This window comes from Klebsiella sp. K-3 (assembly GCF_051207495.1).
GTDB lineage: Bacteria > Pseudomonadota > Gammaproteobacteria > Enterobacterales > Enterobacteriaceae > Klebsiella > Klebsiella aerogenes.
This window is the reverse complement of sequence record NZ_JBPNXF010000007.1, coordinates 170959-228629: the sequence shown is the minus strand read 5'-3', so window position 1 is coordinate 228629 and position 57671 is coordinate 170959. Positions and strand designations below refer to the sequence as shown.

The 57671-nt window shown below is 55.4% G+C and carries 46 protein-coding genes and 2 pseudogenes (2 of these 48 only partly in view); 40 read left to right on the top strand and 8 right to left on the bottom strand.

The window, feature by feature from the left end; genetic code table 11:
• The 3 genes from ACSEMK_RS13380 to ACSEMK_RS13370 form a co-directional block, all read right to left on the bottom strand.
• Nucleotides 1-1671 carry the 5' portion of a TonB-dependent siderophore receptor gene (locus ACSEMK_RS13380; protein WP_316424136.1) on the bottom strand. The gene continues 450 nt to the left of window position 1, outside the view, so only the first 1671 of its 2121 coding nucleotides appear in the window; the start codon lies at nucleotides 1669-1671; its stop codon lies beyond the left edge, outside the window.
• A 222-nt stretch (nucleotides 1672-1893) separates the two neighbouring features.
• On the bottom strand, nucleotides 1894-3627 hold the full coding sequence (locus tag ACSEMK_RS13375) for an alpha,alpha-trehalase (RefSeq protein WP_430914540.1): 1734 nt from the start codon (nucleotides 3625-3627) through the stop codon (nucleotides 1894-1896).
• Between the two features lie 122 nt (nucleotides 3628-3749).
• Nucleotides 3750-4520, bottom strand: a complete 771-nt coding sequence (locus ACSEMK_RS13370) for an AraC family transcriptional regulator (RefSeq protein ID WP_087860636.1) — start codon at nucleotides 4518-4520, stop codon at nucleotides 3750-3752.
• Between the two features lie 91 nt (nucleotides 4521-4611).
• Here ACSEMK_RS13370 and ACSEMK_RS13365 point away from each other — a divergent pair, with 91 nt between their 5' ends.
• The 7 genes from ACSEMK_RS13365 (at nucleotide 4612) to tdcG (ending at nucleotide 14734) form a co-directional block, all read left to right on the top strand.
• Nucleotides 4612-5757, top strand: a complete 1146-nt coding sequence (locus tag ACSEMK_RS13365; protein WP_430914539.1) for an MFS transporter — start codon at nucleotides 4612-4614, stop codon at nucleotides 5755-5757.
• 584 nt (nucleotides 5758-6341) lie between these two features.
• Nucleotides 6342-7280, top strand: a complete 939-nt coding sequence (gene tdcA / locus ACSEMK_RS13360) for a transcriptional regulator TdcA (RefSeq protein WP_087860638.1) — start codon at nucleotides 6342-6344, stop codon at nucleotides 7278-7280.
• Nucleotides 7281-7375: 95 nt separating this feature from the next.
• On the top strand, nucleotides 7376-8365 hold the full coding sequence (tdcB, locus tag ACSEMK_RS13355) for a bifunctional threonine ammonia-lyase/L-serine ammonia-lyase TdcB (protein ID WP_015366079.1): 990 nt from the start codon (nucleotides 7376-7378) through the stop codon (nucleotides 8363-8365).
• Nucleotides 8366-8386: 21 nt separating this feature from the next.
• Entirely contained in the window at nucleotides 8387-9718 is a 1332-nt protein-coding gene (gene tdcC / locus ACSEMK_RS13350) for a threonine/serine transporter TdcC (protein WP_045390456.1), read from the top strand.
• A 28-nt stretch (nucleotides 9719-9746) separates the two neighbouring features.
• The gene (gene tdcD, locus ACSEMK_RS13345; RefSeq protein WP_430914538.1) at nucleotides 9747-10955 is read left to right on the top strand and encodes a propionate kinase; all 1209 of its coding nucleotides are present in this window, start codon (nucleotides 9747-9749) and stop codon (nucleotides 10953-10955) included.
• 32 nt (nucleotides 10956-10987) lie between these two features.
• Nucleotides 10988-13282 (top strand): formate C-acetyltransferase, encoded by a 2295-nt coding sequence (gene pflB / locus ACSEMK_RS13340; protein WP_430914537.1) that lies wholly within the window; start codon nucleotides 10988-10990, stop codon nucleotides 13280-13282.
• An 87-nt stretch (nucleotides 13283-13369) separates the two neighbouring features.
• Nucleotides 13370-14734, top strand: a complete 1365-nt coding sequence (gene tdcG, locus ACSEMK_RS13335; protein ID WP_430914536.1) for an L-serine ammonia-lyase — start codon at nucleotides 13370-13372, stop codon at nucleotides 14732-14734.
• 4 nt (nucleotides 14735-14738) lie between these two features.
• On the opposite strand, the gene ACSEMK_RS13330 is transcribed toward tdcG, so the two are convergent.
• The gene (locus tag ACSEMK_RS13330) at nucleotides 14739-15425 is read right to left on the bottom strand and encodes an RluA family pseudouridine synthase (RefSeq protein WP_430914535.1); all 687 of its coding nucleotides are present in this window, start codon (nucleotides 15423-15425) and stop codon (nucleotides 14739-14741) included.
• Nucleotides 15426-15602: 177 nt separating this feature from the next.
• Here ACSEMK_RS13330 and ACSEMK_RS13325 point away from each other — a divergent pair, with 177 nt between their 5' ends.
• The 22 genes from ACSEMK_RS13325 (at nucleotide 15603) to tssJ (ending at nucleotide 41349) form a co-directional block, all read left to right on the top strand.
• Nucleotides 15603-16172, top strand: a complete 570-nt coding sequence (locus ACSEMK_RS13325; protein ID WP_430914534.1) for a tyrosine-protein phosphatase — start codon at nucleotides 15603-15605, stop codon at nucleotides 16170-16172.
• Between the two features lie 305 nt (nucleotides 16173-16477).
• Nucleotides 16478-17260 carry an ABC transporter ATP-binding protein gene (locus ACSEMK_RS13320; RefSeq protein WP_430914533.1) on the top strand — a complete coding sequence of 261 codons (783 nt, stop codon included), beginning with the start codon at nucleotides 16478-16480 and terminating at the stop codon, nucleotides 17258-17260.
• A gap of 15 nt (nucleotides 17261-17275) precedes the next feature.
• A complete protein-coding gene (locus tag ACSEMK_RS13315) occupies nucleotides 17276-18232 on the top strand; it encodes an ABC transporter substrate-binding protein (RefSeq protein ID WP_430914532.1) in 957 nt (318 codons plus the stop codon).
• Nucleotides 18233-18294: 62 nt separating this feature from the next.
• A complete protein-coding gene (locus tag ACSEMK_RS13310) occupies nucleotides 18295-19236 on the top strand; it encodes a FecCD family ABC transporter permease (RefSeq protein WP_411325170.1) in 942 nt (313 codons plus the stop codon).
• 772 nt (nucleotides 19237-20008) lie between these two features.
• Nucleotides 20009-21352 carry a type VI secretion system baseplate subunit TssK gene (tssK, locus tag ACSEMK_RS13305; protein ID WP_430914531.1) on the top strand — a complete coding sequence of 448 codons (1344 nt, stop codon included), beginning with the start codon at nucleotides 20009-20011 and terminating at the stop codon, nucleotides 21350-21352.
• Nucleotides 21349-22014 (top strand): type VI secretion system protein TssL, short form, encoded by a 666-nt coding sequence (gene tssL / locus ACSEMK_RS13300; RefSeq protein WP_430914530.1) that lies wholly within the window; start codon nucleotides 21349-21351, stop codon nucleotides 22012-22014. The genes tssK and tssL overlap by 4 nt, the downstream gene beginning before the upstream one ends.
• Complete coding sequence (locus ACSEMK_RS13295) at nucleotides 22011-23690, top strand: OmpA family protein (RefSeq protein WP_430914529.1); 1680 nt, start codon at nucleotides 22011-22013, stop codon at nucleotides 23688-23690. The genes tssL and ACSEMK_RS13295 overlap by 4 nt, the downstream gene beginning before the upstream one ends.
• 200 nt (nucleotides 23691-23890) lie before the next feature.
• Nucleotides 23891-26269, top strand: coding sequence for a type VI secretion system Vgr family protein (locus ACSEMK_RS13290; RefSeq protein ID WP_430914528.1), 2379 nt, complete (start codon nucleotides 23891-23893; stop codon nucleotides 26267-26269).
• A 39-nt stretch (nucleotides 26270-26308) separates the two neighbouring features.
• Entirely contained in the window at nucleotides 26309-26566 is a 258-nt protein-coding gene (locus ACSEMK_RS13285; RefSeq protein ID WP_087860650.1) for a PAAR domain-containing protein, read from the top strand.
• Nucleotides 26563-27723, top strand: coding sequence for a hypothetical protein (locus ACSEMK_RS13280; RefSeq protein WP_430914527.1), 1161 nt, complete (start codon nucleotides 26563-26565; stop codon nucleotides 27721-27723). Before ACSEMK_RS13285 ends, ACSEMK_RS13280 begins: the two co-directional genes overlap by 4 nt.
• A 2-nt stretch (nucleotides 27724-27725) precedes the next feature.
• Entirely contained in the window at nucleotides 27726-28484 is a 759-nt protein-coding gene (locus ACSEMK_RS13275; RefSeq protein ID WP_430914526.1) for a DUF4123 domain-containing protein, read from the top strand.
• A gap of 56 nt (nucleotides 28485-28540) precedes the next feature.
• Nucleotides 28541-29110 carry a DUF3304 domain-containing protein gene (locus ACSEMK_RS13270; protein WP_430914525.1) on the top strand — a complete coding sequence of 190 codons (570 nt, stop codon included), beginning with the start codon at nucleotides 28541-28543 and terminating at the stop codon, nucleotides 29108-29110.
• Between the two features lie 238 nt (nucleotides 29111-29348).
• On the top strand, nucleotides 29349-29915 hold the full coding sequence (locus tag ACSEMK_RS13265; protein WP_430914523.1) for a DUF3304 domain-containing protein: 567 nt from the start codon (nucleotides 29349-29351) through the stop codon (nucleotides 29913-29915).
• Nucleotides 29888-30235 carry a hypothetical protein gene (locus ACSEMK_RS13260; RefSeq protein WP_316424115.1) on the top strand — a complete coding sequence of 116 codons (348 nt, stop codon included), beginning with the start codon at nucleotides 29888-29890 and terminating at the stop codon, nucleotides 30233-30235. Before ACSEMK_RS13265 ends, ACSEMK_RS13260 begins: the two co-directional genes overlap by 28 nt.
• 183 nt (nucleotides 30236-30418) lie before the next feature.
• The gene (locus ACSEMK_RS13255; RefSeq protein ID WP_430914522.1) at nucleotides 30419-30988 is read left to right on the top strand and encodes a DUF3304 domain-containing protein; all 570 of its coding nucleotides are present in this window, start codon (nucleotides 30419-30421) and stop codon (nucleotides 30986-30988) included.
• A complete protein-coding gene (locus ACSEMK_RS13250) occupies nucleotides 30961-31323 on the top strand; it encodes a hypothetical protein (RefSeq protein WP_430914521.1) in 363 nt (120 codons plus the stop codon). Before ACSEMK_RS13255 ends, ACSEMK_RS13250 begins: the two co-directional genes overlap by 28 nt.
• A 156-nt stretch (nucleotides 31324-31479) precedes the next feature.
• On the top strand, nucleotides 31480-32052 hold the full coding sequence (locus ACSEMK_RS13245; protein ID WP_316424111.1) for a DUF3304 domain-containing protein: 573 nt from the start codon (nucleotides 31480-31482) through the stop codon (nucleotides 32050-32052).
• Nucleotides 32025-34469 carry a T6SS phospholipase effector Tle1-like catalytic domain-containing protein gene (locus ACSEMK_RS13240; RefSeq protein WP_430914520.1) on the top strand — a complete coding sequence of 815 codons (2445 nt, stop codon included), beginning with the start codon at nucleotides 32025-32027 and terminating at the stop codon, nucleotides 34467-34469. The genes ACSEMK_RS13245 and ACSEMK_RS13240 overlap by 28 nt, the downstream gene beginning before the upstream one ends.
• A gap of 97 nt (nucleotides 34470-34566) precedes the next feature.
• Entirely contained in the window at nucleotides 34567-37950 is a 3384-nt protein-coding gene (locus tag ACSEMK_RS13235; protein ID WP_435336568.1) for an ImcF-related family protein, read from the top strand.
• Nucleotides 37951-38022: 72 nt separating this feature from the next.
• Entirely contained in the window at nucleotides 38023-39783 is a 1761-nt protein-coding gene (gene tssF, locus ACSEMK_RS13230) for a type VI secretion system baseplate subunit TssF (RefSeq protein ID WP_430914518.1), read from the top strand.
• Nucleotides 39747-40832, top strand: coding sequence for a type VI secretion system baseplate subunit TssG (tssG, locus tag ACSEMK_RS13225; RefSeq protein WP_113373616.1), 1086 nt, complete (start codon nucleotides 39747-39749; stop codon nucleotides 40830-40832). Before tssF ends, tssG begins: the two co-directional genes overlap by 37 nt.
• The gene (gene tssJ / locus ACSEMK_RS13220; RefSeq protein ID WP_430914517.1) at nucleotides 40810-41349 is read left to right on the top strand and encodes a type VI secretion system lipoprotein TssJ; all 540 of its coding nucleotides are present in this window, start codon (nucleotides 40810-40812) and stop codon (nucleotides 41347-41349) included. The genes tssG and tssJ overlap by 23 nt, the downstream gene beginning before the upstream one ends.
• Before the next feature lie 94 nt (nucleotides 41350-41443).
• Here tssJ and ACSEMK_RS13215 read toward each other — a convergent pair whose 3' ends face one another.
• Nucleotides 41444-42709: a Y-family DNA polymerase gene (locus ACSEMK_RS13215; RefSeq protein WP_430914585.1), complete on the bottom strand. Its 1266-nt coding sequence runs from the start codon at nucleotides 42707-42709 to the stop codon at nucleotides 41444-41446.
• Nucleotides 42710-42711: 2 nt separating this feature from the next.
• On the bottom strand, nucleotides 42712-43131 hold the full coding sequence (locus ACSEMK_RS13210; RefSeq protein WP_015705808.1) for a translesion error-prone DNA polymerase V autoproteolytic subunit: 420 nt from the start codon (nucleotides 43129-43131) through the stop codon (nucleotides 42712-42714).
• A gap of 653 nt (nucleotides 43132-43784) precedes the next feature.
• Here ACSEMK_RS13210 and ACSEMK_RS13205 point away from each other — a divergent pair.
• From ACSEMK_RS13205 to ACSEMK_RS13165, 9 genes and pseudogenes are all read left to right on the top strand, one after another.
• A complete protein-coding gene (locus tag ACSEMK_RS13205) occupies nucleotides 43785-46001 on the top strand; it encodes a type VI secretion system Vgr family protein (protein WP_308958759.1) in 2217 nt (738 codons plus the stop codon).
• 12 nt (nucleotides 46002-46013) lie between these two features.
• Nucleotides 46014-47567, top strand: a complete 1554-nt coding sequence (locus ACSEMK_RS13200; protein WP_430914516.1) for a hypothetical protein — start codon at nucleotides 46014-46016, stop codon at nucleotides 47565-47567.
• Nucleotides 47564-47692, top strand: coding sequence for a hypothetical protein (locus ACSEMK_RS13195; RefSeq protein ID WP_080961905.1), 129 nt, complete (start codon nucleotides 47564-47566; stop codon nucleotides 47690-47692). Before ACSEMK_RS13200 ends, ACSEMK_RS13195 begins: the two co-directional genes overlap by 4 nt.
• Before the next feature lie 10 nt (nucleotides 47693-47702).
• Complete coding sequence (locus ACSEMK_RS13190; RefSeq protein WP_430914515.1) at nucleotides 47703-51809, top strand: RHS repeat-associated core domain-containing protein; 4107 nt, start codon at nucleotides 47703-47705, stop codon at nucleotides 51807-51809.
• 1 nt (nucleotide 51810) lies between these two features.
• Nucleotides 51811-52278: a hypothetical protein gene (locus tag ACSEMK_RS13185; protein ID WP_047045164.1), complete on the top strand. Its 468-nt coding sequence runs from the start codon at nucleotides 51811-51813 to the stop codon at nucleotides 52276-52278.
• A gap of 127 nt (nucleotides 52279-52405) precedes the next feature.
• Nucleotides 52406-52489: pseudogene (locus ACSEMK_RS13180) on the top strand (RHS repeat-associated core domain-containing protein); the annotation flags it as partial.
• Nucleotides 52475-52873 (top strand): HNH endonuclease, encoded by a 399-nt coding sequence (locus ACSEMK_RS13175; protein ID WP_072048046.1) that lies wholly within the window; start codon nucleotides 52475-52477, stop codon nucleotides 52871-52873. The pseudogene ACSEMK_RS13180 and the gene ACSEMK_RS13175, both read left to right, overlap by 15 nt.
• 16 nt (nucleotides 52874-52889) lie before the next feature.
• On the top strand, nucleotides 52890-53411 hold the full coding sequence (locus ACSEMK_RS13170; protein WP_316424104.1) for an SMI1/KNR4 family protein: 522 nt from the start codon (nucleotides 52890-52892) through the stop codon (nucleotides 53409-53411).
• Between the two features lie 625 nt (nucleotides 53412-54036).
• Nucleotides 54037-54173: pseudogene (locus ACSEMK_RS13165) on the top strand (sugar-binding protein); the annotation flags it as partial.
• 16 nt (nucleotides 54174-54189) lie between these two features.
• On the opposite strand, the gene ACSEMK_RS13160 reads toward ACSEMK_RS13165, so the two are convergent.
• Nucleotides 54190-55218, bottom strand: coding sequence for a diguanylate cyclase domain-containing protein (locus ACSEMK_RS13160; RefSeq protein ID WP_213794996.1), 1029 nt, complete (start codon nucleotides 55216-55218; stop codon nucleotides 54190-54192).
• 215 nt (nucleotides 55219-55433) lie between these two features.
• Here ACSEMK_RS13160 and ACSEMK_RS13155 point away from each other — a divergent pair, with 215 nt between their 5' ends.
• Nucleotides 55434-55844 (top strand): Spy/CpxP family protein refolding chaperone, encoded by a 411-nt coding sequence (locus ACSEMK_RS13155; RefSeq protein WP_213794997.1) that lies wholly within the window; start codon nucleotides 55434-55436, stop codon nucleotides 55842-55844.
• Nucleotides 55845-55920: 76 nt separating this feature from the next.
• Nucleotides 55921-56349, top strand: coding sequence for a glycine zipper 2TM domain-containing protein (locus tag ACSEMK_RS13150; protein WP_015705797.1), 429 nt, complete (start codon nucleotides 55921-55923; stop codon nucleotides 56347-56349).
• Nucleotides 56350-56392: 43 nt separating this feature from the next.
• Here the strand turns inward: ACSEMK_RS13150 and ACSEMK_RS13145 are convergent, their stop codons facing one another.
• Nucleotides 56393-57671: the 3' portion of a diguanylate cyclase gene (locus tag ACSEMK_RS13145; RefSeq protein ID WP_430914514.1), read on the bottom strand. It continues 506 nt past the right edge of the window; only the last 1279 of its 1785 coding nucleotides appear in the window; its start codon lies off the right edge, out of view; the stop codon is at nucleotides 56393-56395.

The window sequence follows — 57671 nt, the reverse complement described above, 5'->3', positions numbered from 1 at the left end:
TTTTCCGGCTGGAATATAGGTGGCGGTGGCGATGTTCGGATCGCGGGTGGCGACATCCTTTTGCATCAAGTCGTAAATCGCGATGCTATACAAATCGCTGCTGCCCGGCGGCTGGAATTTCAGGCCGGCTTCCACCTGTTCGGCGGTGGTGGGTTTTAATAACGTGCCGTCGGCGCCCGGCAGCATCGCCGGGGTAATCGCCTGGCTGTAGCTTAAGTAGGGCGAAAGACCGTTATCGAGCGCGTACAGCAGCGAGGCGCGGCCGCTGATGTGATCGTCGGAGCGGCGGTTTGACGTGCCTGAGGTGTCGCTTACCTGCTGTGAAACGATGCGGTCGTAGCGCCCGGAAACATCAAGATGCCAGCGGTTCCACACCATTTCATCCTGCAGATAAAGCCCGGTCTGGTAATAACGGCGATTATTATTATCGCTGTAGGTGATGGTATGCCCGGTTTGCGGCGTATAGCCGGTAAACGGATTGAGCGGCGCCGCGCCGCCAGCGCCGGTCCACAAATCGTTGCGGAAGCGATGATACTCAGCGCCGAGGATCAGCGTATGCGCCAGTTCACCGGTGGCGAAATCGGCGCGCAGGCGGTTATCGGTTGACCAGGCGTCCAGCGACCCGCGGGAACCGCTGTAGCCGCGGGAAAGCATGTCGCTGTCACCTACCCAGCCAACCTGATAAACCTGATCCAGCGAGACATTCGTATGGGTATAGCTGCCCGCGGAGTAGGCCGACCAGACATCGCTAAACTGGTGATTGAACTCGTAGCTGTAGATCTGTTCGCGGCGCTGGTAGCCATCACCCGGATCGCCTTCATTAGTGCTGGGTGAAAGTTTACGGCCGTTGTGCGCGTAACGGGTGCCATCCAGCGGCAGAGAGCCGTGGTAGCCTCCGGAGGGATCTTTTTGCAGGTAGGCGCGCAACAGCAGCGAAGTATCGCTATCCGGTTGCCACAGCAAGGAAGGCGAAATCGCGTAGCGCTCTTCGCGGGTATGGTCATACTGCGTATCGCTGCTGCGGGTCATGCCGATGAGCCGCCAGGCCCACTGGTCATTGATAGCGTTGGTATAGTCAAAAGCCGCGCCCTTAGTATTTTGCGTACCACCGGTCAGGCGGAAGTGACCCTGCTGGCTGAACTGCGGCCGTTTGGAGGTCAAATTGACCACCCCGCCCGGCACACTCTGGCCGTAAAGGGCGGAAGAGGGGCCGCGGATGACGTCGACGCGCTCAATAAACCATGGGTCAATCTGCAGTACGTTATGGCTGCCGCCGTCGCTCATCAGGCGCATGCCGTCAAGGAACAGGTTATCGACATCGCCGCCGTGGTAGCCGCGCAGCGAGATAGTATCAAAGCGCGTCGCGCCGCCGCCAAAACTGGAATAAACCCCCGGCGTATACTGTAGCGCCTGGCTTACGGTATTGGCGCCCTGATCGGCGATTTGCTGGCGGGTGATCACCGATACCGACTGGGCGGTAGTTATCAACGGCTGATCGGTTTTCGTGGCGCCGGTTGACGTTTTGGCGCTATAGCCTTGAGTCTGCGCGCTGGCGGAGTCGTCAGGCTTTGCGGTAACGATTAGAGTATCTTCCGCCTGCGCGGCGAGAGGGAAGGCGGCCGCGAGGGCGCATACCAGCGCGGAGCGTTTGAAGTCAACAGAGGAGATCATGCCATAATCCTGAATAGCGCGGTCTGGCACTCCTGTGCGCCGCCGCGGAAATAAACGAAATGCTTTTTCGTTAAAAATAATGCGAATTATTATCGTTTGCTTTTGCATGATCAAGCAAAATAGTCCTCCTCAGAGCAAGAAGACATTTTGCTGGCTGTCGAGCGGATGATGGGGTGATGTCGATGGTAATAGCGCGGCGAAGATACCGCCGCGCGCAGGGGATTATTGGGCTTTTTTCTCCGCAGCCGCCACGGCATCGTTCGCGGCTGGCTGCTTACCGGCAGCGCTTTCTGCCGGCGTCGGACGGGTCGCCGGCAGGGCATCACATGGTTTTTCCTGCGGGCAAACCAGGTCGAGCATTTTCAACGTCACGCCATTGGTCCAGCCAAAGCCGTCCTGCAGGGGATACTCTCCGCCGCCGCCGCCGGTACCCGTTGAACTCACGTCATATTTCTCTACCAGCTTCTGCTTGCTGTCATAGGTGTGCTGTACGTTGCTGAGGAAGCGCCAGGTGACCTCCATAGCCACTTTTTTCTGACCGTAGTTCTGCAGACCTTCCACCGCTACCCACTGCAGCGGGGCCCAGCCGTTTGGCGCGTCCCATTGCTGGCCGCTATTGACCGTGGTGGTGGTGAGTCCGCCGGGCTTCAGCAGGCGGCTTTCCGCCGCCGCGGCGACTTTCGCGGCGCGTTCGCTGGAGGCCGCTTTGACGTACAGCGGGAACAGCGCCGCGGCGGTCAGCTGATTCCGGACTTTATGGCTCTTCAGATCGTAATCGGCATACCAGCCTTCTTTATCGTTCCACAGATATTTTTCCAGCGCTTTCTGGCGGGCGTTCGCTAACGCATCGTACTGCCCGGCTTTGGCGCTGTCGCCAGCGGCCTTACTGGCGCGGGCGATGGTTTTCTCCATGTGGAACATCAGCGCATTGAGATCGACCGGAATGATGCTGGTGGTGCGGATAGTCCCCAATTGCTGCGGATTATCCATCCAGCGAGAACTGAAGTCCCATCCAGAGGCCGCGGCGGAACGTAGGTCGCGATAGATTTCGGTGGCCGGGCGGTTAGGATTGTTTTTGGCGGTGGTAACATCGTCCAGCCACGATTCCGGGCGAGGCGTATCGTTATCATCCCAGTAGCGGTTAAGCAGCGCGCCATCTTCCAGACGCACCACGCGTTTATTGGCGTTGCCGGGCGTCAGCGCCTCGGCGCCTTCCATCCAGTAGCGATACTCTTTTTCCATCTGCGGCAGCCAGGTCTTTAGCGCCCGATCGCCATCGTGGCTGGCCAGCAGCTCAACCATAAAGGAGAAGAACGGCGGCTGCGAACGACTCAGGTAGTAGCTGCGGTTGCCGTTTGGAATATGGCCCCAACGGTCTATTTCGGCGGCGAAGTTGGCCACCATGTCTTCCACTTTATCCCAGTGCCCGCTTTCGGCGAGACCCAGCATGGTGAAATAGCTGTCCCAGTAATAGACTTCGCGGAAGCGTCCACCGGGCACCACATAAGGTTTCGGCAGCGGCAGCAGCGAATCCCATTTTTCTACCTCGACGGTGCTGCGGGTTAATACCGGCCATAGCCCATCGATGTGTTGACGCAATGTTTGCCCTTTCGGCGGCACGTATTGATCGTTATCACGCGGCAGGGTGAAGTTGATCTCGACGAAATGGCGCAGATCGAAGCTGGCCTGGCTTTTTTGCATCCGATAGTCGGCAAGGATCATTAGCGGATCGCTGTTCGGTACCGCATCGGCGAAGGTTTTTTGGTCAGCGAAGAGTTTCGCGCTTTGCACGTCGTTAAATAGCGGGCCTAAAAGTTCATCAGGCGATTGCGGCACCGGGGCGGGGTTTTCATCAGCCTGAACGGCAAATGTCGCCAGGCTTAACATTGCGCCTCCCAGCGCCAGTTGAATGAGGTATGTCAGGGTTTCCGGGCGACGTAGAACCGATCTCGTCATCGATAATTCTCCATTTTGCGTTTTGCTGACTTCGCGCCACTGCGAACGGCCATCAGAAAACCTTAGCCGAATATCGGCCGCTTCGCGTGTTGGAGTTAACATTTTGGCCGAAAACAGAGTATTTACCTGGTGAAGTATTGTCCCGGCGTTTTGCCGGTCTGGGTACGGAAGAAGTAGATAAAGGCGCTATCGCTGGCAAACTCCAGCGCCTGGGCGACATCCGTGATGCGCTGGCCGCAAGACAGCAATTCTACAGCTTTCATTAGCCGCCACTGTTGGCGCCATTGTTGATATGACATGCCGGTTTCGCGCTGAAACAGGCGGCTGATGGTCTTTTCTCCGGCGCCGCATTGCGCAGCCAGTTGCTGAAGTAGCGGTGGTTGCGCATTGCCGTTGAGATGACGCAGGCGTTTATCCTGCGGCAGCGTTAGCATCATCGGTTCCTGTTTTGCCGCGCCGATTTCCGCCACGCAGAGCGCCGCCAGATGCCGGGCCGGGCTCTGTCGCCAGTCGGTATCCCACGGGCTGGCGCTAATGCGTTCGAGCAACTCGCGCAGCAGCGGCGTAACGTTGAGAATCGCAGGCTGACGGGGCAGCTGCGGGTATGAGGTAGTGGCGAACCACACCGAACGGTAATCAACGATGTGCTGCATTTCGGCGCGGTGGGTGACGCCTGCGGGGATCCACGCCGCGCGGGTTGGCGGCAACATACACAATAGCGCGCCATCGTTTAACGTCAGCCGGATACAACCCTGACGGGTAAATAGCATCTGCCCCATTTGATGATGATGCAGACCATCGTCATGATCGCCGTTAAGGGTCGCTTGCACGCCAATCAGCGGCGTATTGAGCGTATCAGGGTCAAAGGATGCATCCGCGCTGAGCCATGCCATGATGTCTGATTCTCGATGTTAAAAGTCATTATATTTATAATCGCCGATTATGCCGCTCCCTACAATGGCGCCTCTGATAAGGGAGGTGGATATGTTAGGTCGTTCGGCGATGGCGCTGGTTACCGCACTACTCATGTTTCCGCAAATCGCGGAAACCATCTATAGCCCGGCGCTGACTGATATCAGCGCACATTTTTCCGTTAGCGCCGCCGATGCGGCGCAGACGCTGGCGGTCTATTTCATCGGCTTTGCCATCGGCGTGCTGTTCTGGGGCTGGTTCAGCGACCGGCGTGGACGGCGGCCGGCGTTATTGCTCGGTCTGGCGGTGTATACCGCAGGCTGTATGCTGGCGCTGGCGGCGCCAAATTTTAGCGTGCTGCTGGCGGCTCGCATCGTAGCGGCTTTCGGCGCGGCTATCGGGTCGGTGGTTGGGCAAACGGTATTGCGCGATGCGTTTGATGGCCGGAAGTTGGCGGCCATCTTTTCCTTCGTCGGCATGGCGCTGGCTATCAGCCCGGCCATTGGCGTTTATCTTGGCGGCGTGCTGGCGGGGGAGTGGGGAATGTATGGCGTCTTCGGGGCGTTGGCGCTGCTGGCGGCGGCATTATTGCTGCTGTGCGCAGTGGTAATGCCGGAAACCCGGCCGCCGCGAACAGGGGATCAGACGCTCTGGCCGTTAATGCTGCGCATGCTGGCGGATGCGAAAATCCGTTTAGCGGTAGTGTTAGTTGCGGCATTGAATATCGGTTTGTTCAGCTATTACAGCCAGGGACCTTTCCTTTTTGCCCGGCAGGGACTGGATGCGCAGGCTTTTGGCTATAGCGGTATGGCGCTGGCGGCAGGGGCGTTAGCCGGCGCGCAGGGGAATCATCTGTTGCTACGACGTGGAGCCGCTCAGCGGCACATTTTTATCTGTGCCGGTCTGCTGTTACTGCTCTCCAGCGCAGGCGTCGGCCTGTTAACGCATTCATTGTTCTTTTTACTGCCGATGATGGGGGTGGCGGCGGCATATGCCATGGCGATCCCCGTGGTGTTGGGGACGGCGCTTAGCGACTACGCCGAATGTCGTGGTAGCGCCGGCGCGCTTTTTGGCCTGGCCTATTATTTGATTATCGGCTTGGGGCTGGCATTTGTGGGGTGGGGGGAATCGTTGGGTATCACGCTGGCAATCTGCGCGGTGGTTAGCGCGCTAACCGGTTGGCGGTATCTGCGGCACATGCTTGATGAGTTTTCCTGATTTGTGATGATTAGCACAAATCACTATTTAGTGGTTCTATGAGTAGATGAAAAATCGATATTGATTTTAATCAAGGAATTACCTGCTATAAAATAGCCAAAAAATGAAGTTAAAATAATGTTTAAAATGATAGATTATTGTTTGTTTTTGTTTTCAATTAAATTAATGAAACATATCTTTACATACAAATAACGTGAAAAATTGTGACCTCATCCCGTAATGAATCGAAATAAATACAGTTTTCTCATTTTATTTGATTGTTTACACCTGTGTTTTAATCAGGAATTAATGTGATATATCTCCTTTTATTGCTTGAAAATTACCCCTTCCCTGCTCGCGTTTAGCTTAAAAATTAACCTTTTTTATCCCCATAAATATTTTTTATCCCCTCATATTTCTTTGACTAAAATCATGCTTAATTTCATGTTTTTGATTTTAACTTATTGATTTTAAGTGTTTTAATTTGTTTTTTGGATAAGGTTGATTATAGGTGAAAGGGCTTTGTGAGTAGTCTCACACAACCAGCGGATCATCATTTGATACACTTCCCGCCGTCAACAAAGTCATTAACGTGGATAACCAATATGAATACTATTCCGCTCCCTAAAACTCAGCACCTGGTTGTATTCCAGGAGGTGATCCGAAGTGGTTCGATTGGTTCAGCAGCGAAAGAATTAGGATTAACTCAACCTGCAGTCAGTAAAACAATTAATGATATTGAAGACTATTTCGGTACTGAGCTCATTGTCCGTAAAAATACCGGTGTTACGTTGACTGAAGCCGGACAGGTGCTGTTGAGCTGGTCGGAATCGATTACCCGCGAAATGAAAAATATGGTTAACGAAATGCACAGTATGACCTGCAGCACCGTCGTTGACGTCTCTTTCGGTTTCCCGTCGCTGATCGGCTTCACTTTTATGTCGGACATGATCCATAAATTCAAAAAGTTATTTCCAAAAGCACAGGTCTCGATGTACGAAGCGCAGCTTTCTTCGTTCCTGCCGGCGATCCGCGATGGCCGTCTCGATTTCGCCATCGGCACGCTGAGCGATGAAATGAAGCTGCACGATCTACATGTCGAACCGCTATTTGAATCAGAGTTCGTGCTGGTGGCCAGCAAATCGCGAACGCGTAGCGGCAGTGCCACGCTGGCATCGTTACAACACGAACAGTGGGTATTGCCGCAAACCAATATGGGTTACTACAGTGAACTCCTCGCCACGCTTCAACGCAGCGGCATCAACAATGAAAACATCGTTAAAACAGACTCTGTCGTTACTATTTATAATCTTGTTCTCAATGCTGATTTCCTGACGGTTATTCCTTGTGATATGACCGCACCATTTGGCTCTAATCAATTTATTACTATTCCTGTCGAGGACGCGTTACCCGTAGCGCATTATGCTGCGGTATGGTCGAAGAATTATCGCATTAAAAGCGCGGCCTCGGCGTTAGTCGAATTAGCGAAAGAATATTCAGCCCATAGCGGTTGCCGACGACGACAATTAATCAGTGTGGATTGATTGTCTATTTATATTAATCGAAACTTAAGCTGCGATTTATTTATCAATCGCTGCCCATTAACGCTATTTTTTTAATTCCAGGTTAAGAGGTTCTCATGCATATTACATACGATCTTCCGGTTGCTATTGAAGATATCCTCGAAGCGAAGAAAAGATTGGCAGGTAAAATATATAAAACGGGGATGCCGCGCTCAAATTATTTCAGTGAACGATGCAAAGGCGAAATCTTCCTTAAGTTTGAAAATATGCAGCGCACCGGTTCTTTTAAAATTCGCGGCGCGTTTAATAAACTCAGCTCGCTGACCGATGCCGAAAAGCGCAAAGGCGTGGTGGCGTGTTCCGCCGGTAACCATGCGCAGGGCGTTTCACTCTCCTGCGCTATGCTCGGCATTGACGGCAAAGTGGTAATGCCGAAGGGCGCGCCAAAATCAAAAGTGGCCGCCACCTGCGACTATTCGGCGGAAGTGGTGCTACATGGCGATAATTTTAACGACACCATCGCCAAAGTCAGCGAAATTGTCGAAATGGAAGGGCGTATATTTATTCCTCCCTACGATGACCCGAAAGTGATAGCCGGCCAGGGGACTATTGGTCTGGAGATCATGGAGGATTTATATGATGTCGATAACGTTATTGTGCCGATTGGCGGCGGCGGTTTAATTGCCGGCATCGCGGTGGCGATTAAATCGATTAACCCGACTATTCGTATTATTGGCGTGCAGTCGGAAAATGTTCACGGCATGGCCGCCTCGTATTACGCCGGAGAAATTACCAATCATCGCACTAATGCCACCCTGGCTGACGGTTGCGACGTTTCTCGTCCAGGGAATATTACCTATCAAATCGTGCGTGAATTAGTGGACGATATTGTGCTGGTCAGTGAAGACGAAATTCGCAACAGTATGGTCGCACTTATTCAACGCAATAAAGTCATTACCGAAGGGGCCGGGGCGTTAGCCTGTGCCGCATTATTAAGCGGTAAACTGGACAGCTATATTCAAAACCGAAAAACCGTCAGCATTATTTCCGGCGGCAATATCGACCTGTCTCGCGTATCGCAAATTACTGGTTTAGTTGACGCTTAATCTTTTTGATGAGGAAAGGATATGAGTACTACAGATAGCATTGTATCCAGCCAGACAAAAGAGTCGTCCTGGCGCAAATCGGACACCACCTGGACCCTGGGCTTATTCGGCACCGCCATTGGCGCCGGGGTATTATTCTTCCCGATCCGCGCCGGTTTCGGCGGCCTGATCCCCATCTTACTGATGTTAGTGCTGGCCTACCCGATCGCCTTCTATTGCCATCGGGCGCTGGCCCGGCTGTGCCTTTCCGGCTCAAATCCTTCCGGCAATATCACTGAAACGGTAGAGGAGCACTTTGGTAAAACCGGCGGGGTGGTGATTACTTTCCTTTATTTCTTCGCGATTTGCCCGCTACTGTGGATTTACGGCGTGACGATCACCAATACCTTTATGACCTTCTGGGAAAACCAGCTGCAGCTGCCGGCGCTGAACCGCGGTTTTGTCGCGCTGTTCCTGCTGCTGCTGATGGCGTTTGTCATCTGGTTCGGTAAAGATCTGATGGTGAAGGTAATGAGCTATCTGGTATGGCCGTTTATCGCCAGCCTGGTGCTGATTTCGCTGTCGCTGATCCCTTACTGGAACTCCGCGGTTATCGATCAGGTGAATTTAAGCGAGATCTCGCTGACCGGCCACGATGGTATTCTGGTGACCGTCTGGCTGGGTATTTCGATTATGGTGTTCTCGTTTAACTTCTCGCCAATTGTCTCTTCATTCGTGGTCTCCAAGCGCGAAGAGTATGAAAAAGACTTTGGTCGCGAGTTCACCGAGCGCAAATGTTCACAGATTATCTCTCGCGCCAGCATGCTGATGGTGGCCGTGGTAATGTTCTTCGCCTTCAGCTGCCTGTTTACCCTGTCGCCGCAGAATATGGCGGATGCCAAAGCGCAGAATATCCCGGTTCTCTCTTACCTGGCGAACCACTTCGCCTCGCTGTCCGGCACCAAATCCACCTTTGCTACGGTGCTTGAATATGGCGCGTCAATCATCGCGCTGGTGGCGATTTTCAAATCCTTCTTCGGCCACTATCTCGGCACCCTGGAAGGCCTAAACGGTCTGGTGCTGAAGTTTGGCTACAAAGGCGATAAAACCCGAGTTTCCAGCGGCAAGCTCAACACCATCAGCATGATTTTTATCATGGGCTCAACGTGGATCGTCGCTTACGCCAACCCGAACATTCTCGACCTGATTGAAGCGATGGGCGCGCCGATTATTGCCTCGCTGCTGTGCCTGCTGCCGATGTACGCCATCCGTAAAGCGCCATCGTTGGCGAAATATCGCGGCCGCCTGGACAACGTTTTCGTCACGGTAATCGGTCTGCTGACCATTCTGAACATCGTTTACAAACTGTTTTAATTAAGCTCAGGACGAGCGGAGTGATGACATGAATGAATATCCGGTAGTACTGGTCATTAACTGCGGCTCGTCTTCAATTAAATTTTCAGTACTGGATGCCGCCAGCTGTGAAGTATTAATGGCTGGTATTGCAGATGGCATTAATTCTGAAAATGCGTTCCTGTCAATAAATGGGGGAGAGCCGGCTAAGCTGGCTCACCGCAGTTATGAAGGTGCATTGAAGGCGATCGCATTTGAATTAGAAAAACGCGGTTTAATGGATAGCGTGGCGTTAATTGGCCACCGTATCGCGCACGGCGGCAGCATATTTACCGAATCGGCGATCATTACCGATGAAGTTATCGACAATATTCGCCAGGTGTCGCCGCTGGCACCGCTGCATAATTACGCCAATCTCAGCGGTATTGAATCAGCGCAGCAGTTATTCCCGGGCGTACAGCAGGTGGCGGTCTTTGATACCAGTTTTCATCAGACGCTGGCGCCAGAGGCATTTCTCTACGGCCTGCCGTGGGACTATTACCAGCGATTGGGCGTGCGTCGCTACGGCTTCCACGGCACTTCGCACCGTTATGTGTCTCAGCGCGCGCTAGCGCTGCTTGATTTACCCGAGCAGGATAGCGGGCTGGTCATTGCCCATCTTGGCAACGGCGCGTCGATTTGCGCGGTACGCAACGGCCGCAGCGTCGACACCTCGATGGGCATGACGCCGCTGGAAGGCCTGATGATGGGCACCCGCAGCGGGGATGTCGATTTTGGCGCGATGGCGTGGATTGCCGGCGAAACTAACCAGACGCTCAGCGATCTGGAGCGCGTGGTGAATAAGGAGTCCGGCCTGCTGGGGATATCCGGATTGTCATCCGACCTGCGGGTGCTGGAAAAAGCCTGGCATGAAGGGCATGAACGCGCGCGGTTGGCGATTAAAACCTTCGTGCATCGTATTGCCCGCCACATTGCCGGCCATGCCGCCTCGCTACGCCGCCTTGACGCGATTATTTTTACCGGCGGTATCGGCGAAAATTCGGTATTAATCCGCCAACTGGTGATTGAGCATTTAGCGGTATTCGGCGTCAGCCTGAATGATGCGCTAAATAAACAACCCAACTCCGCCGGTGAACGCGTTATTTCTTCCCGCGAGGCACGCGTGATATCTGCAGTCATCCCCACCAATGAAGAGAAGATGATTGCGCTCGATGCTATTCATTTAGGCAAAATTAACACATCCCTGGAATTTGCTTAATTACGTTGTGGTCCTGTAGAGAGATTATTTTCATGAAGGTAAATATCGATACCAGCGATATGCTGTACGCCGAAGCATGGCACGGATTTAACGGTACGGACTGGAAAGAAGAAATTAATGTCCGTGATTTTATTCAGCACAACTATACACCATATACCGGGGATGAATCGTTCCTTGAGGAGGCGACGCCGGCGACGACCGCGCTGTGGGAAAAAGTGATGGCCGGCATTCGCGTAGAGAACGCTACCCACGCGCCGGTTGATTTTGATACCAATATCGCCACCACCATTACCGCCCATGATGCCGGCTATATTGAGCAAGCGTTGGAGAAAATTGTCGGTCTGCAAACGGATAAACCGCTCAAGCGCGCGCTGCATCCGTTTGGCGGCATTAATATGATTAAAAGCTCGTTTGATGCCTATGGCCGGGAAATGGATAGTCAGTTTGAATATCTGTTTAGCGAGCTGCGTAAAACCCACAATCAGGGGGTATTTGACGCCTATTCGCCGGATATGCTGCGCTGCCGTAAATCCGGCGTGTTGACCGGGCTGCCGGACGGCTATGGCCGCGGGCGTATCATTGGCGACTACCGCCGGGTGGCGCTATACGGCATCCGCTATCTGGTGCGTGAACGTGAGCTGCAGTTTGCCGATCTGCAGGCAACGCTCGAGCGCGGGCAGGATCTGGAAGCTACTATTCGTCTGCGTGAAGAGCTGGCGGAGCACCGCCGCGCGCTGCTGCAAATGCAGGAGATGGCGGCGAAATACGGCTGCGATATCTCCCGCCCGGCGCGCAACGCCCAGGAAGCGGTACAGTGGTTATACTTCGCCTATCTGGCGGCGGTGAAATCGCAAAACGGCGGCGCGATGTCGCTGGGGCGTACCGCCTCTTTCCTCGATATCTATATCGAACGCGACTTCCACGCCGGGATCCTCAATGAACAACAGGCGCAGGAGCTGATCGACCATTTCATTATGAAGATCCGCGTGGTGCGTTTCCTGCGTACGCCGGAATTCGATACGCTGTTCTCCGGCGATCCCATCTGGGCAACCGAGGTGATTGGCGGGATGGGGCTGGATGGTCGCACGCTGGTGACTAAAAACTCTTTCCGCTATCTGCATACGCTGCACACCATGGGCCCGGCGCCGGAACCTAACCTTACCGTATTGTGGTCGGAAGCGCTGCCGATTGCCTTTAAGAAATACGCCGCCCACGTCTCGATCGTCACCTCCTCGTTGCAGTATGAAAACGATGACCTGATGCGCGCCGATTTCAACAGTGATGATTACGCCATTGCCTGCTGCGTCAGCCCGATGGTTATCGGCAAACAGATGCAGTTCTTCGGCGCTCGCGCCAACCTCGCCAAAACGCTGCTGTACGCAATCAACGGCGGGGTGGATGAGAAACTCAAAATCCAGGTCGGGCCGAAAACCGCGCCGCTGATGGACGAAGTGCTGGATTACGACAAAGTGATGGCCAGCCTCGATCATTTCATGGATTGGCTGGCGGTGCAGTACATCAGCGCGCTGAACATCATTCATTACATGCACGATAAATACAGTTATGAAGCCTCGCTGATGGCGCTGCACGACCGCGACGTATACCGCACCATGGCCTGCGGGATTGCCGGGTTGTCGGTGGCGGCGGATTCGCTTTCGGCTATTAAGCACGCGAAGGTGAAACCCATCCGCGACGACAGCGGCCTGGCGATCGATTTTGAGATTGAAGGCGATTATCCGCAGTACGGCAATAACGATCAGCGCGTCGATAGTATTGCCTGCGATCTCGTTGAACGCTTTATGAAGAAAATTAAGGTGTTGCCGACCTACCGTAACGCGGTGCCCACGCAGTCGATTCTGACGATTACCTCAAACGTGGTGTACGGCCAGAAAACCGGTAATACCCCGGATGGCCGCCGCGCCGGTACGCCGTTTGCGCCGGGAGCAAACCCGATGCATGGCCGCGATCGCAAAGGGGCGGTCGCTTCGTTGACTTCCGTGGCGAAGTTGCCGTTCACCTACGCGAAGGATGGAATCTCTTATACCTTCTCGATCGTCCCGGCGGCGTTAGGCAAAGAGGCGAGCGTCCGACAAACCAACCTCGTCGGTCTGCTGGACGGTTACTTCCACCACGAAGAGCGGATCGAGGGCGGCCAGCATCTGAACGTCAACGTGATGAACCGCGAAATGTTGCTGGATGCCATTGCTCATCCGGAAAATTATCCGAACCTGACCATCCGCGTCTCTGGCTATGCGGTGCGCTTTAATGCGCTGACCCATGAACAGCAGCAGGATGTCATTTCGCGAACCTTCACCCAGGCGCTGTAACGCAACGGGGCGACGATCATGGTCGCCCCATTTTTTATCATCGGTGTGAAACCTGGTCTTCACTGCACGGTAAACCGAGGTGTAGATATGATTAGCGCTTTCGATATTTTCAAAATTGGTATTGGCCCTTCGAGTTCCCATACGGTGGGGCCGATGAATGCAGGAAAAAGTTTTATCACTGAGCTGGCGAGCAGCGGCGACCTGACGCAGACTTCGCGCATTGTCGTCGATCTGTACGGTTCGCTATCGCTAACCGGCAAAGGGCATGCGACCGATGTCGCCATCATCATGGGGCTGGCGGGCAATAGTCCGCAGGATGTCGATATTGACGCCATCCCGGCTTTTATTCAGCAGGTGACCGCGAGCGGCCGTCTGCCGGTGGCGAAGGGGAGTCGGCAGGTCGATTTCCCGCTGCCGGAGAGCATCGTATTTCATGATAGCGCGCTGGCCCGCCATGAGAACGGTATGCGTATCAGCGCCTGGGATCATCAGCAGCCGCTACTCAGCAAAACCTATTACTCAATTGGCGGCGGGTTTATCGTTGAGGAAGCGCGTTTTGGCCAGACTCACGATGTCGCAACGCCGGTCCCCTTTGATTTCCGCTCCGCCCATCAACTGCTTCAGCTGTGCGAGCACAATGGCCTTTCGATTTCCGGTCTGATGATGCAAAACGAGCTGGCGCTGCGCGATAAGGGGCAAATCGATGCTGGTTTCGCCGCCATTTACGCGGTGATGCATAACGGTATTGAGCGGGGAATGAATACCGAGGGCGTGCTGCCGGGGCCGCTCAACGTACCGCGCAGAGCGGCTGCGCTGCGCCGACAGCTGGTGGCCAGCGACAGCCTCTCCCGCGATCCGATGAACGTCATCGACTGGATCAATATGTTCGCGCTGGCGGTGAGCGAAGAGAATGCCGCCGGTGGCCGGGTCGTCACTGCGCCTACCAATGGCGCATGCGGGATTATTCCCGCGGTTCTGGCCTATTACGACAAGTTTCGCCGCCCGGTCAATGCCAACTCGATTGCTCGCTATCTGCTGGCTGCGGCGGCTATCGGTTCACTGTATAAGATGAATGCCTCTATATCTGGCGCAGAAGTTGGCTGCCAGGGAGAAATTGGCGTGGCCTGTTCCATGGCGGCGGCGGGGCTGACGGAACTCCTTGGCGGCAGCCCGGCGCAGGTATGCAACGCCGCGGAGATTGCGATGGAACATAACCTCGGTCTGACCTGCGACCCGGTGGCCGGGCAGGTGCAAATCCCCTGCATCGAACGCAATGCTATCAATGCGGTGAAGGCGGTTAACGCCGCGCGGATGGCGCTCCGCCGAACCAGCGAGCCGCGGGTCTGTCTCGACAACGTCATTGAGACGATGTATGAAACCGGCAAAGACATGAACGATAAATATCGTGAAACTTCGCGCGGCGGGCTGGCGATAAAAGTAATTTGCGACTGACGAATCAGAAAGGAGTGGGCTGGCGCGCCGCTATCGCTTCACCGCTGACCGGATGGTGAAAATGCAGTTCGCTGGCGTGGAGCATCAGGCGTGAGGCCTGATGTGCCGCCAGCCCTCCGTAGAGATCGCAACCGAGAATCGGATAGCCGAGATGCTGGCAGTGGATGCGTAGCTGATGGGTGCGTCCGGTTTCCGGTTGCAATCGTACGCGAGTTACCGCCAGCGAACCACTGGCTGTTGGCAACCATTCCCGTGATAGCACCTGATAGCGCGAGCGCGCCGGTTTACCGTTACGCGCGCTAATCGCCATCCGTGGAAACAGCGCCGGATCTTTGGCAATCGGCGCGTCTATCACCCCTTCATCTTCCTCTGGATGCCCACACAACAGAGCGTGATAAACCTTGCTTACCGCCCGCTGACTGAACTGCTGGCACAGCGCGGCGTTGATCGTTTTGTTACGCGCCACCACCATCAGCCCGGAAGTCCCGAAATCGAGCCGATGCACCAGCGTGCATCCCGGAAAATCCTGCACCAGGCGATGATGGACTGAATCCAGGTTCTGCGGGTTCTTCCCCGACAGGCTGAGCAGACCGCTGGGTTTGTCGATCAACAACAAGTGTTCGTCCTCGTAGAGGATGTTAATCTGCGCGGAACAAGGTGGGGCGATAAAGGTATCAATTACGGTAGACATGGGCAGGTGCTGCTTAAGGGTGAGGCGGATGATAGCGAAATTACCGGCCACAGGCGAATGAATTTGATGGCTATCAAAGGAGATTGGAACGGCTAACAATTCGGATTGCGCTCACGGGTATTATTAGATATTCAACTTGCAGCGTAAATATTTCGCGGTAAATGAAAAGGATTATTCATGATATTGCTAATTAAGGATAGTATTTATTCTTGCGTTAAATGGTTACTATTATTAATTAGCCTGACCGCAGGATTATCCGCAGCGGCAAGCGAAAATATGCCGGATAATTTTTATCGCGTCACGCCTGAGTTGTATCGTTCGGCGCAACCCAATCGACTGCAGATGCAGAACCTGGAGCGTATAGGAATACGCTCAGTGTTAAATTTGCGCCAGTGGCACAGCGATGCTCACGAAGCGCAGGGTACGGGGCTTATTTTGTATAGGGTGCCGATGAACGCGGCTGCGATTAACGACGATGATGTGGTGATTGCGCTGAGCTTTTTACATCGTGCGGTAAAACCGGCGCTGGTGCACTGCTGGCACGGCAGCGATCGTACCGGGATGATTGTCGCGCTCTACCAACTGCTGTTTAGCCATGCGACAAAGTCAGAAGTGCTGGCGGAGCTGCACCGCCCGGAATATGGCTATCACCAACAGTATTATCCCGACATTGCCCGCTATATTGAGTCGATCGATGTAGAACAATTGCGAGCACGGGTGCTGAGTTTATCCGCAGGAAAATTTTAGCGAGCCGTCATTTTTAACGCACAAATTATCGTCATAAAGATTGTTATCGCCATATAGCCAAACCATAGTGCGGCAGTTATCCCTGTGATTATGGTGAGGAATAGTTATTGTTATGTTTAATGAGTAAATAAGGGCTGCCAACAGGCGATACAGCGAAAAAAGCCTGATCGAAAATTTAATTTGTCATTATTTTAGTGTGGGTATATTCCTCGAATCGTTAGTAAAAAATCCACAGGCGCGGAATTGCAGTTGGTAGGCGAACGTGGTACAACAATTGTTATGTTATAACATAGCCTATGAGTCATATGAACGAACCTGCGATCCTGCACGTTGACGGGATAAGTCTTAACGCCCGGCGTGGTACAACGATACTTGATGATATCCAGTTCACGCTCCATACCGGCGAAAAGCTGGCGGTCATTGGCCCCAACGGCAGTGGTAAATCAAGCCTGCTGCGGACGATCATTGGCGACGCTCGCCCGGATAAAGGAACGCTGTACTGGCAGGGGTGTCCACTACGGCAACTGTCGCCTCAAGCGCGTGCGCGGAATATTGCTTTCCTGTCACAAAACGATACCCCTGATTTGCGCCTGACGGTGGAAGAGTATGTTCAATTGGGGCGTTTACCGTATCGTGAATCACCCTCCTCGGCACAGGGACGGCGCATCGTGGATAGCGTGATTAGCGATACGGGGCTGCAGCCTTTACGCCATCGCCCGCTGGGAAACCTCTCCGGCGGTCAGCGTCAGCGCGCCGCGCTCGCCCGCGCGCTGGCGCAATCGCCCGCATTACTCCTGCTGGATGAACCGACCAATCACCTCGATCCGCTGGCGAGGAGCGAGTTGCTTACCCTGGTAAAGCGCACAGAGGTTGCGGTGATTGCGGTGTTACACGATCTTGCCGCGGCTGAAGCTTTTGCCGACCGAATGCTGGTTATCCACCACGGCAAGCAGATGATTTGCGACGTACCCGAGGCTGCGTTGCACCCCAACGTAAGCTATCCGGTTTTTGGCATGACCAGTTTTCGCGTGGCGCATCCCGTTAGCGGTAAAGCGCTGCGCATTTTTGAAGTTCCTCATCGCGCTTAATGACCTCGAGTAAATATGAACAGACTTTTAACTATCTTATGGCTGCTGTTAAGTAGCCCGTTCGCGTTAGCGAATCCCTTTCCCGTTACCGTGGACAGCTGCGGTAAGCCCATCACCTTTAATCAACCCCCACAGCGTGCGGTAATTAACGATCTTAATATGGCGGAAATGGCCTTTGCGCTCGATCTCCAGGATCGGATTGTGGGGCTAACCGGCATCACCGGCTGGTATAAACTAACACCACAGTTCAAAGCAGCGATGGGGGCCATCCCCGAGCTGGCACCTAAATACCCGTCGCTGGAAACGCTGCTGGCGGTCCGGCCGGACTTTTTCTTCGCCGGCTGGAACTACGGCATGAAAATCGGCGGCGATGTGACGCCGCAGACGCTGGCGCCATATGGAATTAACACGCTGGTATTGAGTGAAAGTTGCGTACAGGCCGGCGGGCAGGCAAAGAAAGCCGACATGAGTTTGCTTTACAACGATGAACTCAAGTTGGGTAAGATTTTTGGCAAGCAACAACAGGCCGAGGCGTTGGTGGAAGGGTGGAAACGTCGGCTGGCGAATCTGCCAGCCAGGGCAGCGGATATGCAGCCGCAGCGGGTCTTCGTCTATGACTCCGGCGAAGATAAACCTTTTACCAGCGGCAAGTACGGGATGCCGACGGCCATTATCGAGGCGGCCGGGGGACGCAACGTGATGGATACTCTGGACGCGAACTGGACCACGACGACGTGGGAGGCGGTGGCGGCCAGCGAACCACAGGTGATTATTCTGCTCGATTACCAAACCGGCACGGGAGCCGAGGCGCTGCAGCGTGTACTCGAATCTCATCCACTGATGAAATTGACGCCCGCCGTCCGGCAGCAGCGTTATCTTAAGCTACAGTATGCTGAATTGACTCCGGGCCCGGCGAATATTGCGGCGGTTGAGAAGCTGGCGCATCTCTTATATGCCACGGACGTGAAATGAAGCCGTCAGTGCAACGTTTTCTTCTGTGGACGGCGCTGGCATCCGTGGTTTTATGCGGCTTGATGATTTCGAGCCTGCGGTTGGGGAGTGTGGAACTCTCATGGCAACAAGTGATATCAGCGTTAGGGATATCATCCGCTCCCATTCCCGAAATTTTGAAAACTATCGTCATTGACTTACGTCTACCACGGAGCCTGCTGGCGGCGTTGACCGGCGCAGGACTGGCGATCGCCGGCTTGCTGTTACAGACCACGACACGTAACGAACTGGCCGATCCATTTTTGTTTGGTCTCTCTTCAGGCGCTTCCGCCGGCGCGGTGCTGGTGATCACCCGCTTCGGCGATGTACTGGGGGCGTTTACGCTGCCGGTCTCGGCCTTCGTCGGCGGGATATTATCCGCGCTGGCGGTGATGATATTGTTTCGCGTCAATCAGCTAAGGCGGGCGGAACAGTTAATTATCTGCGGCCTGGCGGTGTCGTTTCTTTTCAGCGCGCTGACCAGCTATCTGGTCTTTTCCGGCGACCAGCGAGCGGCCGGTTCGTTGCTATTCTGGTCATTGGGCGGTCTGGGACTGGCGCGATGGGACAACTTGTTCATTCCATTATTGAGCCTGGGGTTGTTGAGCGGATTTACCCTGCGTCGCTGGCGGGCGTTGGATGCACTGCTGGCGGGGGAGCAGACGGCCTGCTCGCTGGGCGTCGATGTGCAGCGTTTGAGAAGCGAAACCTTTCTCTGCTGCGCGTTGGCTACCGCTTTACTGGTCTCTTTAACCGGGGTCATTGGTTTTGTCGGCCTGATGGTTCCTTATCTGGCGCGTCGGGTCGTTGGCGTCAGGCACCGGCTGACCGTACCAATGTGCGGTCTGCTGGGCGCGATATTGCTCATTGGCGGCGATATACTTAGTCGAAGTCTGATAGCGAATCAAGAATTACCGATTGGTATTATTACTGCCGGGCTTGGCGGCGCGTTTATTGTTAGTCTGCTAATGCGGGCAACACGATAAGCCGAGCCACGGGAAAATAGCGGTTGACCCATTATTGCGCGCAAATAATGGGTTCTATTATTTAAATGAATGTGACTCGCCGATTATAAAGGCACTCTCCGCCGTTGAAGGGGGAACTTTTCTGGATAGAGCGCTTTTGGACGAGGTGGATTTTTTTAAATGATTCGCCAAAAATATAATTGGACAGAAATTTTTTTCAGGCCACGATTGTTGCGGCATGGCGGTAAGTAATGATTTATATCAATGAAACAGACATCATTGGCGCATGACCCGTTAGTTGGTAAGTTCCTGGTTTAATTCCCTGCTCAAAACGCATGAGGCCACGCGATATATTGAGATATTGCAATTTCTGGTTATTTTATTCGTTATTCCCGTGATGAATATTCTTGATATCAATCTAAATATAGTTCATTAATTCGGGTGGTTAACGGTAACCAGTGATTCATTCTGATGTGGTTCAGATATATAAGGGGTGTAATGAACAGCGCTTTCCCAGGTGAGCGACTCAATACCCGTATTCCGTCACTGTTTTCACTGCATATCGAAATTGAACAGAGGGCCGTCAAACTGACGCTTAAATCCCTGGCCGCTAGTCGTTCCGGTAATATTAAAGCCCACCCAATATTCGTTCAAGAAAAAATAAATACCAATAACAATAATTCAAGTTTTTCTGTTTCGGAGTGCCGTTCGCCAGTGAGTTAGCAAGGTGAAATTAAATTTGGAGTTTAAGAACACCTTATTAGAGAAGCGAGAGTAACGCACAGGAGGTGCGATGAAGACATTACGACCACTGTGGGGCAGGGGTCAGATGATCTCCCCACAACATTTTCAACAACAGGTGAACCAGGCGGCCTGGCAAAGCGAATGTATCGCCCGTCTGGGAGTGATGAATCCCTGGGGCGTCATCCGCGTCGAATTTGACGCCGCTCTGCTAAAGCAAGGGACACTGAAAGCCAGCCACCTGTACGTACGCTTTCCTGATGGAACGCTAATTGACAGTGATAATGCTGATGCGCTGCCTGAAGCCATGGTATTGCCGCAAGCGGACTGCCATGAATTAACGGTGGTGCTGGCGCTGCCCCATGAGCATGGCAACGGCGGCAACTGCTTGCAGGTGGAGCAACGTGCAGAGCGTCCGGTACGTTGGCGCCAGGCCTGGCGAGAAGTGCGCAACAGATATGGCCAAGACAGTCGACAAATTGCGGTGATGCTTGCGCAACTGACGCTGCGCGCTGCGGATGACGATAACGGCGATTATCAAACCGTCGCCCTCGCCAGGCTACGTCGCGACAGTCAGGAGTGCTGGTCGCTGGATGAGGACTTTATCCCACCGCTACTGAAAGTGTTAGCCAGCCGCTGGCTGCACGAACAGACGGAACAATTGACGAATCAACTGCGCACGCGCCTGCAACGCCTGATGGCCATGCGCCGGGAGAGCAACGCCAGGATGGCGGATTTTGCGGTGGCGGATGTATCACTGTTCTGGTTGCTGAACGCGCTCAACAGCGCGGAGCCGGTGTTGAGCCATTTTCTGCGTCATCCCCAGGTACATCCGGAACGGCTGTATGAAGCGCTGGCCAGCCTGGCGGGCAGCTTGCTGACTTTCTCCCTGGACCACACCACGGCGGATATCCCGCCCTATCGCCATCAGGCGCTGACCGAAGTCTTTCCACCGCTATTCAAATTACTCGGCGTACTGCTCGAAGCCAGCCTGCCCTCCCGGGTTGTGGTGATTGAAATGACGCACGATGACCGGCGTAAGCGCTGGCATGCCCGCCTGCACGATCCAAGGTTGCGCGAAGAAGCCGATTTTTATCTCTCGGTGCGTTCCGCGCTGCCTGCGTCGCAACTGCTGGAGCAATTTCCGCAACAGTGTAAAACCGGCAGCCCCGATGAGGTTGACCGGGTGGTCAACGGTTCGCAGCCGGGCATTCCGCTGAAAGCCATGAGCCATGTTCCCGCCGCTATTCCGCTGCGCCTTGAGAATCAGTATTTCACCCTTGATATGACTCATCCGGCGGCGCAGGCGATGCTGGCGGAAGGGAGTTGCGTCTTTTACGTGCCCGGCCTGCTGGGCGATCCTGAACTCGAACTGTATGCGGTGCTGCGCTCATGACCCAGGATATCAATATTGATGCTCTGCTGGCGGATAGCTGGCTAACGGTGACGGAACTGCGTCTTGGCGCCAAACTGGCCGAGGGGGAGGGGAAACTTCTTTGGCAGCGTTGTGTAGATAACATTGAACAGGTGATGGCGCAGCTGGTCGCCGCTGATGTCAGCGAGACGAACCGCCAGCACATCCTCTACGCGTGGTGCGCGCTGCTGGATGAAACCGCGAAAGGCCGCAAAGAGGAAGATGACGCCTGTATCGCCTGGTACGACCGGCCGCTTGAGGTCAAATATTTTGGCGGCATGGAAGCCGGAGATGCGCTCTATGAGCGTATACGCCAGACGTTGCGCGAACCGGCGCCGGATATAGCTGTACTGACCTGTTTTCATCGGGTACTGGCGCTGGGCTTTAAGGGGCGCTATAGCCTCAATGATCCGGCGCGCGCAGCGCTTGTCAGCGCGCTTGGCGAGCGCGTACCGCCGTTTGCGGGCGACCCGCATCTGCCGATACTGGCCTCCCTCTCCGGGCGCCGAGGCATGGCTGACTGGCTGCGCCGTTGGCCGGTTTGCCTTGGATTATCGCTGGCGGCGGTAGCCGCGTTGTGGTTGGGATTAAACTACTGGCTGGATACCCTGGTGGCGGCTTTGCGACTGGGAGGCGGACAATGAGCGCGCGCTATCAGCGCCTGCTATGGCTGTGGGGCGGGCTGCTGGCGATGTTGATGATCCTGCTGTTTCTGCCGTTATCCACCGGCGGCCGGGTGCTGGCTGTTGGGTTGACGGCGGCGGGCGTAGCGGCCGGGCTGGTCTACGTCGGGCGCCAACAACGTGAGCGACCTGCGGATGCCGACTGGCTGGTTGAGCTACCGTCGGCGCCGTATCGACAGCCGGTTGTGCTGGTCTGCGGTGACACAGCGGACTGGCCGGGAGAAGGGGCGGTTTACCGTACGGCGCAGGGTTGCTGGCTGAGAGTCGCCACCGCCGCGTTGCAGCAGACGGCGCGTTATTTGCAGCGTGAGCGGCCGGCGCTCATCGCCCAGCTGGCGGTGATGTACTGCGTGCAGCCGCAACAACATGATGATGACGCGGCGCTGACGGCCCGGTTTCGCGAGCTACGCTGGCAGCTTGCTCAGGTGCGGCGTGATACCCGTCGGGCGATACCGTTACTGCTGAACAGCACCCTGTTCGGCGCATCGCTGGAACCGTTATGGCAGACAGCGCGTGCCGAAGAGACGATGCAGATGTGGCTGCCTGACGGCGTGCCGTTCAGCAGCGCAAGCTGGCTGATGCAGGCTGATGGCGCTCATCGCCTGGCGGCGCTGGTGAGGATGAATGCGTTTGCCCGCTTTACGCAGCAGATAGCGTTGAGCGTACTGACGGCGGCCACCGACGATGTTCCCCCGATCGCTCCGGCGGTCGTACTGTATCATTTCACGCCAGCCGGGGCGCCTGCCGTGGCGGATAATCTATGGCAGCGTTGGCTGTCTGAGCATACTTCCCTCAACTCACTACCGGGCTGGTTGCCGAAAATTGCTGCCGATGCGCGGAAACTGCCGGATTTTATTTTACCGATACTGCCGCAGGGCGGCGGCATTACGCCGAAAAGCCGTGCTCTGCGGCGGGCATTCTGTCTGTTCTCCCTCGCGGCTCTGATTGCGCTGTGCTGCAGCGCATGGAACAACCATCAACTCCTCCAGCGGGTTGGTTTTGATGTTCAGCGTTATGAACGGACTGCGATGGACGACCATGCAGCAAAAGCCCGCGCCGTACAGATTTTACGCCAGGATGCGGCGCAACTGGACGCCTTCGCGCGTGACGGCGCGCCGCTGGCGCTCAGTCTTGGGCTCTATCGCGGCGAGCGTCTGCGCCAGCCGCTACTGGAAGCGATTCGCTCCTATGTCCCCCCGCCTCCGCCGAAAGCGGTAGAAAAAATCGTGCCGAAAATTATCCGCCTCGACAGCATGTCTCTTTTCGATACCGGCAAGTGGACGCTGAAACCGGGCTCCACAAAGCTGCTGGTGAACTCGCTGGTGGGGATAAAGGCCAGGCCAGGTTGGCTTATCGTCATCGCCGGGCATACCGACAGCGTGGGTGATGATAAATCCAACCAGACACTCTCTCTGAAGCGTGCCGAATCGGTGCGCAACTGGATGCGCGACACCGGTGACGTGCCGGAAAGTTGTTTTGCGGTACAGGGCTATGGCGAAAGCCGTCCTGTCTCCGGCAACGAGACGCAACAAGGCCGGGCGCTCAACCGCCGGGTTGAAATTAGCCTGGTGCCGCAGGCTGATGCCTGCCGGGTTGCGACAACCTCCGCTTCATCCCCGGCGGATGGCGCTTTCTAAACCGACCATCTCATGACGCTCTGCGCGGACAGGTTTTCCTGTCCGTCGTTTTTGTTGCCGGGTACCGGGGTCAACACAATCTGCCCAACCTTGTGCGCTTTTGGGCTCCTTATCAACAGGAAACAGCGACGGGCGGTAGCGTGGCTGAAAGCGATGGAAGGGAGATAAAGAGAATGGCGTTTGATACAGGAAAATAAACCATGAATGACATAAAGCCTTTGTTTTTCAACCACAGTCATCATCTTTTACAGGTGCATGGTTGTCACTCCTTGCTGGACGTTCTGTGCTTCGAAGGCGAGGAAAACTTAAGCGAGCCTTTCCGCTATACCATTGAATTTACCAGCAGCGATCGTGCCATCACCCCGCAGCAGATGTTGCTGAAAAATGCCTCGCTGACCTTGCAGGCGCCGGTTGACCAGGGATTTGGCATTAAGATCCAGCAACCGGTGCGCGTTGTGCAGGGAGTGATCACCGCTTTTGAACGGCTTTCCACCTCAAAAGAGGAAACGCGCTACGCCTTGACGTTACAGCCGCGTCTGGCGCTACTGTCGAAGAGCCATCAGAATCGGATTTATCAGGACATGTCGGCGCCGCAGATTGTGGAGCACATCCTCAGAACCCGTCACCAGATGCGCGGTGAAGATTTTGTCTTTCAACTGGCGCATGAATATCCGCGGCGTGAACAGGTGATGCAATACGGTGAGGACGATCTGACTTTTATCTCCCGCCTGTTGGGCGAGGTGGGGATCTGGTTTCGTTTTATCGCCGATACCCGGCTCAATATTGATGTAGCGGAGTTCTACGACGACCAGCAACACTACGAGGCGGGGTTGGTATTGCCCTCGGTCGCCCCCTCCGGGCAGCATGACGGCGGGAGCGAATCGGTGTGGGATTTACAAAGCCGACACCGCGTGGTTGAGCGTTCGGTCTTCACCCGTGACTACAACTATCGTAACGCGCCGGAGGATATGAATCTCAACGTCAATGTCAGCCGGGGCGATAGTACCACCTACGGTGAAGCCTATCACTGGGCGGACAACTACCTGACGCCAGGTAATCGCTATCAGCATACTCCGGACCCGGAGAGCGGGGCCTTTTATGCCCGTATTCGCCATGAGCGCTATCTCAACCAGCAGACGCGGCTGAACGGAGAAACAAACTGCGCGGCGTTGGCTCCCGGACAGCAGCTAAAAGTGAGCGGCGGCGAGGAGGTGACGGACCTCTGGCGCCAGGGTGTGGTGATCACCGCTATTCACTGTCGCGCCCGCCGCGACCGCAGCTTCGAAGTGACATTTCAGGCCATTCCCAGTGTTGAGACCTACTGCTTTCGCCCGGCAATCATCAGTAAACCCAGCATGGCCGGGACGTTACCGGCGCGCGTCACCAGCACCAAAATCAACGATCTCTATGGCCATATCGATCGCGACGGACGTTATCGGGTGAACTTATTGTTCGATCGCGATCGCTGGCAGCCGGGCGAGGAAAGCCTGTGGGTGCGCCAGGCGCGCCCTTACGCCGGTGAAACTTTTGGCCTGCATCTGCCGTTGTTAGCGGGCACCGAAGTGGCGATCGCTTTTGAGCAGGGCGATCCCGATAGGCCCTATATTGCCGGCGCCCTGCACGATTCCACGCACCAGGACCACGTGACGCTTTACAACTACAAGCGCAACGTGCTGCGCACGCCGGCGAATAACAAGATTCGCCTTGATGATACACGGGGCAAAGAGCACGTTAAGGTCAGCACCGAATATGGCGGCAAGAGCCAACTCAACCTCGGCCACCTGGTGGATCATCAGAACACGCCGCGCGGTGAAGGGTTTGAGTTACGCACCGATAGCTACGGCGCGATCCGCGCAGGCAAGGGGATATTTATCACCGCCGATGAACAGCTGAAAGCGATGGGCGCGACCGTGGAAATGGATCCCGCGAGTCAATTGCTCGGCAGTGCCGTTGTTCAGCTCAACGACTGGCAGGAGATAGCCCGCACCCACTACAACACCCCGCCGGATGTCAGCACGTTAAAGCAGTTCGTCGGCAAAGCCGTCAACCTCGCGAGCCCCGTCCTGCTGATGAGCGCGCCGAAAGGGATTGGCATCGTGACGGCGGAAACGACGCTGCTGCAGAGTGGTAAAGGGCTGTATCTGCAAAGCGCCAGCGATATTGCGCTGGCCAGCGGCAATCGGCTGTCGGTGAATACCAAAAACGCTATCTCGCTGCTGTCCCACCGCGAAGGGATGCGTATGGTATCGGTGAAAGGTCCGCTGGCGATAGAGTCGCACGGCGATACCCTGGCGCTCACTTCACTGAAGGATATTACCGTTCAATCAACGCAGGGACATCTGCAGCTTACCGCCAAAAATGGCATCACCCTGGGCTGCGGCGGCGGCTACATTCGCCTGACGCCGCAGGGAGAAATCCATCTTCACAGCCCCGGTCTGCTCAGTTTTAAAGGCACGCATAAGATGCAGGGGCCGGCCGGCGAGACGTTTCCGCTTCCCGACCTTCCCACATCGATTTGTAAAGATTGCCTGATTCATGCGCAAGAACTGGCTCAGACCTTTGTTCCGCGTGCCGCCTGACAATCGCCCATTGATATAACTTACCCGGAGGAACAGACCTTGAAACCCATTATTCGGCAGGGTGATACCTTGCGTGAGCATGGCGGTACGGTGATCGGCGGCCATTATCTCTGTTTTGGTAAAGGCATCGCCTGCAAAGGCGACCAGGTGAGCTGCAATGAACATGGCCTGACGGTCATAGCCGAAGGAAGCTCGCTGTATGAAGTGGATGGTTCTCCGGTGGCTCTTGACGGGCATCGTTGCGCCTGCGGCTGTACGCTGGTGAGCTCACGCCCTGATTGCGACGTCGCGTTATGAGACAGCTCACCGACTATCTGCCTTATAAAACTGCCACGCCGCCCCGCAACGGACGGTGGTTATCCGTCGGCGCGGGGCTGACGCTGATTAGTGGTGGAGGCGCGGCGTTAATGCCTGGCGAAGCGCGTGGCGGGGCGTTAATTACCGTCGCAATCGTTGGCGCCATGCTTTTGGTCTTCATCTTTTGGATGTTGCGTCTGCTTTATTACCGCCTGTCGGTCCACTACACCCAGTACTACCAGCAGTTGATCGATTTCGATCATCAAACGTGGTGGGCCCGGCATCAATATAGCGTTGGGCTGGTGGAAACGGTGCTGCTGGGGCCGGTGGGATGTGAACCCGAGCGCTGGCAGACGCTGCTGAAGCGAGAACATCAGCCGCCAAAAGAGAAACTGGAGTCCGGTGCGCGGGCGCTGCGGCTGATTCACTCGGACATCGTGGATATCGACCTGCGTGAACAGCAGCTAGCCCGAATGTTGGCGCAACAATGGCTGGCGCAGCGAGGCGAACATCAACTTCCCGGCCTGAGCGGCTGTTACTGGCAGGGTAGCGAACCGGCGTGGCGAGAATTTTGCGCCGAGCTGCGCAAGCGCTGTCCTACCGTTCAGTTGCCGCATATGGCTGAACCCTGGCAGGGCGAGGCCAGCTTATCGGAGATTACCGCACGAATGAATGCGGCCGGCGACGGATGTTTCATTCTGGTGGCGGGGTGCCAGTCGGTGGCGGTGACGGCGGATTCGGTGAGACCGGCGGGTGAATCTGCCGTGCTGTGGTTACTGGCCCGGGAGGGGGAGGCGAGACTGACCCGCGGCGAGGTTTATGAAGGCGCTGCGGTGGAAAATATCCAGCAGGTCTGTCAGCGGGCGATGCAGCAAAGCGGGGCCGAACGTCCGCCCGATCCCTGTATCGCATTCACACAGCCGCAAATCCCGGAACTGGCGCAAAGCGGCTGGAACAGCAACCAGCTGCTGCAGGATGAAAACTGGGGGGAGGCGGGGCAGATGGAGCAGCTCATCACGATTACGCTGGCGGCGATATTTGCCTGTCGCTTTCATCAGTCTTGCGGCTGGATCGCCCGCGATCCGCGTCATCCTCTCTCACTGGGCATCGTCACCGCAGCAGTCCCGGCACCGCAATCTCAAGACCAGAAGGAATGAACATGTCGTTAATGAATCAGGAATGGATTAGCAAGCTGGAACAATTTGCGCGAAAACTCGCGCTGCGCGACGTCTATCTCATTGCCGATCAAGGTGTTTTAAGCAATCCGTTGTTGGATGGCTTAAATAGACTTTCTCCTCCGGTGCAGTGGTTCTCGCTCTATCAGGGGCAACCGGAAGAGCCGCTGCTGGAGATGGCGCCTTTATTGATGCGGCTGGAGCCAGCTTGCTGGCAGCATCGTCAATGGATCGCCGATCTGATCGCCGCATTTTCCTACAAGCCGGGTCTGCTGATCTTCCTCTCACCGCTGAGTTTTTCAACGCTCGCCGCCCACCTGCGCAATCTGGCCGACGGCGCATGGGAAGACCGTTCTGGCCTGGTGCGCTATTACGATACCCGCATGTTCCCGTTGCTGATGCAGCATGTGCTCACTGAAGAACAAAAAGCATGGTTTTTAGAACCGGTTTATCTCTGGAGCTACCGCGATAGAGACAACAAGATCTGCTGGCTGGAAGGCGAATGTTCGCCAGTTCAGGCAGCGATCCCGGAGGCGATCAAGATTAATTTCAGCGATGAGCAAATGATGAAACTGGATGTCGCTATCGATGCTCAGCGATTTACGGTTTCTGAAAAATTCAGCACCTTTTTTGCCACCCAGGAGGACAAATTTAACACTCTTTGGCAGCTCGGCTGGCAGGTGCATCAGCAGAATTTTGTCGGCGATTTAGCTTCCTGGTTTGAAAGCCACTTTAAGGAATAAAACATCCTCCCTTTTGATAATCAATAGGTGATGATCAGTTCTGTAAGGACACATCAATGATAAAGCATATTCGTATTTTGCCCGGCAGGCTGGCGGTGCTGACCGCCGGTTTTCTCTGCCTGCTGACGGCCTGCTGCGATCATAGTCGCGACGGCATGAGCGCCGCTGATATAGCCGTCTTAAACCATGGTCCGGACGCCATTGTCTCGTTGCAGGTGAACGGCTACGGGGGACCTGGCGCTAATCCCTACGGCGGTGGCGGCGGCTTCTGCTGCGTGATGGTGCCAGATGTCTGGCGCCCGGGGCTGACGGCAAAAATCACCTGGACTTCCGATCCTAATTCATGGATGAAATCGAGTGATATGTCGAACGATTATGAAACTCACTATCAGCGTCATGGACCGATTACCGTCCCCATTGAGCACTGGGAGAAGGGACAGGCCTGTGGTTTTGAAGTGCATATTTTCCCGTGCGACAAGGTAAGAATTATACGCTCCTGTCACGATCGCTCATCTCCGGCATATCCGATACAGCGTGCGCCTGATGAGGATGAAAAAGCGAAAAAAATATTACTCGACCATGTTAAGGAGAACATTGTATGCCCGACACCGCAGACTCCACGTTAAGTGCCCTGAAGGCGCTTATTGCGGCCTTCCAGACCGGTGCCACTCCGGTCACGGTTAAAACCTCCACTGTGGAAGCATCTGGAAAACCTGTATTAATGTCTGTAGCGGCCAATTTTATTTGACCGCTACAAATATCATTATCAGTTATATATGGAGGTTCATCTATTAGCATAAATACAAGCATTTAATTACGTCATTTATTAATAAGTTATCACTTTATATTTGTAAGGACACATCAATGATAAAGCATATCCGTATTTTGCCCGGCGGGCTGGCGGTGCTGGCCGCCGTTTTTCTCTGCCTGCTGACGGCCTGCCGCGACCACAGTCGTGACGGCATGAGCGGTGCTGACATAGCCGTCTTAAACCATGGTCCGGACGCCATTGTTTCGATGCAGGTCAATGGTTATGGGGGACCGGGGGCTAATCCCTACGGCGGCAGTGGCTTCTGCTGCGTGATGGTGCCAGATGTCTGGCGGCCGGGCCTGACGGCAAAAATCACCTGGACCTCCGATCCTAACGCATGGATGAAATCCAGTGAAATGCCCGATGATTATGAAACTCACTATCAGAAACATGGGCCGATTACTGTCCCTATCGAACGTTGGGATAAAGAACAAGGATGCGGCTTTGATGTGCATATTTTCCCCTGTGATAAGGTGCGGATAGTGCGTTCCTGCTATGGTCGAGCGGCCCCTGAATATCCGATACAGCCTGAGGCTGACGGACTAAAAAAAGCGCAAAACGTGCTTATAAATCATGTTAAGGAGGAGATCGTATGTCCGACACCGCAGACTCCACGCTGAATGCCCTGAAGGCGCTTAATGCGGCCTTTCAGATCGGCGCCACCCCGGTCGCTGTTAAAACCTCCACCGCAGAAGCGGCCAGTTTACCGCCACACTTTCCCGGGCCGGATGATAAAAAGGGGAAAGCGCCAGCGGATGACTCCACCCAGCAGAAAATCGAATACAACGAGCGCGGCCGCCTGCCGGCGAGCAGAACGCAGACCGAAGGCAACTATGCCAGGCAGTACCTGGAGGGGTATGTCGAGGAGTCCGATCATCAATCGGACAAAAAAAACGGAACCGGGCTGCCCCGCCAGCCTGCATACACAATTCGCTGCTGACTAATATTGCCCGGCTCTGGCCTATGAGAAACCGGTATTGATATTTGCAGCGGCCCATTTTATTTGACCGCTACAAATATCATTATCAGTTATATATGGAGGTTCATCTATTAGCATAAATACAGTTATTCAATTACGTCATTTATTAATAAGTCATCACTTTATATTTGTAAGGACACATTAATGATAAAGCATATCCGTATTTTGCCCGGTGGGCTGGCGGTGCTGGTCGCCGCTTTTCTCTGCCTGCTGACGGCCTGCCGCGACCACAGTCGCGACGGCATGAGCGGCGCTGATATAAATGTCTTAAACCACGGTCCGGACGCCATTGTCTCGTTGCAGGTGAACGGCTACAGCGGACCAGGAGCCAATTCCTACGGCGGCGGCGGCTTCTGCTGTGTGATGGTGCCAGATGTCTGGCGCCCGGGGCTGACGGCAAAAATTACCTGGACTTCTGACCCTAACTCCTGGATGAAAATAAGCGATATGCCTGAAAACTATTCGCAATACTATCAGCGCCATGGCCCGATCACCGTGCCCATTGAACGCTGGGAAGAGGATCAGGCTTGCGGCTTTCATGTGCATATTTTCCCCTGCGATAAGGTGCGGATAGTCCGTTCCTGCATTCCACCGGGACAGCCGGGCTACCCGGTACCCCAGTCTCCCCCTGACTGGGAGCAACGAGCGGATAAGATCATTTTCAAACATATTAAGGAGGAAGTTGTATGTCCGACGCCTCAGACTCTCCGCTGAATGCCCTGAAGGCGCTTATTGCCGCCTTTCAGACCGGCGCCACCCCGGTCGCTGTCAAAACGTCCACCGCAGAAGCGGCCAGCTTACCGCCAAAGTTTCCCGGGCCGGATGACAAAAAGTCCGCGGATAACTCTGTGCAGCAGAAAACCGAATACAACGAGCGCGGTCGCCTGCCGGCGAGCAGAACGCAGACCGAAGGCAACTATGCCAGGCAGTACCTGGAAGGGTATGTCGGGGAGTCCGATCATCAATCGGACAAAAAAAGGGAGCCAGGCTGCCCGCCAGCCTGCATACACAATTCGCTGCTGACTAATATTGCCGGCTCTGGCCTATGAGAAACCGGTATTGATATTTGCAGCGGCCCATTTTATTTGACCGCTACAAATATCATTATCAGTTATATATGGAGGTTCATCTATTAGCATAAATACAAGCATTTAATGACGTCATTTATTAATAAGTCATCACTTTATATTTGTAAGGACACATCAATGATAAAGCATATCCGTATTTTGCCCGGCGGGCTGGCGGTGCTGGCCGCCGCTTTTCTCTGCCTGCTGACAGCCTGTCGCGACCACAGTCGTGACGGCATGAGCGGCGCTGATTTAAATCTCTATAACCACGGTCCGGACGCCATCGTTTCGGTGCAGGTGAACGGCTACGGCGGGCCTGGGGCCAATTCCTACGGCGGCGGCGGCGGCTTCTGCTGCGTGATGGTGCCAGATGTCTGGCGCCCGGGATTAACGGCAAAAATCACCTGGACCTCCGATCCTAACGCTTGGATAGACCCGAAGCACATCCCTGATGATCATGCGAGTCATTACCAGCGGCATGGGCCGATTACCGTGCCCATTGAACGCTGGGAAAAAGGTCAGGGATGTGGCTTTGATGTACATATTTTCCCCTGCGATAAGGTGCGGATAGTCCGTTCCTGCATACCACCTGGACAGCCGGGATATCCGGTACCCCAGTCGCCGACAGACTGGAAGCAAAGAGCTCAGAAAATACTTATCAAACATATTAAGGAGGAAGTTGTATGTCCGACGCCTCAGACTCTCCGCTGAATGCCCTGAAGGCGCTTATTGCGGCTTTTCAGACCGGCGCCACCCCGGTCGCTGTTAAAACCTCCACCGCAGAAGCGGCCAGTTTACCGCCAAAGTTTCCCGGGTTGGATGATGAAAAAGGGAAAACGTCAGCGGATAACTCCACGCAGCAGAAAACCGAATACAACGAGCGCGGCCGTCTGCCGGCGAGCAGAACGCAGACCGAAGGCAACTACGCCAGGCAATACCTGGAGGGATATATCGGGGAGTCCGATCATCAATCGGATAAAAAAACGGAACCGGGCTGCCCCGCCAGCCTGCATATCAGCCTGTTCTTTGACGGTACCTGCTGTAATGAAGAAGGGGCTGATGAAGTGTACGGCTCCCGCAATCCGCCGCTGACCAATATTGGCCGCCTCTACCATGCGGCAAACTGGAAAGAGCAGGATGAAACTGCGGAAAACGACGGCTACTTCAGTTACTACTTCCCTGGCTGTGGGGCGCGATTTCCGGAGATTGGCGAGAACGAATACTCGCTGGACGGCGAGCTGTTTGCCAACGGCGGCGAAGACCGTATCAACCAGGCGCTGCTTAAAACCTACAGCAGCATTTGCTATGCGGTGAAAAAGGAAAGGATAGAAGACAGCGAACTGACCAGATACCGGAACAGTATGGCCACCGTCTGGCCCTTCTCGCGGCTGACCCAGAAGTTCAACCGTAAAAGCGCGCTGGATGAGTTCTGCAACAAGCATCTGGATGCCGTGGTTAACCAGTGGCCGTGGCAGCCGACGCGTATGGCTATCCAGCGCTCGCAGCGGCGTATCGCCAAAATCAAGCTGTTCGTCTACGGCTACTGCCGGGGGGCCGCCACCGCCCGCGCCTTTGCCCGCGGGCTGGAGTCGCTGCTCGATGACGCCAGAATGCCGCTCGATGCGACAAATATGCTGCCGGCGGGGACGGTGGTTCCGGGGGGACCCACGCTGCTGGGTATCCCCATCAGTATCGAGTTTATGGGGCTGCTGGATACGGTCTCCGCGGTTGGCGTGCCGCATATCCTGCCGTCGGCCACCGGGCATCTGGGCTGGGCGGCCAACAGCCTGCGGCTGCCGACCACCAAAGGCTTCTTAAAAAGCTGCTACCACTTTGTCGCCGGCCACGAGCAGCACGGCGACCTGCCGCTGGACTCCATTCGCGGTCCGGACGGTAAATACCCGGCCGGGGCGGTGGAGGTGGTCTATCCCGGGATGCATGCCGATGTCGGCGGCGACTGTAAGCCCACCGAACTCGGCAAAGTGCAGACCGATGCCGCCAGCCTGCTGTCAAAGGTTGTGCTGCACGATATGTATGCCGCCGCTTTTGATGCCGGGGCGCCGCTGAGCGTGCCTCCTGAGGTATTACCCGGCGGCGCCAAAGAGAAAACTTATCGAATGATGTCTGTTTATGTATTGGAGCAATTCAAAATCTCCGCCCAGGCCATCGCCCTGTTTAACGCCTGGCAGCAGGCCGGGGCGCAGCAGGCGGGGGCGAAGACCGAAACGTCGGCCGTCAACGAGGCGGAGGTGGTGGCCATCGCCGTGGCTCAGGGCCGGGATCCGGTTGCCGCGCTGAAGGCGGCTCACGACAAGGCGGATAGCGATAAGGCGAAAGCCGCGGCCGCCGCCGCGAAGCCGCCGGAGAACGGCCCGCTGGGCAAGCTGCCGGATCCGGTGTATGTGCCGCTGAAGGCCAAAGCGCTGGAGGTGATGCTGGCGGACCAGCTGAGCTGGATCACCGCCTGGCGCACCGAGCGCTTTGCCAGCCCGCAATACGCCGATAAGTATTATCAGCGCAAGCCCTTTTATCAGCAGGCGCTGAATGAATCATCCGGCGCGCTGCCGTCGGCGGCGGCGCCCGCGGAAAGCAAAGGACCGCGAGAAGTGCCGATTATCGATAAGGATCGGCTGGACCGCGCGGCGTGGGGCTATGACTTTGCCCATACCGGTATCGTGGCGCTGCTGGCCCAGGTGCTGCTGGATATTATTCCCACCACGCAGACCAACCAGCTTGGCGGTCCGCTGGTGGCGGCGCAGGAGTCGGAATATATCCAGATCAAGAAAAGCGGCGATGCCCGGCGGGCGGCGCTGATGGGCTCGCCGACGATGCTGGATTTTTACGATAACTACGTGCATGACACGCTGGCTAAATATAATCACGACCCGCTGCACTCCTCGTTTTCGCACGGTTATTTTGCGTCGCGGACGATTTACGATAACGATGACGATACGTGGGATTCGGTGAAACAATTTGGCCAGCGGGTAAAAGCGATTATAGATATTAATGTCGGCGATATATTAGTGCAGGCGCGAACGGATATGAAAGATCTGAATACGGTATCGGGCGTGCTGGGTAAAATATATCGCGATATAAAAAGCGAGGCTTTTAAAATACTGCTGCCTTAATTCGTTATCGCCATATTCATTATATCCGCTAAGTATCCTTAATAACGCTATACGGGCGTGATGATGCACGCCCGTGGCTAAGGGAATCATCAATTTTATGTTCAAGGAAAAAAATGCCGCGGTAATGACTGTAGCGGCCACCGCGACCCTGTGTCTTACCGTCTGGACGATTGTGGTCCTGCTGGGCGGTCTGGGATGGTGGAACTGGCACGCCAACCGCACGCTGCAGTGGACGGCGGTCCGCGAGATAGTGACCGTCTGTAGCCTGATCTGGGCGTATGGTCTCTGTCTTTGGATACTGGGCTTTATTGCTTTCCACCTGTTTATCAGGCAAAAAGCCGATGGGCAACAGCGTCAGACGCAGACTTTTATTAGCCAGCAGACAAAACCGGCGCAGCCGTTTGCGTCCTTAAAGCACTCTCTTCGTCGCCGCTACGGCCGATTGTGGCGCAATAAGGTCCGCTTGCTGTGGGTCGCTGGCGAGGCGGCGCAGATTGCCGCCATCGTTCCCGGCCTTGCGCAACAGCAATGGCTGGAGGGCCGCGGTACGGTGCTAATTCACGGTGGTAGCCTGTCGGCGAAGGTGGATAACGACCGGCTCAGCGCCCTGCGTCGGCTGCGCGGCCGCCGGCCGCTGGATGGTATCGTGCTGGTGCTGGACAATGCTCAGGCCACAGCCGCGAATCTGGACGAGTATTTGCGTACGCTGGAGCAGGTTGCGCAGGTCCTGCGCTACCAGCCGCCGGTCTATCTGTGGCAACTCCGCGACAGCGACTGGCCGCAGGATACGCGCATTACCCAGACGCTGGGGGCGTTGTTCCCGCCGCGAGCCGTCCCGCAGGATGTTGAACGGCAGCTTCGCGCCATTCTGCCCGCCATGCTGGCGCAGGGTACTCAGCAGTTGTGCGCTGATTCGTCCCACGATTACCTGCTGCGTGTCGCTAAATGGCTGAAGGAGGGCGGTATCAGCGGCTGGAAGACGCTACTGACGCCGTGGCTTACCGGGCATCTGCAACAGATCCCGCTCCGCGGTCTGCTGTTCAGCCCCGCGTTAAAGGCGGAAGAGGCGGTGGACAATGGGCTCTATCCCCACCGTTGGCCGGCCCCGGCCGTCTGGCAGGGGATCATCGCAGACTGCGGCCGCGCGCGCGGCCTGCCGGTGGGGGTGGCGTGGCGCCGCTCCCTCGGCGTCGGCCTGCTGGCGCTGATTGCCCTGTGGGCGGCGGGAAGCCTGCTCTCTTTTATCGTCAACCGCCAGCAAATTGTCAGCGCCACCCAGCGGGTACAGCTGCTGCGGCAGCCCGTCGTTAACGACCAACAGCTGATCGATTTGCAGATGCTGCGCAACGATATCGGCCGTCTACAGAATCGGCTCGCCAACGGCGCGCCCTGGTATCAGCGCTTTGGTCTTAATCATAATGCGCCGCTTTCTGCCGCGCTGCTGCCGTGGTATGGGCGGGCTAACCAGCGTCTGATCCGCGACGCGGCGGCAGAAGCGCTCACCCGGCAACTGACGGTGTTGGTCAACCTGCCGCCGCGCAGCCCGCAGCGGGCGCAGCTGGCGAAAGCGGGTTATGACCAGTTAAAGGCCTATCTGATGATGGCGCGTCCGGACAAAGCCGATGCGGCGTTTTACCGCCAGACAATGACCGCCGCGCAGCAGACGCGTCAGGGAGTCGCCCCGGCGCTATGGCAGAGTATCGCCCCTGATTTATGGGCCTTCTATATGCGTAACTTGCCGTCGCAGCCGACGTGGAAAATCACCCCGGATGCCGCACTGGTGACGCAAGCGCGTCAGGTGCTGCTGGCGCAAATCGGGCGGCGCAACGCCGAAAGCACGCTTTACGAGAACATGCTGCTGCAGGTGCGCCGTAATTATGCCGACATGATGCTGGAAGATATGACGCCGCAGACCAATGCCAGCCGGTTGTTTACCACGGAAGAGGTGGTTCCGGGGATGTTTACCCGCCAGGCGTGGGAGGGCGGCGTCCGCGAGGCGATCGATAAGGCGGTGGCGGCCAGGCGCGATGAGATCGACTGGGTGCTGAGCGATAGCCGCCAGACCGTCAGCGGAGATGTCTCCCCGGAGGCGTTGAAACAGCGGCTGACCGATCGCTATTTCACCGATTTCGCCGGGGCGTGGCTGGGTTTCCTCAATAGCCTTCGTTTAAATCCGGCGCGCAATATTGCCGATGTTACCGATCAGCTCACGTTGGCGGGCGACGTTCGTCAGTCGCCGCTGATTGCGTTGATGAATACCCTTGCCTGGCAGGGGCAGACCGGGCAGCAGCGTGAGGGCGTGGCGGATTCGCTGGTGAAATCGGCTAAAAATCTACTCGATAAGGATAAGCAGCCGTTTATCGATCAGCAGGCCGGCGGCGTGCGCGGCCCGCTGGAGAGTACCTTTGGGCCGCTGCTGGCGCTGATGGGCAAAAATCCCTCTCAGAGCGTGGTCGCCGCAGACAGCACCCTCAGTTTACAGACCTGGCTGACTCGACTGACTCGCGTACGCCTGCGGCTCCAGCAGGTGGCAAACGCCCCCGACCCGCAGGCGATGATGCAGCAGCTGGCGCAGACCGTGTTTCAGGGTAAAAGCGTCGACCTGACCGACACCCAGGAGTACGGCAGCCTGGTGGCGGCCAGCCTCGGCGAAGAGTGGAGCGGTTTCGGCCAGACCATGTTCGTCCAGCCGCTGACGCAGGCCTGGGAAACAGTGCTGCAGCCATCGGCGGCCAGCCTGAACGAGGCATGGCAGCGTTCTGTGGTCGCTAACTGGCATTCGGCTTTCGACGGCCGCTATCCGTTTGCCGCGGGCAAAAACGATGTCTCGCTACCGATGCTGGCGGCATTCATCCGTCGCGATAGCGGGCGGATCGACCAGTTTCTCGCCCGACAGCTGGGCGGCGTACTTAACCGGGAGGGCAGTCGCTGGGTGGCCGATAGCACGTACAGTCAGGGGCTGACTTTCAATCCGGCCTTCCTGAAGGCGATTAATCAACTGAGTTCCTTGTCCGACATCCTGTTTACCGACGGCAGTCAGGGAATGGGATTTGAACTACAGGGGGTGGCGACGCCGGGCATTGTTGAAACGCAACTCACCCTCGACGGCCAGAATCTGCACTACTTTAACCAGCTTGCCGAATGGAAAAGTTTCCGCTGGCCGGGGACTATCAACAAACCCGGCGCGATGCTGAGCTGGAGCTCAATGGCGGCGGGCGCCCGGCTATTGGCGAACGACAGCGGCCCGTGGGGCACGCTGCGTATGCTGGAGAGAATGAAGCGCCAGCAGATCGGCGATGGGCTGTTTCGCCTGACGGTCAATACGCCGGATAACCGGCAACTGCAGTGGCTGCTGCGTACCGAACTCGGCGATGGCCCGCTGGCGTTGCTGAAACTGCGAAACTTCACGTTACCGACACAGATTTTCATCGTGGAGGCTCCCCGAGCAGAACCGTTTGCTGACGGTGACGTAGAGGAATAAGGGCCGACATTCACGCTGCAAGCGCTGCTTTACAAGCGGCGAGTTTTCCAATTCTGACATTTGAGATATTCCATGGACGATTTAACTCTGCGTTATTTTGACGCTGAAATGCGCTACCTGCGCGAAGCTGGCGAGGAGTTTGCCCGCGCCCATCCCGATCGCGCCGCGGCGTTAAACCTCGATAAAGCCGGCGCCCGCGATCCCTATGTTGAGCGGCTGTTCGAAGGTTTTGCTTTCCTGATGGGGCGGCTGCGCGAAAAGCTCGACGACGACCTGCCGGAGCTGACCGGCGGGCTGGTGAGTATGATTTGGCCGCATTATCTCCGTACTATTCCGTCATTGGCGATGGTGGAATTCAGCGTCGACTGGCGGGAGATGAAAGAGCCGCAGCGGCTGAAGAAGGGAACGGAAGTGATCTCCCGGCCCATCGGCGAGACGGGCACCCGCTGCCGTTACACCACGACCCAGCCGCTAACCTTACAGCCGCTCGCGCTCTCCCGCGCCAGTATCAGGACGCTGGCAGATGGCCGCCAGGCGATTTGTCTGCGTTTTGACTGTAGCGCACTGGTGGACTGGCGGGCACTCGACCTGAGCCGTATTCCGTTGTATCTGAACGCCGATGCGCCATTGGCCTGCGCGCTGCATGAAGCGCTGACCCTGAATGTGGCGCACATCGGCATACGTCTGGCGGGGGAGGCCGATAGCAGGCCGCTGGCGGCCCATTTTGCCGTCTGCGGGTTTGGCAACGATGAGGCGCTGCTGCCTCAAAGCGGCGGGTTCAGCGGCTACCAGTTGCTGCTGGAGTATTTCAGCTTTCGTGAAAAGTTTATGTCGGTCGCGCTGTGCGGGCTGGAGAATATGACGTTTCCTGATGCGCCGGGATGGTTTGAGATCGAGGTCGTGCTGGATAAACCGTGGCCGCAGGAGTATGCGTTGTCAGAGAAACATTTGCGTTTACACTGCAGCCCGGTTATTAACCTGTTCCCGCTGGAGTCGGACCCGCTGCATCTGGATTCACTACAAAGTGAGTATCTGCTGCGCCCCATGCGCGTTCAGGATGGGCACACCGAAATCTATTCGGTGGAGTCCGTCACCTCTTCCCGCCTTTCCGGCACCCAGGCGTATGTGCCGTTTACCAGTTTTCGCCACAAAGGCGGCATGTTGCGCCATGATGCGCCGGAATATTATTACCACACGCGCGTTAAACGTGACCCGTCCGGGCTGCATGATACCTGGCTGACGCTGGGCGGCGAGGCGTTTGACCAGCATCGCGTGCCGCAGAATGAAACCCTGTCATTGAGCCTGATCGGCACCAACGGCCAGCTGCCGCGCCGGGCGCTGCAGAGCACGCTGCTGGACACGGTGGTCAAATCCACGACGTCGCGCCTCCAGGTGCGCAATCTCAGCGCGCCGACGTTGCCGTGTTATCCACCGGATCGGGATCGTTTTCACTGGCGGGTGCTGAGCCATCTCGGCAGCAGCTTCCTGTGGATGATGGATAACGCCGAAGTGTTGCGCGGCGCGCTGGCGTTGTATGACTGGACGGACAACGAAATGAACCGCCGTCGCCTGCAGGCGATCGTCGACGTGAGCCACTGTGAGGTGGAGCGTTTTGCCGAGGGGCATTTTCTACGCGGCGTGCAGATAGAAGTGACGCTCGACGGTAACGGCTTCGCCGGACACGGCGACATCTGCCTGTTTGGCGAGATGCTCAACCGCTTCTTTGCCCTGTATACCGACATCCATCTGTTTAATCGTCTGATTCTGATACTGCAACCTACCGGAGAGCGTCTCGAATGGCAGGAGAACCACAAACGCCGCATTCCCGGCTGAGCCCGCGGCTTGAGCGGGATATTCAGCGCATCAACTTTTACCGTTTCTGCCAGCTACTGGAAAAATCGCGACCTGGCGCGCCGGCATTAGGCAGCACGCTGAACCCGGCGGATGATCCGATACGCTTTCGCCCGCATCCGGGGATGGGTTTTCCGGTCAGCGAACTCAAAGCGGTGGAGTATGATGAGGCGCATCCCGACGCGCCGCCGACGCTGCGCACCACCTTTATGGGGCTATACGGTGTCGATTCGCCGTTGCCTACCGCCTGGCTGGATGATATTGCGCAGCAAAGAGAAGGGCATGAGGCGCAGGAAGCATTTCTCGATATTTTTAACCACCGCATTCTGAGCCAGTTTTATCGCATCTGGCGCAAATACTCGTATCCGGCAACCTTTGAAGACGGCGGTTGCGACCGTACTTCGCAGAGCCTGCTGGGGCTGATCGGGCTGGGCATTCCCGGTACCGCTCAGCATATTGCCGCGCCGGTATCTCGCTTTCTGGCATTACTCAGCGTGATGCGCCTGCCCGCGCGTACCGAAGAGGGAATTCAGGCGCTGGTACGCTTGTTGGCTCCCCATACGCGGGCGGAAGCGTCGCCGCACTGCCCACGGACGGTGTACCCGGCGCAGCCGCTGGGTTTTTACGGCGATAACGATTTCCTGCTTGATGGCTACACGGTGCTGGGCGATGAAACGACCGAGATTGCCAGCCAGTTGCTGATCGCGCTGTATACCGATGATATCGCCGAGGCCGCAGGCTGGATGCCGGAAGGGCAAATCTATGCGGACTTTCTGGTTCTGCTGCGGGTTTATCTCGGCTGGCGCTATAAGGCCAAAATCACCTTAACGCTTCCCACGCCGCTGTTACCCGCGCCGGTACTTGGCGAATCGCCGTTTATGCTCGGCATCACCGGCGTTCTGGGCATGGAGGGGGACGCGGTTCCGCCGGATTTACCGGCCACGTTTACCACGGAGCTAGGCGGCTACCGCGGCATGCCGCTTGCACCATTATCACAAGGAAACCAACGTGTTGCATATCACTTCGCTTAAACTATCCGCACTGATTCTTCTGCCGTTCATGCTGGCGGGTTGCGGGCTAACACAGAAAATCAGCGACGGCGCCTCGTCCGCCGTAAAGTCAGTATTTTATCGCCAGGTGAAAACGCTGCGTTTGGATTTTAGCGCGCGCAATGCGTTAAACACCGATAACCGCGAGGATAACAGCGCCTCCCAACCGGTGATGGTACGGGTCTATGTGCTGAAGGATCGCAAGACCTTCGATAAGGCGGTTTACCAGCAACTGGCGGCGGAGGGGGAGGAGATATTAAAAGACGACCAACTGGCCAGCCGCAGCCTGGTGCTCAAACCGGGAACGGAGATGAGTCTCACCATGCCGCTGGATGAACAGGCGCAGTATGTTGCCGTGGTGGCGCTGTTCCGGGCGCCGGATCTGACGAAAAACGACTGGAAGCAGGTGCTTGCCCGTGAGGATCTTGACCCGGACCGCGCGCGCGTCATTGAGGCCAGCCATCATCAACTTGTTCTGCAACCGCGGAAGGAGAAGTGAGAAACGCGCTGCGCAATTTTATATTCCATAAATAACCTGACGGACGCCATGATGGCCAAACCTGATTTTATTTAAGGTTTGGCCTGTCGGGGAATCATTTAACCGTGGGCAGATCGCTATATCGGGTAGTGTATCGCGGGGAGAGCATTTCCCGCTTCATCTGCCACGGTTGCTGGATACCCTGGCCGGCGAAGTAAAGCGTCCCACGTCCGTCTTCTGCATTCAGGCGGTCCAGCACCTCCATCAATTTTTGGCTGTTTTTTCGCGGCGCATTTTCGTCAAACAGATTAAGTTGCGCGACGCCCTGGCTATAAAAATCGCCCAGCATCACCCCGGCTTTCTGGTACCGGCAACCACTTTGCCAGATGGCATCCAGACAACGCGTCGCGGCGGCGATAATATCCCTGCTGTCCTGCGTTGGGGTAAGCAGGGTCACCGAGGCATTATTGGCGTAATACCGTTCGTCAGGCGCGAAGGGCGACGTTTTTACAAAGACGGAGATAAACCGGCAGTATTGATGTTCCTGACGAAGTTTCTCTGCAGCCCGGGAGGCGTAACTACAGATGGCCTGGCGCATTTCTTCGTACTCGGTGATGCGATGGCCGAACGAACGGGAACAGATAATCTCTTGCTTTACCGGGACAAACTCTTCCAGCTCGAGGCAGGGTTCGCCGCGTAATTCACGGACGGTTCTTTCCAGTACGACATTAAAGTGTTTTCTGATGAATCGGATATCTGTGTCAGCCAACTGCAATACCGTCCGGATCCCCATCGTTTCAAGCCTCTTCGCGATGCGTCGACCCACTCCCCAAACCTCTTCCACCGGTAGCGCCGCCATCAATTTTCTTTGCCGCTCCGCATTCGACAGGTCAACCACGCCTCCTGTCTGCTGTTGCCAGCGTTTTGCCGCATGATTCGCCAGTTTAGCCAGCGTTTTTGTCTGGGCTATTCCGACGCCCACCGTCAGGTGCGTGCGTTGCCGCACCGTGGCTCTGAGCTCATGTCCAAACTCGGTAAGAACGCGGCAGTTACGCACGCCGGTAAGATCGCAAAAAACTTCATCAATGGAGTATTTTTCACAGCGAGGCGACATCTCTTCAAGCGTCGTCATTACCCGGTTGGACATATCGGCGTAGAGTTCATAGTTGCTACTGAAGCAAACCACGCCATAATGCCTGAAGATATCTTTTTGTTTAAAGTACGGTTCACCCATTTTCACAAACGGTTTGGCTTCCGCAGAACGTGAAATCACACAACCGTCATTATTGGACAAAACAACCACCGGGCGGCCGCGTAAGTCCGGGCGAAAGACGGTTTCACAAGAAGCATAGAACGAGTTCACATCACACAGGGCAAACACGATCAGCCCGCCGATTTCACGATGTAGGTCACCACGCCAAAAATTTCCAGACACTCTTCACTGCCTGGCATAATCGGCTGGTAGGCGGGATTATCAGGTTTGAGCATGACAACAGGATGTAACTGGAGGCGCTTAACCGTGAATTCCCCATCCACCGCGGCAATAACGATGCTGCCATGGACGGCCTTGCGGGAGCTATCCACCACCAGTAAATCACCATCGCCAATGCCAGCGCCAATCATTGAGTCACCGCTTGATTTCACAAAGTAGGTGGCGCCTGGATGCTGAATCAGCAGTTCATTCAGGTCGATACGCCGTTCAACATAATCCTGCGCGGGGCTAGGAAAACCGCAGGGAACAAGGTCGCTGAACAGAGGTAATGCCACGATCTGGCGTAGCTCGGTTAGTGTGAAAAACTGCATGATGATCACCGATTATCTTTACTGTATGTATATACAGTATTGTAGATCGATGGCAGAGATCAAGAGGGTCGTACCTTATCAAAACCTGCGCCAGCGCCCGGCAGGCGGGGGGGTTATGCCTGAAGCCGATTGATAAACAATAGATTACCTCATCGCTAATATTAGCGACTGCGCCGTTTAGCTGGCGAAAATAGCGTGACGATTTTATGTAAAAACAATCTGAATATGACTGAGGTAAAGGATCTGATATTAACGAGGCAGGGGATGTCTGCGCGATTAACGCGCAGGGATTGCTCACCGGCCGACCGTATGCAAGAGCAGGCCGGTGAGCAAATGGCTGTGATGGCAGTTCGCAGCCGCGGTTATTTTAAAGCGTCCGGGCCGGTTTAAACATATTTCTTCGCGCCAGGAGACTATTTTCAGACTTACCTCATTACCGTTTCTAATAAGTCAAACCAGTAATTAATGCCTGTTAAGAAAGCTCCACTACTAATAATGACGGTATAAAGATGAACAAAAGCACAGAGTTGAATAATTAAGAGTATTCCTGGGTGAAATCTCGGGCAGAGAGATGACTTCTGATAAATATTCAGGATAATTTATCAATCTTAAGGAATTAGCCCCGCGGCTGCCTGCACCATAAAGGAATCCATATGGTTAATCGGATATCGATCCTGTCATCTGTCGACAGCTCCTCGTTATTATTCTGGAAATTCAGCGGGCAGGAGAAACTGTCCGAACCTTTCCACTTTCAGGTCGATTTACTCAGCCAGGATTTTGCTATCGACCGTCAGGCCATGCTCGGCAAAAACATGACGGTGGCGGTTCCCGGCCAATGGGGACAGGAGCGTTATCTTTCCGGCAAAATCACCGCCGTAACCGTGCGCGCCGAAGATCTTGGCGAGACGCGCTACGCCGTCTATCAGACCACGCTGGAACCCGATTTCTGGCCGATGATGCGCGACCGCAACTTCCGTATTTTCCAGCAGCAGCGGGTACCGGATATCGTGGCCAAACTGTTTAGCGAGCATAACGTTAAGTTTGAGGACAAACTTACGCGTAGCTACCGGCAGTGGGATTATTGTGTACAGTACGCGGAAAGCAGCTTCCATTTCATCAGCCGTTTGCTGGAGCTGGAAGGTATTAGCTATCTGTTCCGCCACGATAAAGACGGCCATACCCTGGTGCTGATGGATGACTATCAGCAGGCTGAATCCTTCCCCGGTTATGAAACTATTCCCTGGCATGCGCAGCCGGGCGGCGGCGCGGTCGGCGAAGAGGGCATCAGCCAGCTGATGGCGAGCCACGTCGTCACGCCGGGGCTTTACAGCACCGATGACTATGATTTTCGCAAGCCCCACGCCTGGATGCTGCAAACGCTGCAGAATCCGGTCTCGCCGACACCGGGCAAAATCGACGTTTACGACTGGCCGGGGCGCTTTATGGAGCACGGCGACGGCGAAGCCTACGCCCGTATTCGTCAGCAGTCCTGGCAGGCCGAACAGCAGCAAACTCAGGGTATCGCCACCGCGACCGGTATCGTCCCGGGACACACGTTTACCCTGACGCATGCGCCTAACATGGCTGATAACGCTAAATGGCTGGTGGTGGGCGCCCGCTATGATTTTGAAGAGAATCAGTATGCCTCCGGCGGCGGAAATACCGCGCAGCACCGCATCACATTCACCGTTATTCCCGCCGCGACGCCATTTGTCCCCGCGTCAAGGACCGACTGGCCGCGCACCTACGGGCCGCAAACCGCCCGCGTGGTAGGGCCGAAAGGAGAATCGATCTGGACCGATAAATATGGCCGGATTAAGGTGAAATTCCACTGGGACCGCGAAAGCCAGGGCGATGAAAATAGCTCCTGTTGGGTGCGCGTTTCCAGCGCCTGGGCCGGCCAGGGTTACGGCGGGGTGCAGATCCCACGCGTCGGTGATGAAGTGGTGGTGGACTTTATTAACGGCGAGCCGGACCGGCCGATTGTCATTGGCCGCGTCTATAACGAAGCCAGTATGCCGCCGTGGGCGCTACCGGCTGCAGCCACGCAAATGGGCTTTATGAGCCGTTCAAAGGATGGTTCGCCGGACAACGCCAACGCCCTGCGTTTTGAAGATAAACCCGGCGAAGAGCAGCTCTGGCTGCACGCTGAGCGCAACATGGATACTGAAGTCGAAAACGACGAGACCCATGATGTCGGCAATAACCGCACCAAAACCGTCGGCAAAGACGAAACCAGCCATATCAAACAGAACCGCACCCGCACTGTGGATGGCAATGAAAGCGTTACCGTCGGCAAAGATCGTAGCAAAACCATCAATGGTAATGAAACCACCACCGTTGAGCAGAACCGTACCGAAAGCGTGAAGGGGAATGAGACCCTAAGCGTTGAGCAGAACCGCGATGAAACCATCAGCGGCAACCATACCACCACGGTGAAAAGCGACCATACCGCGACCGTCGAAGGCAAGCAGTCACTGACGGTAGTACAGGATCGCACCCGTCAGGTACAGGGTAACGAAAGCGTCAGCGTCCAGCAAAATCGTAACGTGCAGGTCACCGGCAATCAGACGCTGGGAGTGACCGGCAATCACGATATTTCCGTGACCGGTAAGCAAACGCAGACCATCACCAGTAAGCAAGAGGTGACGATCGGCGCCGGGCGTACCCTGAGCATCACCGGCGGTGATACCCGCTTTACGCAAGGGAGCGTAACCGACAGCGCTACCGATACCGTACATATCAACGTGGGCGAAAGCGGCATTCTGATAAGCAACGGCAGCGTGGAGATTACCGCTGGCGGGTCGACGATCACCATTAACGCCGCCGGCGTGATGGTGAATGGTAAGAAGATTGAGCTCAATGCCTGACAGGGAAAGGGAATGAACGCGGCGAAGAATCCGACCGAAAAAGTGATGAGCGAGCTTGAGCTTAGCTGGCTGGACGCCAGCGAGCAGGCGGAGCAGATCCGCTTATTTATCTGGCGGGTGCCTGCCGGCGGCGAGTCGCTGCTTGATGGTTTTATCGCGCTGCAGCAGCACCCTGAAGGGCGCTCGCTGCCGGATCTGTTGCTGGGGCTAACCACGCCGTTTGAGACCGGCTATGGCTACAGCGACGCGCTCGGGCGCGAGTTTGTGGAACACTACGAAGCGACGCCGGATGCCGCCATATGGGATGCCGAACGCTTTCTCCCAACCTATAGCCCGGCGCAGTTGCGGCAGATGCTGCAGGATTTTGCGACGACATTTCATGACGATTTACGTTATCTGGTGTTGGTGCTGAAACCCTCCGCCGTCAGCGATGAAAAGGCGTTGAACCGCTGGTTGAACGGCTGGCTGGCGCAGGAGGCGTGCAACGCCAGACTGTTACTTATCGACACCCTTGAGCAACCGATTTGGCAGCCGCTGTATGAGGCGCATCCGCGCAGGGTACGGCTGCTGACCGATGATGTCGACAGTATGAAAGTGATGCATCAAACCGCGCGTGGACAGAGCGATCCGAATCCCGATCGCCTGCTGTTTCGCCGCTATCTGGCTGACGCCATGCTGCTGCTGGAAAAAGGCAGCGCCGCGCAGGTGGCCGCGCGCGGCGGTATGGCGCTCGGCGTCGCCCAGCGCTGCGGTTGGGCCGAGCAGCAGGCGATGATGCATAACCTGATCGCCGGCGGTTGGCTGAAAGGTAACGATCATCAACGGGCCGTCGATCACTACCGCCAGGCGCAAACCATCAGCGGCGAAATTGCCGACCCGGCGCTTAAAGGGCAATTGCGTACCCAAAGCACTTTTGGCGAGGCCGGCGCCTGGTTCGCGCGCAAAGAGTATCTCCAGGCGGCGAAAGGCTATCGCCGGGCGGCGGGCGAAGCGCAAACCATTCCACACCCGGTATTTACCGTAGAAGGCTGGCGGATGTCCGGTTTTTGTCTCAACCTCGCCGGGCACCGGGCAAAAGCGATGGAGGAGTATGCCCACGCCATCCAGGCGGCGGAGCCGATCCCACGGCAAGAGCGCGCCCAGACTACGCTGCCGCTGGCATTCCAGGATCTGCTGCGCATCCATGATAAACGGCGGACCGAAGCGCTTGAGGCTTGCGCGACGCGCTGGCAAAGCGAAAAACAGCGCTTAATCCAGCAGGCGGAAGACCGCTTGCCGCGGGAACCCGTCGTCGAACAGGTAAAACGCGTGGATCGGCAGTTACAGCTACAGCTGGAAGCCGCGTTCGCGCTGATCCGCGAAGCGCGGGAAAAACTGATCCGCGGCGGCGATGACAGCTTTCGTCGCGTGATCCGCCTGGCGCGGGAGACGCTGCATCCGCACTGGAACGGCCTGCCGGAGATCGCCCACCCCTTTGATGCCCCGCCGGGTGAATGGCAAAGCCTGCCAGCCTGGGGAAATACCGATGCATCATCCACTGAAACTGCAGGGAGCAACCCGCTATGAAGACCCGGATTATTATTATTGTTGCCGTGACGCTGCTGGCAATCCTGTTTTTAAGCTTCTCGGACGGCGGTTTCGCCACCGAAGTGCGTACCTTCCTGCGCGCGCTGCTGCGCGCCATGTTCTGAGGCGCGTCTGATGCATTCCGGCGCTCACTTCGACCCGCAGCTTGGCCTGGATATCCATACTTATCCCTGGCCGCTGCCGACGCCGCATATTGGCATCGTTTTCGACGTGTTTGATTATCTGCCGCTGCTGGGGACTACCGTGCACGTCAACAGCATCAAACGCGCCAGCGCGGGGACCGGCGGTATTGCGGTACATATCCCGGTCGGCGGGGTGTGGGTGCCGCCGCTGCGCGCGCCTGGCGGCCCGCAGATGGAAGACGAGCTGTTTATGGGCAGTAAAACCGTCGCCGTCGACGGCGAGCCGTTTTCCCGCATCGGCATGCCGGTACTGAGCTGTAACATCCTCGGAATGGTGCCGCCGTTCCGCCTGAAGCGGCTGAGCAAACCAAAGCCGCTCTCGCTAACGCTGCCGCTGACGTTTAACCTCGCGATTCCCAACAATGTGATTGTCGGCGGGCCGCCAACCATCAACCTGATGGCGCTGCTGATGCGCGCCGGGTTAAGCGGGTTGGGCAAGGGGTTGAAGAAAGTTAAAAAAACGCCGCAGTGGCGGCTGTTTATGCGGCGGTTTAAAAAGCTGCGCCAGAAGCTGTTTCGCAACATGGATCCCGGCGTCCTGAAATGTCGGGTGCTACGCGCCGAACCGGTTGATATCCGCGACGGTAGCGTGAGCCTGGAGCATGAGGATTTTCTGTTACCCGGACGCCTGCCGCTGGCGTGGACGCGAAGCTACTCGTCGGCGGATCTCGATGAAGAAGGGCTGTGCGGTTACGGCTGGTCAACCCCGGCGGACACCCGCCTTGAAATACTGGCCGATGAAGGCGTCGCGGTGCTGACTCAGCCGGAAGGGATGACGCTGTTTGCGGCGCTGCCGCAGTCCGACGGCCGCGAGCAGGGTATTGTCGGCCTGCCGGACGGCAGCCGCCTGTGGCGGGAAACCCGCAATGGCGAATGCTTCTGGCATGTTGAGCAGGAAGGGAGCGCGCGGCTGCAGTTTCGCGGTAAACGCGGGCCGCTGGCGATTTACCGGCTGGCGGACCGTAACGGTAACGGCTGGCAGTTCGACTGGCAGGGGCGCGAGCTTGAGCGTATTCGCGAGTTCAGCACGCGCGGCATGAGCGGCAGGGAGATCCTCGTCACCTGGCAGGATGGCCGCCTGCGGGCGCTACGCCTGCGCAACGCGCTGGATGACGAGATCACGCCGCTGACCCGCTATGAATACGATAGCGATAATCAGTTGAGCGCGGAGATCGATGCGCTTTCGCATCCGCGGCGCTTCTACTATCAACAGCGCCATATGACCAGCCATGTCGACCGTAACGGCCAGGGCTTCCACTACCAGTTCAATGACGAGTGGCGGGTGGTTCACGCCTGGGGCGACGGCGGCGTATGGGATTACCATTTCGCCTGGCACGACTTGCTCAACGAAGTGGAAATCACCGATTCCAACGGCCATGTAACGTCTGTCAGCTTTGATGATAACGGCCTGCCGGTTTCGGAGATCGATCCGACCGGCGGCAATACCGTCTTCCACTACGATGATTTTGGCCGCACCGTCGAACTCATTGAGCCGGACGGCGGCGCGCGTCGTTGGGAGTATGATGAACAGGGGCGAATGATCGCCGAACATCTGCCGGACGGTAGCCAGATTCAGGCGGCCTACAATGAAGACGGCGATGTGCTGACGCTGATTGATGAGAAAGGCGCCTGCTGGCGTTCGGACTATGACGAACGCGGCAACCTGCTGGCGGGAACGGACCCTACCGGCGTCACCTCGCGCTATCAGTATGATGAGTACGGGCAGCTGAGCGCGGCGGACGTGCCGGGTTCCGGGCAGAGTCGCTATCGCTATGATCGGTTTGGTTTTTTGCAGGCGCTGAGCCAGGCCGGCGCGGGAACCACTCAACTGCGGCATTCCGCGCGCGGCACCCTGCAGGAGCGTATTGACGCCGGCGGCGGCAGCAGCCGTTTCCACTGGGACAGCAAGGATCGGCTGGTGGCGATGGTCAATCCGCAGGGCGGCGAAATTCGCGTCGCTTACGACCGGGAAGATTCACCGCTTCACTTCACCGATGAAGCCGGCCAGATAACCCGTTTTCGTTATAACCGCACAGGAATGCTGGCCGCCTGCGAGACGCCGGATGGCGCGACGCTTGGCTATCAGTACGACCTGGAAGATCGCCTGCTGGCGGTGATCAACCAGAACGGTCAGCGCTGGCAGCTGGACCGCGACGCGCTGGGGCGCATCGCCGCGGAGACCGATTACTGGGGACAGGTAACCCGTTATGGCTGGGATAAAGGCAACCGGCTGATCAGCCGTGAGGATCCGCTGGGGCGGCTGGTGCGCTACGGTTACGACCGCGGCGGGCGGCTAAGCGAGCGGCGCAGCGGCGATACCCTGCAGGCGAAGTATCATTACGATCCCTGCGGGCGGATGGTGCTGTGTGAGAATCCGTGGCGGCGGCTGGCGTGGCGCTATGATGACGCCGGGCGGGTGCTGCTGGAGGAGCAGGACGGTTTTCAGCTGCATTACGGCTATAACGAGCGCGGCCTGCTGGTCTCACGACGCAGCGACAGCGGTCATCAGGTGCGTTACGCCATGGATGAGTATGACCGGCTGAGCCAGATCCAGCTGAATGACGATGCGCCGATCGTGCTGGGTTACGATGAGGCCGGGCGGCGGGTCAGCGAGCAGCTGTCGGCGGAGGTGACGCGTCATTTCACCTACGACCGGCTCGGCCAGCTGACGTCGCAGCAGGTGTTGCAGAATGATTTACCGCTGTTCGCTAGCGGCTTCAGCTGGGATAGGCTGGGTAACCTGACCCGGCGCGATGACAGCCTGTGGGGCAGCGATCGTTACGCTTACGATCCGGTGGGGCGCTTGACGGCCCATACCGCGCCGGACGGTACGCTGCGGCAGTTTGTGCAGGATGCGGCGGGCAGCCACCTGCAGACGCAGACCCGGGCGGTGAATGAGAGCGCCGGAGGCTGGTTCCGCGAGGGGCAGCAGCGCGGGGTGCGTTATGTATTCGATCGCGCGGGCGAGCTGCGACAGCGGCGCGATGTCCGGCATAACGGCGAGAAAGAGGATTTCAGCTGGGACGATAACCGCCAACTGGTGGCGGTGCGCAAGGGCGAGCGGCTGGTGCGTTACGGCTATGACGGGCTGGGGCGCCGGGTGTTCAAGCAGACGGCGGAAGAGACGCGCTGGTTCTACTGGCAGGGCGACGCGCTGGCGGGGGAAACGGTCACTATCACCCGCGAACCGCTGGCGGCACAGAGCATTTTTGATACCGGCAGCCGGCTGCAGCGGCAGAAAGCGCAGGCCGCGCTGTTCGGCAGTATGCGCGAGTACGTGTACTATCCGGGAAGTTTTCAGCCGCTGGCGCTGCTGACGCAGGAAGCGGGCAGGAAGGAGAGCTGGCACTATCATTGTGACCCGAACGGCGCGCCGGTCCGCCTGACGTCATTACAGGGCGAGATAGTGTGGTCAGAGAAGACGGGCGTATGGGGAGAGAAAGGGGAGGTCTACGCCGATCGTATCAGCAACCCGCTGCGTTTCCAGGGACAGTATTTTGACGCTGAAACGGGGCTGCACTATAATCGACATCGTTACTATGATCCTGAAATTGCGGGATTTATTAGTCAGGATCCGATTGGATTAGCCGGCGGGCTGAATGTTTATCAGTATGCGCCGAACCCATTAAGCTGGATCGATCCGCTGGGACTAAAATGTGGCTTCGCGGAAAAGGACAATATAACCCAAAGGTGGGTAAATAAATTAACAGGTAAAACTCCGGCTGAAATAGACTCCCTTTTAACATCTAAAGGTTGGACGAAGATCTATCCACAAGCTGGTAGGCCTGAGGCTATTCAACATATACAATATGTGAAAACGACAAAATCTGGTACAACATATAAATTAGATTATCATCCTGGTGGTAACGCAAAACAACAAAATATTCATGGAAATGATTACTGGAAGGTTTATAGGACTAATAGTGAAGGTGAGGATATCGTATATGGACGTATAGGTCATGGTGGTTTTGAAAATTATGATCTAATAAAGGACTCTCCTGTTTATGTCGACGGTGTATTAGTAAATGGTGGGATGTAAAATGTTTGATTTTTCTGCAGAAATAAAATCATTTCATTCGTTAGGCGATGTGCTGTTAAATACAAATATATCTGTCTATCTTGCTGAAATGTATGCTGACCATTGTGTTGAGTACAAAGAGTATCTTCTACCTGATGCGAGTAAGAGATTTGCCTATGTATTGGATGATACTTTAACTATATCAACCGAACCTGATGGAAATATATTTTCTATTGGATGCAATCAAAATTACAAAGGGTTATACAAAAACTTATTATATGCCGGTCAAGAATTTGGTGAGATAAAAAAACTCACTTATCGGCAAAGAATATTTAATGGTTCCATTATTATAGACGAGGATTTTGGCATTCAATTTATATTACCCTCACCATTTGATGAGATAGCTGACAGTATAGATAACATTCCGTCCGACTTGAAATTGAATGAAATATATATAGGGGATTTTTCATTTTGGAATCCATGTAAATAACAAAGCAAAGCCGGGTAATAAATTAACTCTTCCCGGCCTTTATAGCAACGCTGCGCTTTGGGAACTCTATCTTAGAGCTTAGATTGGTGCGGGTTGACGGTACGATTGGCCCAGGGGATAGGATTGTTCGTCTGATCCGATTGGATTAGCCGGTGGGCTGAATGTTTATCAGTATGCGCCGAACCCGCTGGGATGGGTGGATCCGTGGGGGCTGACTGGAAAACCGTTAAACTCACCTGATATAAGCAAGTGGCTTAATAAAGGGGGAACGGTTTGGCAAGAAGTTGAAAGCAAAGTTTGGGTATACCAAGATAGTGCTGGCAATGTTGTTCGCTATCCAGAAGGGTTTCCAGATTTTACACCATATGAAAGGCAGAGTGTTAATGTTCCAGACTTAAGGGGAGATCATAGTAAGTCACCTGGAGGAGATTTTGGTAAAGCAGATGCATTAGCGCCAAAAGGCCAGGCGAATTATGATCTTAATACGTGGCATCATCATCAAAATGGCATCACAATGCAGGAAGTGCCCAAAAATATTCATCGCCGGTTCACCCATAGAGGCGGTGTATCTAAAATAAAAAGCAACTGTCAATAATATCAGGAGTTATAGAATGCCTATTTTGACTGGATTAAGTATTGATAAACAAGATATTAGTTATCTGGAGGGACATTTCTCTGTTGCTTTTCCTGATGATTACAAAGATTTTTTAAAAAAATACAATGGATATAGAATCGTGGCACCTGACTATTGCGATCTACCATTCGACAAAGTTGATAATGATTTTATTTCATTCGATGTGCTTCTTGGTTATAAGACTAGTAATAGTAATTTTGATATAGTTGAAATTAATGAAGAGTTACTAGATGAAATATCGTTTATTGATGGTGCACTAATAATTGGCATGGATCCAAGTGACAATGGCTATGTCCTGATAACTAAAAATAATTTGGCCGGAGTTTATTACTGGGACCGGACTTGCCTACATGCTGAGGATAATAAACAAAGCTATGATATTAGTGATGATGATGATTTAAATCATCTTTATCTTATAAATAAAACCTTTTCAGATTTTTTTGGAAGTATAATGAATCTAACAGCCAATAAAGGAATGAAGTTATCTACGGGATTGTAATGATACTCTTAATTTAAGGATGTACTTCTTTAATACCCTGTATGGTTAATTATCATGCAGGGTTCAATAATAAATTGGATTGCACATCTATAATGCCAAGTATTAAAAAGTAAGAAATGGAATCATAGGATTTAGGGAGTCTTGCTTCCTGACAGATATAAACATTCTGGAGATTTTATTGGCCCAGAAGAAAAATCTCAGTATTTCCAGTAAAGGAGTATTGCACTATGAAAGAACTCGAAAATCCAAGAATTGAATCCGAAGTTAACTCCTTTGTTGAAAAAGGAAATGCGTTGCGTAATGACAAAAAATATGCTCAGGCTTAAGAGCAATATGAAAAAGCCTAGAATATTTTGCCTGAACCAAAACCAGAATGGCAAGTTGCTAACTGGATTACCGCAAATATATTCAGCGCTTATTTTGACCTTGGTGATTACAATGAGGCAAAAAAAGGGGCGAAATGACGTTGCAAACGAGAGTAAGAAATATTTCTTTAAATGATAAAAATCCTCGCTACTGTGTGGGTTTTGCAATGCGAAAGCCCTTTGAGCAAATGGTATAATGCCGGGAAAAAGGATTCCAGCCGGCGGCACAGGCATTTTTTGATTCCGGCAGCCGGCAGCATGCGCCGGTCCGCCTGACGTCATTGCAGGGCGAGATAGTGTGGTCTGAGAAGACGGGCGTATGGGGAGAAAAAGGGGGGGCTACGCCGAACGTATCAGCAACCCGCTGCGTTTTCAGGGCCAGTATTTCGACGCTGAACGGCTGAATACCTTCTTTACCTCTTTCGCGGCGTCCCCTTCTTACTACTGTACATCGCTTTATCCGCACTGTTCAGCAATGTATCGGCATCCGCGGCATCGTGAGGGAAAAGCGCAATGCCGATGCTGCCGGAAATCGTAATAACATGCTCGTGGATCAAAAATGACTGAGTCAGCGCATTGCTGATTTTTTCCGCCGTTTGTCGGGGGAGCGGATCGTTTACCTTTAATCCGGGGAGCAGGGCGATAAACTCGTCGCCGCCGAGGCGGGCTACCGTATCACCTTCTCGTAAAACGCTTTGCAGACGGAATGCTACCAGCCGCAGCAGTTCGTCACCCACGGCGTGGCCGTAAACATCATTCACCGGCTTAAAGCGGTCGAGATCGATAAAGAGCAGCGCCACCTCTGTCTCATTGGCGATAGCCTGAGTAATCGCCAGCTCCAGGCGATTAACCAACAGCCTGCGGTTTGGCAATCCGGTCAGCGCGTCGAAGTTGGCGTGCAGCCAGACCACCTGCTCCCGCTGTTTGCGGTCGGTGATATCGCGAATAAACGCGGAGAAAATCTGCTTGCCTGATTGTTGATGCGGCCAGATTGACAGTTCGATAGGGAACTTGCCTTTAGTGCGATGCAGGGCGGTAATTTCGATGGTGCGATTAAGGATATTCGACGGCTGAGCCGCCTGAAAGCGCATTAAACCACGTGCGTGCTGCTCGCGAAACTCTTCCGGCACGATCATCTCGCCCAGGTTGTTGCCGATAGCTTCCCCAGCGGACCAGCCGAACATTCTTTCCGCGGCCTGGTTCCAGTTAATCACTACGCCCGCATGATTGATGGTAATCACCGCATCTTGTGCGGTCTCAACCAGCTGTCGATGGTTCTCCTCGCTTTCTGCCAGCGCTCGCTGCATCGACTCAATCTCGCTGATACTCTCTTGCAGCTCACGATGCATTTCCGCAAGCGAAAGCGAGAAAAAGCGAATACGCTCTTCTACTGACATATTTTTCATTTCGGCGTAGAGATCGCTGGCGCTACGTGGTGGCATAAGGCGTTCCTGATGAATCGATGAGAATATTCAACCAATATAACAATAAGTGTAGTTAAAAAAAGATCCGCTGCTGACATCTCCGCTATTTTATCTATTAAATAAAATCTATTGTAAATTTGTCCAGATTTAAATTTAACGCTTAGTTACAGATGGATCATATTCCGGAGGTAATAATCCGCACTCTTTATAAAGCGTATTAAGGACAATTTATCGTGAATACTTTCTTGCGTAACACCCTGGCCGCCGTGTTGATGACCGCGGGTCTTTCCATTGCCGCTCAGGCCGCGACGAAAACCGAAGTACCGCCGTTATCCCAGGACCCGGTGGTGCAACATCTCAAGCTGAGCAACGATCAGGTCAGCAAAATTCAGGCCCTGCGTCAGGAGCTCGAAACAAACCTCAAAAAAATCAAAATTGGTGGTTACCAGGATGGTGCGCTGGTTGATGTGATCCAATCCGGTAAATGGGACGATGCGAAAGTAAAACAGCAGCTAGCCGCTTTTGCGCAATTGGATCAGCAGACGCGTTATTACCGCGTGAAATATTACTTCGGCATTAATCAGGTGCTGACGGCTGAACAGCGCGAGCAGGTAAAAAAAGATCTGCAGCAGGCACTCAACTAAGCGATGTCCTAATGCTCCGCAGCCCGGCGGAGCATTGATAGTTGACTTTCCGCAATGAAAAGACAAGGGTGTCATCATGAAGAAGTTTCTCTTTATTGCGCTGGGAATGGCCGCGTTGTTTAGCCAGGCTGGCGTCGCCGGGACTAAAACGTTGGTTGATTATGGCGTCGTACAGGAAAGCCATATTATTAGCACTCCGCATCAGCGCCAGCCGCTTCGCACGCTGGCGGCAGGAACGCTGGGCGGCGTGGTCGGCCATCAGTTCGGCAACGGCAAAGGGCAGACGGCGATGACCGCCGCAGGCGCTCTGGCCGGTGCTGGCGCCTCTCGCTATCACCAGGATCGGCAGCAGGGCGCTCAGCAGGTCGAACTGTTAATCAAAACCAGTAGCGGTCAGGTGATACAGGTGCTACAGGGTTACGACGGTCGGCTTATCTTCAACAAGGGAGATAAGGTGCGTATCCTGACGTCGGGAAATGATACCCGGGTGGATAAATCGGTGTAATGCGCCAACCGGGAGCCAATACATTCCCGGTTGGCGTGACACGTTATGCCGATTTCAGCATATCAAAGCGGATAATCCGCGAACGTCCCAGCTCTTTCGCCCGATACAGCGCGGCATCTGCGGCACGTAGCAGGCTGTCGCTTTGCGCGTGTTGCGGATAGCTGGCGATACCGATAGAGACATTCACCTGGCCTATATCCGTCAGCCCGCAGCGTAAAGTCATATTTCTCACGTTGTTGTAGATTTCAGTCGCGCAGGCTTCCGCTCTGGCCTCATCGCTGCCGGAAAGCAGCACCAAAAACTCTTCGCCGCCATAGCGGAATGCCATGCCAATATCGCGAACCGCGCGCTGGATGATCGCTGCGACGTTTTTAATCACCAGATCGCCCGCTTCATGGCCGTAATTATCGTTAACCGCCTTAAAGTGATCGATATCAATCATCAGGCAGCTCAGCGGACTGTTGTTGCGCACCGCCAGATTCATCTGCGTATGCAGCGCTTCCTCAAGATGGTGGCGGTTTCGCAACCCGGTCAGAGAATCAAACAACGCTTTTTCCAGCAGCGCGTTGCGCAGACGCTGATTGGACAGCGCCAGGCCCAGCGCTTCCGCCATGAGTTCGAGATAGGCGCGGGAAGGGGCTGTCTCACTGGTGACATTACGAAAAGAGAGCAGGCCAATGGCTTCACCCTGGGCGATCAGTGGGACGCACAATGATTGCTCGTTACATTCTTGCGGCAGATGATAGCAGGCGATGTCCGGCTCGCCGTTAACCGGCGGATGGCTCAGACCGCGGCGTACTGCCCAGCAGTTATCAGGATAAAAGACTGCGGGCTCGTCAGGTGGCGAAAGCCACTGCGCGACGCAGCGCATCTGCCAGGGATCGGTATCCAGAATATACAGCCGGCCAGGAACGTCAGGCGCGATATTGGGGGCGAAAAGTTCAGCGACCTTCACCACATCCTCAAATGACTCACATCCCTGCAAGCGTTGAGTCATGCGCGCCAGCAGTTCACGAACGGCCCAGTCGGCATCGCGTTGTTGTTCAAGGCGCTGGCGGGCAAGGCCATTTTCGCGAAAGATGCGGATCGCCTGCGCCATATCGCCAATTTCATCGATCTGTTTGAAGTGCGGTGGTTCGACGGCATAATCCTGCGATGCCAGACGTTGTACCACATCGCTGAGTCGTACCACAGGGGTGAGCACCCGGCGTTTGAGAATAAAGCCGAGAACAAATAAAAACATCAAGGCGGTCAGGCCAACCATCGCTTCCGAAAGCGTCCGCCAGAGGCGCGATTTTTCAGTCGCCTGCTGCATGGCGTTG

Excerpts from the sequence above, each read along its gene's own strand:
- ACSEMK_RS13375 (WP_430914540.1), bottom strand. The coding sequence starts at position 3,627 with ATGACGAGATCGGTTCTACGTCGCCCGGAAACCCTGACATACCTCATT.
- ACSEMK_RS13370 (WP_087860636.1), bottom strand. The coding sequence starts at position 4,520 with ATGGCATGGCTCAGCGCGGATGCATCCTTTGACCCTGATACGCTCAAT.
- ACSEMK_RS13365 (WP_430914539.1), top strand. The coding sequence starts at position 4,612 with ATGTTAGGTCGTTCGGCGATGGCGCTGGTTACCGCACTACTCATGTTT.
- tdcA (WP_087860638.1), top strand. The coding sequence starts at position 6,342 with ATGAATACTATTCCGCTCCCTAAAACTCAGCACCTGGTTGTATTCCAG.
- tdcB (WP_015366079.1), top strand. The coding sequence starts at position 7,376 with ATGCATATTACATACGATCTTCCGGTTGCTATTGAAGATATCCTCGAA.
- tdcC (WP_045390456.1), top strand. The coding sequence starts at position 8,387 with ATGAGTACTACAGATAGCATTGTATCCAGCCAGACAAAAGAGTCGTCC.
- tdcD (WP_430914538.1), top strand. The coding sequence starts at position 9,747 with ATGAATGAATATCCGGTAGTACTGGTCATTAACTGCGGCTCGTCTTCA.
- pflB (WP_430914537.1), top strand. The coding sequence starts at position 10,988 with ATGAAGGTAAATATCGATACCAGCGATATGCTGTACGCCGAAGCATGG.
- tdcG (WP_430914536.1), top strand. The coding sequence starts at position 13,370 with ATGATTAGCGCTTTCGATATTTTCAAAATTGGTATTGGCCCTTCGAGT.
- ACSEMK_RS13330 (WP_430914535.1), bottom strand. The coding sequence starts at position 15,425 with ATGTCTACCGTAATTGATACCTTTATCGCCCCACCTTGTTCCGCGCAG.
- ACSEMK_RS13325 (WP_430914534.1), top strand. The coding sequence starts at position 15,603 with ATGATATTGCTAATTAAGGATAGTATTTATTCTTGCGTTAAATGGTTA.
- ACSEMK_RS13320 (WP_430914533.1), top strand. The coding sequence starts at position 16,478 with ATGAACGAACCTGCGATCCTGCACGTTGACGGGATAAGTCTTAACGCC.
- ACSEMK_RS13315 (WP_430914532.1), top strand. The coding sequence starts at position 17,276 with ATGAACAGACTTTTAACTATCTTATGGCTGCTGTTAAGTAGCCCGTTC.
- ACSEMK_RS13310 (WP_411325170.1), top strand. The coding sequence starts at position 18,295 with ATGATTTCGAGCCTGCGGTTGGGGAGTGTGGAACTCTCATGGCAACAA.
- tssK (WP_430914531.1), top strand. The coding sequence starts at position 20,009 with ATGAAGACATTACGACCACTGTGGGGCAGGGGTCAGATGATCTCCCCA.
- tssL (WP_430914530.1), top strand. The coding sequence starts at position 21,349 with ATGACCCAGGATATCAATATTGATGCTCTGCTGGCGGATAGCTGGCTA.
- ACSEMK_RS13295 (WP_430914529.1), top strand. The coding sequence starts at position 22,011 with ATGAGCGCGCGCTATCAGCGCCTGCTATGGCTGTGGGGCGGGCTGCTG.
- ACSEMK_RS13290 (WP_430914528.1), top strand. The coding sequence starts at position 23,891 with ATGAATGACATAAAGCCTTTGTTTTTCAACCACAGTCATCATCTTTTA.
- ACSEMK_RS13280 (WP_430914527.1), top strand. The coding sequence starts at position 26,563 with ATGAGACAGCTCACCGACTATCTGCCTTATAAAACTGCCACGCCGCCC.
- ACSEMK_RS13275 (WP_430914526.1), top strand. The coding sequence starts at position 27,726 with ATGTCGTTAATGAATCAGGAATGGATTAGCAAGCTGGAACAATTTGCG.
- ACSEMK_RS13270 (WP_430914525.1), top strand. The coding sequence starts at position 28,541 with ATGATAAAGCATATTCGTATTTTGCCCGGCAGGCTGGCGGTGCTGACC.
- ACSEMK_RS13265 (WP_430914523.1), top strand. The coding sequence starts at position 29,349 with ATGATAAAGCATATCCGTATTTTGCCCGGCGGGCTGGCGGTGCTGGCC.
- ACSEMK_RS13260 (WP_316424115.1), top strand. The coding sequence starts at position 29,888 with ATGTCCGACACCGCAGACTCCACGCTGAATGCCCTGAAGGCGCTTAAT.
- ACSEMK_RS13255 (WP_430914522.1), top strand. The coding sequence starts at position 30,419 with ATGATAAAGCATATCCGTATTTTGCCCGGTGGGCTGGCGGTGCTGGTC.
- ACSEMK_RS13250 (WP_430914521.1), top strand. The coding sequence starts at position 30,961 with ATGTCCGACGCCTCAGACTCTCCGCTGAATGCCCTGAAGGCGCTTATT.
- ACSEMK_RS13245 (WP_316424111.1), top strand. The coding sequence starts at position 31,480 with ATGATAAAGCATATCCGTATTTTGCCCGGCGGGCTGGCGGTGCTGGCC.
- ACSEMK_RS13240 (WP_430914520.1), top strand. The coding sequence starts at position 32,025 with ATGTCCGACGCCTCAGACTCTCCGCTGAATGCCCTGAAGGCGCTTATT.
- ACSEMK_RS13235 (WP_435336568.1), top strand. The coding sequence starts at position 34,567 with ATGTTCAAGGAAAAAAATGCCGCGGTAATGACTGTAGCGGCCACCGCG.
- tssF (WP_430914518.1), top strand. The coding sequence starts at position 38,023 with ATGGACGATTTAACTCTGCGTTATTTTGACGCTGAAATGCGCTACCTG.
- tssG (WP_113373616.1), top strand. The coding sequence starts at position 39,747 with ATGGCAGGAGAACCACAAACGCCGCATTCCCGGCTGAGCCCGCGGCTT.
- ACSEMK_RS13210 (WP_015705808.1), bottom strand. The coding sequence starts at position 43,131 with ATGCAGTTTTTCACACTAACCGAGCTACGCCAGATCGTGGCATTACCT.
- ACSEMK_RS13205 (WP_308958759.1), top strand. The coding sequence starts at position 43,785 with ATGGTTAATCGGATATCGATCCTGTCATCTGTCGACAGCTCCTCGTTA.
- ACSEMK_RS13200 (WP_430914516.1), top strand. The coding sequence starts at position 46,014 with ATGAACGCGGCGAAGAATCCGACCGAAAAAGTGATGAGCGAGCTTGAG.
- ACSEMK_RS13195 (WP_080961905.1), top strand. The coding sequence starts at position 47,564 with ATGAAGACCCGGATTATTATTATTGTTGCCGTGACGCTGCTGGCAATC.
- ACSEMK_RS13190 (WP_430914515.1), top strand. The coding sequence starts at position 47,703 with ATGCATTCCGGCGCTCACTTCGACCCGCAGCTTGGCCTGGATATCCAT.
- ACSEMK_RS13185 (WP_047045164.1), top strand. The coding sequence starts at position 51,811 with ATGTTTGATTTTTCTGCAGAAATAAAATCATTTCATTCGTTAGGCGAT.
- ACSEMK_RS13170 (WP_316424104.1), top strand. The coding sequence starts at position 52,890 with ATGCCTATTTTGACTGGATTAAGTATTGATAAACAAGATATTAGTTAT.
- ACSEMK_RS13160 (WP_213794996.1), bottom strand. The coding sequence starts at position 55,218 with ATGCCACCACGTAGCGCCAGCGATCTCTACGCCGAAATGAAAAATATG.
- ACSEMK_RS13150 (WP_015705797.1), top strand. The coding sequence starts at position 55,921 with ATGAAGAAGTTTCTCTTTATTGCGCTGGGAATGGCCGCGTTGTTTAGC.